Origin of the sequence: Corallococcus sp. CA047B (assembly GCF_003612065.1) — a bacterium.
In the GTDB taxonomy this organism is placed as follows: Bacteria; Myxococcota; Myxococcia; order Myxococcales; family Myxococcaceae; genus Corallococcus; species Corallococcus praedator.
Genome location: NZ_RAWD01000018.1, coordinates 1 through 56,650 on the forward strand (window position 1 = coordinate 1; position 56,650 = coordinate 56,650).

General features: G+C 69.7%; 49 protein-coding genes and 2 tRNA genes (1 of these 51 cut by a window edge). 35 read left to right on the forward strand and 16 right to left on the reverse strand.

Going from position 1 to position 56,650, the window contains the following annotated elements:
* Nucleotides 1–5: 5 nt before the first annotated feature.
* From mreC to D7X74_RS05160, 5 genes are read left to right on the forward strand one after another with little or no spacing between them, the layout of a single operon-like run.
* A complete protein-coding gene (gene mreC, locus D7X74_RS05140; protein ID WP_120531833.1) occupies nt 6–869 on the forward strand; it encodes a rod shape-determining protein MreC in 864 nt (287 codons plus the stop codon).
* Nucleotides 866–1,366 carry a hypothetical protein gene (locus D7X74_RS05145; protein ID WP_120531789.1) on the forward strand — a complete coding sequence of 167 codons (501 nt, stop codon included), beginning with the start codon at nt 866–868 and terminating at the stop codon, nt 1,364–1,366. The genes mreC and D7X74_RS05145 overlap by 4 nt, the downstream gene beginning before the upstream one ends.
* Nucleotides 1,363–3,423 (forward strand): penicillin-binding protein 2, encoded by a 2,061-nt coding sequence (gene mrdA / locus D7X74_RS05150; RefSeq protein ID WP_120531790.1) that lies wholly within the window; start codon nt 1,363–1,365, stop codon nt 3,421–3,423. The genes D7X74_RS05145 and mrdA overlap by 4 nt, the downstream gene beginning before the upstream one ends.
* 7 nt (nt 3,424–3,430) lie before the next feature.
* Complete coding sequence (gene rodA, locus D7X74_RS05155; protein WP_199741769.1) at nt 3,431–4,558, forward strand: rod shape-determining protein RodA; 1,128 nt, start codon at nt 3,431–3,433, stop codon at nt 4,556–4,558.
* Between the two features lie 39 nt (nt 4,559–4,597).
* Entirely contained in the window at nt 4,598–5,215 is a 618-nt protein-coding gene (locus D7X74_RS05160; protein WP_370450714.1) for a PilZ domain-containing protein, read from the forward strand.
* A 12-nt stretch (nt 5,216–5,227) separates the two neighbouring features.
* Here the strand turns inward: D7X74_RS05160 and D7X74_RS05165 are convergent, their stop codons facing one another.
* On the reverse strand, nt 5,228–5,569 hold the full coding sequence (locus D7X74_RS05165) for a hypothetical protein (protein ID WP_120531793.1): 342 nt from the start codon (nt 5,567–5,569) through the stop codon (nt 5,228–5,230).
* Nucleotides 5,570–5,997: 428 nt separating this feature from the next.
* Nucleotides 5,998–6,324, reverse strand: a complete 327-nt coding sequence (gene trxA / locus D7X74_RS05170) for a thioredoxin (RefSeq protein ID WP_120531794.1) — start codon at nt 6,322–6,324, stop codon at nt 5,998–6,000.
* A gap of 104 nt (nt 6,325–6,428) precedes the next feature.
* On the opposite strand from trxA, the gene D7X74_RS05175 reads away from it, so the two are divergent.
* From D7X74_RS05175 to D7X74_RS05205, 7 genes are all read left to right on the forward strand, one after another.
* Nucleotides 6,429–6,866, forward strand: a complete 438-nt coding sequence (locus tag D7X74_RS05175; protein ID WP_120531795.1) for a hypothetical protein — start codon at nt 6,429–6,431, stop codon at nt 6,864–6,866.
* Between the two features lie 45 nt (nt 6,867–6,911).
* A complete protein-coding gene (locus tag D7X74_RS05180) occupies nt 6,912–7,724 on the forward strand; it encodes an inner membrane protein YpjD (RefSeq protein ID WP_120531796.1) in 813 nt (270 codons plus the stop codon).
* Nucleotides 7,725–7,726: 2 nt separating this feature from the next.
* The gene (hemA, locus tag D7X74_RS05185) at nt 7,727–9,058 is read left to right on the forward strand and encodes a glutamyl-tRNA reductase (RefSeq protein WP_120531797.1); all 1,332 of its coding nucleotides are present in this window, start codon (nt 7,727–7,729) and stop codon (nt 9,056–9,058) included.
* Complete coding sequence (hemC, locus tag D7X74_RS05190; RefSeq protein ID WP_120531798.1) at nt 9,055–9,996, forward strand: hydroxymethylbilane synthase; 942 nt, start codon at nt 9,055–9,057, stop codon at nt 9,994–9,996. The genes hemA and hemC overlap by 4 nt, the downstream gene beginning before the upstream one ends.
* An 11-nt stretch (nt 9,997–10,007) precedes the next feature.
* Nucleotides 10,008–10,769: a uroporphyrinogen-III synthase gene (locus D7X74_RS05195; RefSeq protein WP_120531799.1), complete on the forward strand. Its 762-nt coding sequence runs from the start codon at nt 10,008–10,010 to the stop codon at nt 10,767–10,769.
* 71 nt (nt 10,770–10,840) lie between these two features.
* The gene (locus tag D7X74_RS05200) at nt 10,841–12,604 is read left to right on the forward strand and encodes an adhesin (RefSeq protein WP_120531800.1); all 1,764 of its coding nucleotides are present in this window, start codon (nt 10,841–10,843) and stop codon (nt 12,602–12,604) included.
* A 77-nt stretch (nt 12,605–12,681) separates the two neighbouring features.
* Complete coding sequence (locus tag D7X74_RS05205) at nt 12,682–14,445, forward strand: GspE/PulE family protein (protein ID WP_233595361.1); 1,764 nt, start codon at nt 12,682–12,684, stop codon at nt 14,443–14,445.
* 79 nt (nt 14,446–14,524) lie between these two features.
* On the opposite strand, the gene D7X74_RS05210 is transcribed toward D7X74_RS05205, so the two are convergent.
* From D7X74_RS05210 to D7X74_RS05220, 3 genes are all read right to left on the reverse strand, one after another.
* Complete coding sequence (locus D7X74_RS05210) at nt 14,525–16,054, reverse strand: hypothetical protein (RefSeq protein ID WP_199741767.1); 1,530 nt, start codon at nt 16,052–16,054, stop codon at nt 14,525–14,527.
* Between the two features lie 89 nt (nt 16,055–16,143).
* The gene (locus D7X74_RS05215; RefSeq protein ID WP_120531803.1) at nt 16,144–18,126 is read right to left on the reverse strand and encodes a hypothetical protein; all 1,983 of its coding nucleotides are present in this window, start codon (nt 18,124–18,126) and stop codon (nt 16,144–16,146) included.
* Nucleotides 18,126–20,402, reverse strand: a complete 2,277-nt coding sequence (locus D7X74_RS05220; protein WP_279637089.1) for a bifunctional UDP-sugar hydrolase/5'-nucleotidase — start codon at nt 20,400–20,402, stop codon at nt 18,126–18,128. The genes D7X74_RS05215 and D7X74_RS05220 overlap by 1 nt, the downstream gene beginning before the upstream one ends.
* 231 nt (nt 20,403–20,633) lie before the next feature.
* Here D7X74_RS05220 and D7X74_RS05225 point away from each other — a divergent pair, with 231 nt between their 5' ends.
* From D7X74_RS05225 to D7X74_RS05255, 7 genes are all read left to right on the forward strand, one after another.
* The gene (locus D7X74_RS05225) at nt 20,634–21,314 is read left to right on the forward strand and encodes an NUDIX hydrolase (RefSeq protein ID WP_120531805.1); all 681 of its coding nucleotides are present in this window, start codon (nt 20,634–20,636) and stop codon (nt 21,312–21,314) included.
* 107 nt (nt 21,315–21,421) lie between these two features.
* The gene (locus D7X74_RS05230; RefSeq protein WP_120531806.1) at nt 21,422–22,891 is read left to right on the forward strand and encodes an MFS transporter; all 1,470 of its coding nucleotides are present in this window, start codon (nt 21,422–21,424) and stop codon (nt 22,889–22,891) included.
* Nucleotides 22,892–22,990: 99 nt separating this feature from the next.
* Nucleotides 22,991–24,562, forward strand: coding sequence for a hypothetical protein (locus D7X74_RS05235; RefSeq protein WP_120531834.1), 1,572 nt, complete (start codon nt 22,991–22,993; stop codon nt 24,560–24,562).
* A gap of 45 nt (nt 24,563–24,607) precedes the next feature.
* Nucleotides 24,608–25,375: a hypothetical protein gene (locus D7X74_RS05240; RefSeq protein WP_120531835.1), complete on the forward strand. Its 768-nt coding sequence runs from the start codon at nt 24,608–24,610 to the stop codon at nt 25,373–25,375.
* A gap of 128 nt (nt 25,376–25,503) precedes the next feature.
* Nucleotides 25,504–26,631 (forward strand): pyruvate dehydrogenase (acetyl-transferring) E1 component subunit alpha, encoded by a 1,128-nt coding sequence (pdhA, locus tag D7X74_RS05245; RefSeq protein ID WP_120531807.1) that lies wholly within the window; start codon nt 25,504–25,506, stop codon nt 26,629–26,631.
* Nucleotides 26,632–26,681: 50 nt separating this feature from the next.
* Nucleotides 26,682–27,668, forward strand: a complete 987-nt coding sequence (locus D7X74_RS05250; RefSeq protein ID WP_120531808.1) for a pyruvate dehydrogenase complex E1 component subunit beta — start codon at nt 26,682–26,684, stop codon at nt 27,666–27,668.
* A gap of 3 nt (nt 27,669–27,671) precedes the next feature.
* The gene (locus D7X74_RS05255) at nt 27,672–29,321 is read left to right on the forward strand and encodes a pyruvate dehydrogenase complex dihydrolipoamide acetyltransferase (protein ID WP_120531809.1); all 1,650 of its coding nucleotides are present in this window, start codon (nt 27,672–27,674) and stop codon (nt 29,319–29,321) included.
* Between the two features lie 66 nt (nt 29,322–29,387).
* On the opposite strand, the gene D7X74_RS05260 is transcribed toward D7X74_RS05255, so the two are convergent.
* A complete protein-coding gene (locus tag D7X74_RS05260; protein ID WP_120531810.1) occupies nt 29,388–29,594 on the reverse strand; it encodes a hypothetical protein in 207 nt (68 codons plus the stop codon).
* 194 nt (nt 29,595–29,788) lie between these two features.
* Here D7X74_RS05260 and D7X74_RS05265 point away from each other — a divergent pair, with 194 nt between their 5' ends.
* Entirely contained in the window at nt 29,789–30,049 is a 261-nt protein-coding gene (locus D7X74_RS05265; protein ID WP_120531811.1) for a DUF2795 domain-containing protein, read from the forward strand.
* Between the two features lie 148 nt (nt 30,050–30,197).
* Entirely contained in the window at nt 30,198–31,355 is a 1,158-nt protein-coding gene (locus D7X74_RS05270; RefSeq protein WP_120531812.1) for a sensor histidine kinase, read from the forward strand.
* On the opposite strand, the gene D7X74_RS05275 is transcribed toward D7X74_RS05270, so the two are convergent.
* Nucleotides 31,327–31,908, reverse strand: a complete 582-nt coding sequence (locus D7X74_RS05275; protein ID WP_120531813.1) for a hypothetical protein — start codon at nt 31,906–31,908, stop codon at nt 31,327–31,329. The two genes, D7X74_RS05270 and D7X74_RS05275, sit on opposite strands and share 29 nt — an antisense overlap.
* 72 nt (nt 31,909–31,980) lie before the next feature.
* On the opposite strand from D7X74_RS05275, the gene D7X74_RS05280 reads away from it, so the two are divergent.
* Nucleotides 31,981–32,946: a response regulator gene (locus tag D7X74_RS05280; RefSeq protein WP_199732694.1), complete on the forward strand. Its 966-nt coding sequence runs from the start codon at nt 31,981–31,983 to the stop codon at nt 32,944–32,946.
* Nucleotides 32,947–33,102: 156 nt separating this feature from the next.
* On the opposite strand, the gene D7X74_RS05285 is transcribed toward D7X74_RS05280, so the two are convergent.
* The 4 genes from D7X74_RS05285 to gltX all read right to left on the reverse strand — a co-directional run bounded on the left by D7X74_RS05285 (nt 33,103) and on the right by gltX (nt 35,279).
* Nucleotides 33,103–33,174, reverse strand: a tRNA-Glu gene (locus D7X74_RS05285).
* Nucleotides 33,175–33,250: 76 nt separating this feature from the next.
* Nucleotides 33,251–33,321: transfer RNA gene (locus D7X74_RS05290), tRNA-Gln, on the reverse strand.
* 61 nt (nt 33,322–33,382) lie between these two features.
* A complete protein-coding gene (locus D7X74_RS05295; RefSeq protein ID WP_120531815.1) occupies nt 33,383–33,790 on the reverse strand; it encodes a hypothetical protein in 408 nt (135 codons plus the stop codon).
* Nucleotides 33,791–33,836: 46 nt separating this feature from the next.
* Complete coding sequence (gene gltX / locus D7X74_RS05300) at nt 33,837–35,279, reverse strand: glutamate--tRNA ligase (protein WP_120531816.1); 1,443 nt, start codon at nt 35,277–35,279, stop codon at nt 33,837–33,839.
* A gap of 89 nt (nt 35,280–35,368) precedes the next feature.
* On the opposite strand from gltX, the gene D7X74_RS05305 reads away from it, so the two are divergent.
* From D7X74_RS05305 to D7X74_RS05320, 4 genes are read left to right on the forward strand one after another with little or no spacing between them, the layout of a single operon-like run.
* On the forward strand, nt 35,369–35,956 hold the full coding sequence (locus tag D7X74_RS05305) for a hypothetical protein (protein ID WP_120531817.1): 588 nt from the start codon (nt 35,369–35,371) through the stop codon (nt 35,954–35,956).
* Complete coding sequence (locus D7X74_RS05310; RefSeq protein WP_120531818.1) at nt 35,956–36,849, forward strand: myxosortase-dependent metalloprotease, MXAN_2677/MXAN_2678 family; 894 nt, start codon at nt 35,956–35,958, stop codon at nt 36,847–36,849. The genes D7X74_RS05305 and D7X74_RS05310 overlap by 1 nt, the downstream gene beginning before the upstream one ends.
* Entirely contained in the window at nt 36,846–37,823 is a 978-nt protein-coding gene (locus D7X74_RS05315) for a myxosortase-dependent metalloprotease, MXAN_2677/MXAN_2678 family (RefSeq protein ID WP_120531819.1), read from the forward strand. Before D7X74_RS05310 ends, D7X74_RS05315 begins: the two co-directional genes overlap by 4 nt.
* A 9-nt stretch (nt 37,824–37,832) precedes the next feature.
* Nucleotides 37,833–38,552, forward strand: a complete 720-nt coding sequence (locus D7X74_RS05320; RefSeq protein ID WP_120531820.1) for an HAD family phosphatase — start codon at nt 37,833–37,835, stop codon at nt 38,550–38,552.
* 29 nt (nt 38,553–38,581) lie between these two features.
* On the opposite strand, the gene D7X74_RS05325 is transcribed toward D7X74_RS05320, so the two are convergent.
* Nucleotides 38,582–40,636: a protein kinase gene (locus D7X74_RS05325; RefSeq protein WP_120531821.1), complete on the reverse strand. Its 2,055-nt coding sequence runs from the start codon at nt 40,634–40,636 to the stop codon at nt 38,582–38,584.
* 245 nt (nt 40,637–40,881) lie between these two features.
* On the opposite strand from D7X74_RS05325, the gene D7X74_RS05330 reads away from it, so the two are divergent.
* The 6 genes from D7X74_RS05330 to D7X74_RS05355 are packed head-to-tail and all read left to right on the forward strand — an operon-like array spanning nt 40,882 to nt 48,107.
* On the forward strand, nt 40,882–41,445 hold the full coding sequence (locus D7X74_RS05330) for a chemotaxis protein CheW (RefSeq protein WP_120531822.1): 564 nt from the start codon (nt 40,882–40,884) through the stop codon (nt 41,443–41,445).
* The gene (locus D7X74_RS05335; RefSeq protein WP_120531823.1) at nt 41,442–42,911 is read left to right on the forward strand and encodes a protein-glutamate O-methyltransferase CheR; all 1,470 of its coding nucleotides are present in this window, start codon (nt 41,442–41,444) and stop codon (nt 42,909–42,911) included. Before D7X74_RS05330 ends, D7X74_RS05335 begins: the two co-directional genes overlap by 4 nt.
* Before the next feature lie 32 nt (nt 42,912–42,943).
* Nucleotides 42,944–44,551, forward strand: coding sequence for a methyl-accepting chemotaxis protein (locus D7X74_RS05340; protein ID WP_370450715.1), 1,608 nt, complete (start codon nt 42,944–42,946; stop codon nt 44,549–44,551).
* Nucleotides 44,548–44,961, forward strand: a complete 414-nt coding sequence (locus tag D7X74_RS05345; protein ID WP_120531825.1) for a two-component system response regulator — start codon at nt 44,548–44,550, stop codon at nt 44,959–44,961. Before D7X74_RS05340 ends, D7X74_RS05345 begins: the two co-directional genes overlap by 4 nt.
* Before the next feature lie 4 nt (nt 44,962–44,965).
* Nucleotides 44,966–45,547: a chemotaxis protein CheW gene (locus D7X74_RS05350; protein WP_120531826.1), complete on the forward strand. Its 582-nt coding sequence runs from the start codon at nt 44,966–44,968 to the stop codon at nt 45,545–45,547.
* Nucleotides 45,548–45,563: 16 nt separating this feature from the next.
* Nucleotides 45,564–48,107: a response regulator gene (locus D7X74_RS05355; RefSeq protein ID WP_120531827.1), complete on the forward strand. Its 2,544-nt coding sequence runs from the start codon at nt 45,564–45,566 to the stop codon at nt 48,105–48,107.
* A gap of 108 nt (nt 48,108–48,215) precedes the next feature.
* Here D7X74_RS05355 and D7X74_RS05360 read toward each other — a convergent pair whose 3' ends face one another.
* From D7X74_RS05360 to D7X74_RS05370, 3 genes are all read right to left on the reverse strand, one after another.
* The gene (locus tag D7X74_RS05360) at nt 48,216–48,425 is read right to left on the reverse strand and encodes a hypothetical protein (RefSeq protein WP_199741768.1); all 210 of its coding nucleotides are present in this window, start codon (nt 48,423–48,425) and stop codon (nt 48,216–48,218) included.
* A complete protein-coding gene (locus D7X74_RS44020) occupies nt 48,422–49,060 on the reverse strand; it encodes a hypothetical protein (protein WP_233601980.1) in 639 nt (212 codons plus the stop codon). The genes D7X74_RS05360 and D7X74_RS44020 overlap by 4 nt, the downstream gene beginning before the upstream one ends.
* 125 nt (nt 49,061–49,185) lie before the next feature.
* On the reverse strand, nt 49,186–50,181 hold the full coding sequence (locus tag D7X74_RS05370; protein WP_120531828.1) for a histidine kinase dimerization/phospho-acceptor domain-containing protein: 996 nt from the start codon (nt 50,179–50,181) through the stop codon (nt 49,186–49,188).
* A gap of 244 nt (nt 50,182–50,425) precedes the next feature.
* Here D7X74_RS05370 and D7X74_RS05375 point away from each other — a divergent pair, with 244 nt between their 5' ends.
* The 3 genes from D7X74_RS05375 to D7X74_RS05385 all read left to right on the forward strand — a co-directional run bounded on the left by D7X74_RS05375 (nt 50,426) and on the right by D7X74_RS05385 (nt 55,776).
* A complete protein-coding gene (locus D7X74_RS05375) occupies nt 50,426–52,501 on the forward strand; it encodes an alginate lyase family protein (protein WP_120531829.1) in 2,076 nt (691 codons plus the stop codon).
* A gap of 71 nt (nt 52,502–52,572) precedes the next feature.
* On the forward strand, nt 52,573–53,892 hold the full coding sequence (locus tag D7X74_RS05380; RefSeq protein WP_120531830.1) for a nucleotide sugar dehydrogenase: 1,320 nt from the start codon (nt 52,573–52,575) through the stop codon (nt 53,890–53,892).
* Nucleotides 53,893–54,084: 192 nt separating this feature from the next.
* Nucleotides 54,085–55,776 (forward strand): TldD/PmbA family protein, encoded by a 1,692-nt coding sequence (locus D7X74_RS05385; RefSeq protein ID WP_120531838.1) that lies wholly within the window; start codon nt 54,085–54,087, stop codon nt 55,774–55,776.
* Here the strand turns inward: D7X74_RS05385 and D7X74_RS05390 are convergent.
* Nucleotides 55,773–56,650, reverse strand: the final stretch of a protein-coding gene (locus tag D7X74_RS05390) for an alpha amylase C-terminal domain-containing protein (RefSeq protein ID WP_120531831.1). The gene runs 2,218 nt beyond the window's last position; 878 of the gene's 3,096 nt are visible here — the last part of the coding sequence; its start codon lies off the right edge, out of view — the gene reads right to left on this strand; the stop codon is at nt 55,773–55,775. The genes D7X74_RS05385 and D7X74_RS05390 overlap by 4 nt on opposite strands.

Consider the following 56,650-nt stretch of genomic DNA (forward strand, 5'->3'; position numbering starts at 1 on the left):
CGTCCGTGCTGTCTCTTCTCAAGCGGTACCGCCGCTTCCTTCTCGTGGTCGCCCTCCTCCTGTATCCGCTCGGCGCCTTTTTGCTGGGCGGGCGGCGGGGCAGGGATCCGAATTTCATCGACCGGGGCGTCATCGCCCTGACGGCGCCCGTGCAGCAGGGCCTCACCGCCGGCATCGAGGGCATTGTCGCAACGGTGCGCAACTACCTGGACCTGCGCGGCGTGCGCCAGGACAATGACGCGCTGCGGCTGGAGAACCTCCAGTTGAGGGCCACGGTGCAGGTGCTGGGGGAGACGCGGTCTGAGAACGGGCGGCTGCGCAAGCTCTTGTCCTATTCAGAGGCGGCGCCGGGCCCGGAGATTCCGGCCCGGGTGGTGGGCGTCAACCCGGTGGCGAAGCTCTTGTCGGTGCGGATCAGCAGCGGGGAGAAGGACGGGGTGTTCCGGGGCATGTCGGTGGTGACGCCGGACGGCATCGTGGGGCAGGTCATCCGGTCCACGGGCGGCTACGCGGACGTGGCGCTGGTGACGGACCCGCAGAGCCGGGTGGCGGTGCGGGTGCAGCGCTCGCGGGCGCGCGGCACCGCGGCGGGCGCGGGCAACGGCCCCCTGAACCTGGAGAACATGCTGCGCACGGAGGACGTGGAGAACGGCGACCTCATCATCACCGCCGGCACGGACGGCATCTATCCGCCGGGGCTGGTGGTGGGGCGGGTGACGCAGCTGGAGAAGAAGGAGCACGGCATGTTCCAGGGGGCGGACATCCAGCCGGCGGTGGACACCAGCCGGCTGGAGGAGGTGCTCGTGGTAGGCAGTCCCTACGGTGAGATGGGCTCCAACGGGCCCATGGTGGAGGGCGTGCAGAAATGAAGTTCCTGGTGACAGTGGCCCTCGCGCTGGCGTTGCTCACATTGGAGTCGGTGTTCGTCCAGCAGGCGGGGCTGGTGCTGGGCCGCGTGGACGTCACGGTGGTACTGGTGGCCTTCCTCGCGCTGCGCGCGACGCTCACGGAGGGCGCGTGCTCCGCCTTCGCGGTGGGCTACCTCCTGGACCTGATGAGCGGCCAGCCCACCGGCCTGTTCACGTTCCTGGCGGTGTTCACCTTCCTGGTGGGCCGGCTGGTGGCGTCGTTCGTGGATGTGCGCGGCCCGGTGGCCTTCGCGCTGTTCACCATGGGCGCGGACCTGGGACATGCGCTCCTGTCCACGTTCTTCACCTGGCTCACGGTGAAGGAGGGCTCCACGGTGCCGCTGTTCGCGGGGATGCCGGTGCAACTGGCGCTCACGGGTCTGGCGGCGCTGGTGCTCTTCCCGCTCTTCAAGCGCTTTGAAGTGGCGCAGGAGCGGCCGGCGGGGTTGCTCCGTTGACGCCTCCGACGATTGGCAACACCACCCCGGGCCGCGACCTGAAGCGCCGCTTCCTGTGGCTGGGCCTGGCGATGTCGCTGGGCATCGTGGCGCTGGCCATCCAGCTCTACCGCCTGCAGCTCATCCGCCATGAGGAGTACGCCGCCAAGAGCGTGGCGAACTTCGTGAAGGAGGTGCGCCTGCGCGCGGACCGTGGCGTCATCAAGGACGCGCGCGGCACCATCCTGGTGGACAGCCGTCCGTCCTTCGACGCCTTCGTCACGCCCGCCTTCTGCACGGACTGCTTCGAGCAGGTGATTCCGCGCCTGGGCGAGCTGCTCAATTGGGATCCCGAGCAGCGCAAGAAGATCGAGGACCTGGTGCGCGCAAGCCGCAGGAACGCGCCCTTCATGCCGGTGCCCGTGCGGGTGGACCTGACGCGCGACGAGTACGACCGGCTCAACGCCCGGCGCGACATCCTGGACGGCGTGGAGGTGGTGCCCGTGCCGCACCGCAACTACCGCGCGGACATGGTGCTGTCGCACGTGCTGGGCTACATGAACGAAATCACCCAGGAAGAGCTGGAGCGCCTCAACGGGGACGGCGCGAAGTACGCGCTGGGGGACTACATCGGCCGGCGGGGCCTGGAGCGCTACTTCGAATCCAAGCTGCGGGGCCAGGACGGCGTGCGCAAGGAAGTGGTGAACGCGCGCGGCCAGACGATTGAGGAGCTCAACGAGAAGCTGGGGGAGAACTCGGTGATTCCGCCCACGGCCGGCGGCAACCTGGTGCTCTCCATCGACATGCGCCTGCAGGAAGCGGCGGAGCGCGCCTTCCCGGGCGTGACGGGCGCGGTGGTGGCCATCGACGTGAACACCGGCTTCATCAAGGCGCTGGTGTCCCGTCCCGGCTTCGACCCCAACCTCCTCACGGGCCGCGTGACGCCGTCGCAGATGGCCACGCTGGCAAGGGACCCGCTCCACCCGATGATCAACCGCGTGGCGGCCGAGCACTACAGCCCGGGCTCCACGTTCAAGGTCGTGACCCAACTGGCCGCCTTCAAGTCCGGCGTGTTCCGTCCGGAGACGGTGGTGCAGTGCTCCGGCGGCTACCGGCTGGGCGCACGCGTCTGGCGCTGCCACAAGGACAGCGGCCACGGGCCTCTGGACGGCAAGGGCGCGATGAAGGCGTCGTGTGATGTGTGGTTCTACAAGGTCGCGGACACCATCGGCCTGGACCCCATCGCGGAGATGGGCAAGTCGCTGGGCCTGGGCCATCCCACCGGCATCGGCGTCGTGGCGGAGGTGCCCGGCATCATGCCGTCCAGCGCGTACCACGACAAGGCGTCCCCCGGCGGCTACACCAAGGGCATGGCGCTCAACAGCGCCATGGGCCAGGGCGACGTCAACGTGACGCCGCTGCAACTGGCCCTGGTGTACGCGGCGCTCGCCAACGGTGGGAAGCTCTACAAGCCGCAGATGGTGCAGCGGCTGGAGAACCTGGACGGCCAGGTGATGGAGGAGTTCAAGCCGGAGGTGGTCAGCCGCGTGGAGATCAACCCCGCGCACCTGAAGGCCATCGTGGAGGGACTCGTCGCGGTGGCGCAGGAGCCCGGTGGCACCGCGTACCGCGCGAAGCTGAAGTCGGGCCTGCCGCCGGAGATGTCCGTCGCGGCGAAGACGGGCACCGCGCAGGTGGCGCGCATCGGCGCCATCCGTCTCAAGACGCACCAGATGAGCTACTTCGAGCGCGACCACGCGTGGTTCGCGGGCTTCGTGCCGGCGGACAAGCCGGAGCTGGCCGTGGTGGTGCTCAACGAGCACGGTGGCCACGGCGGCGTGGACGCGGCGCCCACGGCGATGGCCGTGATGAAGAAGTACTTCGAGTTGAAGGCGGAGGACGCCACGTCACCCCTGCCTCGCGCCAACCAGCCCTACACGCCGTCGCTGCCCCCGGCGCCCACCCTGGACCCCACCGCGCTCACGCGCAGCGTGGTGCCGCCGCCCCGGGTGAACCTGCCGGGGGAGCCCATCCAGCCGCCCTCTGAAACCGGAGACGACAGTGCAACTGCGGATTGAGCGCCGGATGATGCCCCACGTGCCGTGGGGGCTCGTCATCTGCGTCCTGGGCGTGTGCCTGCTGGGCATCTGGAACCTGGCGTCCGCGGCCCGGCCCCCCATGGCGCCCGTCTGGACGAGCCAGGCGCTCTACCTGGCCGTGGGCCTGGGTGCGGTGCTGATGGTGTGCCTGGTGGACTACCGCTGGATCCAGCGGATGGCCTTTCCCATCTACGTGGCCAACATCCTGGCGCTGCTGGCGCTGCGCGTCTTCGGCCACACGGCGAAGGGCGCGGAGAGCTGGTTCGTCATCGGCCCGTTCCGCCTGCAGCCCGCGGAGTTCATGAAGATTGGCGTCGTGCTGATGCTCGCCAAGGTCTACCACGACGACTTCCAGCCCAACCAACCGTCCTACGGGCTCGTGCGCCTGTGGAAGCCGGTGCTGGTGGTGATGGTGCCCTTCGTGCTGGTGCTGGTGCAGCCGGACCTGGGCACGGCGCTGATGATCTTCCTGTCCTCCGGCACCGTCATCCTCTTCGGCAAGGTGCGCTGGTATCTGGCCGGCACGCTGGTGCTGGGCGTGCTGGTGGGCGGCCTCATCATCTGGAACGACTACGTGCGGGAGATGCCCGAACCGCGCTCCACCGTCGTGCGCCACCACCTGAAGAAGCACCAGAGCCAGCGCATCTCCGGATGGTTGGACCCCGAGGCGGACCTGCGCGGCTCCGGCTACCACGCCGCGCAATCCAAGATTGCCGTGGGCAGCGGCGGCCTCACCGGCAAGGGCTGGCGCGAAGGAACCCAGACAGGTCTGCGTTTCCTGCCGGAACAGCACACGGACTTCATCTTTTCCGTGTGGGCCGAGGAGCACGGCTTCTTCTCATGCTTGCTGCTCTTGCTGCTCTACGGCGGCATCTTCATCCTCGGGCTGGGGGTGGGCTTCAGCGCGCGGGATCGTTTTGGAGCGTTCGTTGCCGTAGGGGTGGTGGCCACACTTTTCTGGCAGGTGTTCGAAAACATCGGCATGGTCATTGGCCTGTTGCCGGTGACGGGCATCACGCTGCCCCTCATGAGCTATGGCGGCTCCTCGATGCTGTCGGTGATGCTGTGCATCGGGCTGCTGGTGAACATCAGCATGCGCCGTCACATGTTCTGACGACGGCCGGAGGCTTCGATGGTGCAGAGGAAGGGGACCGTGAAGGCCAGCTCCGAGGTCCGGGAGCTGGAGGGCGCGGTGGCGCCGCGCGCGTATGTCCCGCCCGTGGGAGTCGGGGCCTCACGCGTCGTGCCCACGCCCGGCGTGGCCCCGCGCATCGAGATGAATCAGGGCGAGCCGGAGCACCGGCACTTCCCGCGCGCGAAGCTGGCCACCCACTTCGACCTCTGGATGGATGATGGGGAAGGGGGCCGGCGCTTCTCCGCCAACCTCGTCTCCATCAACGTGAGCGTCAGCGGCGCGTTCCTGGCGAGCACGTTCTTCCTGCCCATGGGCACCGTGGTGCGCGCGCGCTTCGCCCTGGAGGAAGGCGCGGCGCCCGTGGAGACCCGCGCGGAGATCGTCCGGGAGGAGCGGGGACCGGAGGAGGAGGGCAAGAGTGGCTTCGCCCTGCGCTTCCTGGACTTCTCCGGTCAGACGGAGGTGGCGCTGGCCCGGCTCTTCCTGGGCGCGCGCCTGCGTGCCTTCACGGAGGACTATCTCAAATCCGCCCGCGCCCGCTCCCTGCCCAATGAGCTGGAGCGGGTCATCGACGTGATGGCGGCCTGGGAGCTGCTCAAGGCCACCACGCCTGGAGACCCCTGGCGCGGTGAGTAGGTCCCAGGAGGCTCAGGCGGGCTTGCCGGTGGCGATCTGCCGCCGACGCTCGGCCTGGTAGTGCGCGGAGCACAGGCCCTTGGAGCGCTGCTCGCGGGTGCAGCCATTCACCGTGCAGCGGCGATCCATGGGCACCGGCCCGCCCGCGACCGTCTTCGGCGGACGGCCCCGGCGGCGGCCCGCCATCACCGCGCCGTTGCCCGGCGACGGCGCCACGCTGCCCATTCCCGGCATCCCCGTGTTCAGCGCGCGCAGCATGCCGCGGCCGATGGCGTCACCCAACGCCTCCGCCCACGACGTCAGGGCAGGGGTCAGCGGCGCTTGCGAGGTCAATTCTTTGCGAAGGCGTGCCATGAAGAACTCCTGTTGAAACTCGCCAATCAAGACAGGCGTGTACTTTTGTCTTCTGTCTGGTGTGGCGAACTCTGTCAACAAGACACGTCAGGGTCTTGTTTGACTCGCAATGCAGTTTCAATGTCTGTTGAACAAAACATGACGGGAGGATCGTCCCACCGTCCTGCCAGGGCATTTGTCTCAACACCAGAGAAACGGCAACCGTGAGGGGCGTTTGGCACCCGGTACGTGAAAGCCCTTACCGTCGCGGTGAGTTGTCTTTCTACAGACATATCGAACGCGCACCGTGTCACAGCCGGGTGTCTTCTGCCGGGATGCACAAAGGGGCGCCGGACATGAAACGTCCCCTCGCACCGCGCGCGAAGCCTGGTGGAGGACCAGGTGCGTCATCGGTGGGAGGGGACGGGAGGGCCTGTTCGCCCGTGCGGCTAGAGGCTCTTCTTGACGGCGTCCTCGATGCGAGACTTGGGGACCGCGCCGACGATCTGCTCCACGACCTTGCCGCCCTTGAAGAGCAGCAGGGTGGGGATGGAGCGGATGCCGTACTTCTGGGGCGTGTCCTGGTTCTCGTCGATGTTCATCTTCGTGAAGCTCACCTTGCCCTTGTACTGCTCGGACAGCGCCACCACGGAGGGTGCGATGGCCCGGCAGGGCGCGCACCAGGTGGCCCAGAAGTCCACGAGCACGGGCTCCTGTGAGTCCAGCACCAGCTTCTGGAAGTCCGAATCCTTGATGTCCTTCACTTCGCCAGCCATGTCGTCTCCTCGGGGCGGTCCCACACCTGCCGACGCGCGCCCTGTTAGTACGCGTCCGGGGGCCCCGCAAGCAGCGGGATCCGGCCCGGCCCCCCGTTGAACGGATGCGGAGGGTGCCAGGGGGTTGCACCCATTTCGCGGCCCCCCGGGAGGGGCGGTGGTGTAGACTGGACGACGTGACGAAGCTCTTCCTGTCCCAGGCGCAGCTCGAGGAGTGGGCGCTGGCGGACAAAGCAGACCTGCGCGAAGGACGGCTGGTGGTGGCCGCCGAGGGAGGGACCGACTGGCCCCTTGCTCCGGCCGTTCACGTCGTGCAGCTGGTGTCCGGGGAGGACACCCACCAGCTGGTGTCGAAGGTGAAGACGGAGGAGCAGCTCGGCCGGCTGGGGGCCGAACAGATGGCCGACTCCATCCTGGTGGGGGACTCCGCGTACGAGGTCGTTCCGGGCTATGTCGCTGAAGTGAGCGCGCCTTCTCCGGAACGCAAGCCGAACTCGGAGACCGATCTGCTGGCGGCCTTCATTCTCAATAAAATGGGTTGAGGGTGGGCTGAATGCCTCCTCGGCCGGGGTTATGAGCCTGCCGCCATGAGCCACACGCTCGTCTCACTCGCCTGCCACGCCTACGGGCTGGCCGCGCTCGTCTACCTTGCCTACCTGGTGCGCCAGTCGCAGGTGCTCGCCGTGTCCGGGCGGGTGCTCGTGGGGACCGGGCTCCTGATGCATTGCGTTGCCCTCGTCGAAATGATGGGGGTCCAGGGGGGCCGGCTGGTGGGGCCCGCGCAGGGCCTGTCCACCTTCGCCTTCCTGCTGCTGGCGCTGTTCCTGGCGTTGGATGTGCGCTACCGCAAACCTGTCATCGGCGCGTTCCTCACGCCGCTGGCGGTGGCGGTGATGCTCATCGGGATGTTGTTGCATGGCGGCCCGGCGCCGCTGCCGGCGGAGGTCCGCCAGCCGCTCCTGCCGGTGCATGTCACCATCGCGCTCCTGGGCATGACGGCGTTTGGCGTGGCCGCGGGGGTGGGCGTGATGTACCTGCTGATGGAGCGGCAGGTGAAGACCAAGCACTTCGGGTTGTTGTTCGCGCGGCTGCCTTCACTGGAGTTCCTGGACACGCTCAACCGGCGGCTGGTGGTGTGGGGTTTCATCGCGCTGTCGCTGACGCTGGCGACCGGGGCGCTGTTCGTCTCCACGGTGCCGGGGCTGGCGTGGCACTTCGACGCCAAGCAGCTCGCCACGTTCATTGCCTGGGGCGTCTTCGCCGCGCTCGTCAACGCCCGCATCTTCGCCGGTTGGCGCGGCCGTCGCGTCGCCCTGCTCACCATGGCGGGCTTCTGTCTGGTGCTGGTCTCCTTCCTGTCGTCCTACGATCTGTCCGCCGCTGGCCCGGGGATGCCGTAGCCATGGAATTCATCTGTATTGGCGTCTCCCACCGCACCGCGCCCCTGGGCATCCGGGAGCGGTTGGCATTGCCCGAAGCCCGGCAGACGGAAGTGTTGCAGCGGCTGGCGCAGGCGCCGGTGGAAGCGCTCTGGGTGTCCACGTGCAACCGCGTGGAGGTGTATCTGGCGGCGCCCAGCGCGGAGCAGGCGCGGGAGCGCGCGCATGAAACCCTGCGGTCCCTGGGGGGCGCGGAGGCGATGGAGCACCTCTACGAACACCAGGGCGAGGCGGCGCTCGTGCACCTGTTCCGCGTGGCCTCCAGCCTGGACTCCATGGTGCTGGGCGAAGCGCAGATTCTGGGTCAGGTGAAGGACGCCTTCGAGCGCGGCCAGGGCGCGGGCGCGGTGCGCGGGGAGATGACGCGCGCGTGCGCGGCGGCGTTCGGCTGCGCCAAGCGCGTGCGCACGGAGACGGCGGTGGGGCGCGCGGCCACGTCCATGGCGTCCGCGGCGGTGCAACTGGCGAGCAAGGTGTTCGACGGGCTCAAGGACAAGACGGTGCTGGTGGTGGGCGCCGGGGAGATGGGCGAACTGGCGGCGCGGCACCTGATGAACGCCGGCGCGGGGAAGCTCGTGGTGACCAACCGCACGCTGGCCCGCGCGGAGGCCCTGGTGGCGGAGGTGGGCGGCGTCGCCCGGCCCTTCGAGGAGTTGTTCACGCTGCTGGCGGCCGCGGACGTGGTGGTGACGAGCACCGCGTCGCCGGTGCCGCTGTTCACCCGCGAGAACGTGGGGGCGCTGGGCAAGGCGCGCCGGGGCCGGCCGCTGTTCATGGTGGACCTGGCGGTGCCGCGCGACATCGACCCGGCGGTGGGCACGCTGGACTGGGTGCACGCGTACGACGTGGATGACATCCAGAAGTTCGTCGCGGACAACGCCGCCCAGCGCGCGGAGGAAGCGCACAAGGCGGGCGGGCTGGTGGCGCAGGAGGTGGCGCGCTTCGCCCGGGAGCGCGCGCTGCGTGAAGGCATGCCCGTGCTGGCCCGGCTGCGTCAGCGCGCGGAGGGCATCGCGCGGGCGGAGGTGGAGCGCACGCTCCTGGGATTGGGCGACGGGCTCACCGACAAGCAACGCAAGAGCATCGAGGCCATGGGGCGCGCCATCGTGAACAAGCTGTTGCATGAGCCCACCGCGCGGCTGCGCGCCGTGGGGCCGCAGGGTGAAGGCAACCGTCTGGCGGGCGCCGCCGCGGAGCTGTTCGGCCTGACGGAGGAGGAGGCCGCCGCCATCGCGCCGGAGCCGGAGTCCGAATCCCTGACGAACCACGTGGTGGCCGCGGGGAGCCGGCGATGAAGGCCGTGAGGATCGCGACGCGGCAGAGCCCGCTGGCGCTCTGGCAGGCGCGGCACGTGGCGTCGCTGCTCACCGCGCGAAACCCGGGCCTGGAGGTGTCGCTGGTGGAGATGACCACCGAGGGCGACCGCTTCCTCTCCGCGCCGCTGTCCGCCGTGGGGGGCAAGGGGCTGTTCGTGAAGGAGATTGAGCAGGCCCTGCTGGATGGCCGCGCGGACGTGGCGGTGCACAGCCTCAAGGACATGACGTCGGTGTTCCCGGACGGTCTGATATTGGCAGCGGTGCCGGCGCGCGAGGATCCGCGCGACGCGTTCTGCAGCCCGGAGGGACACACGCTGGAATTGCTGCCGGCGGGCGCGAAGGTGGGCACGTCGTCCCTGCGCCGCAGCTGCATCCTGCGCTCGCGCCGTCCGGACCTGGAGATCGTCTCCCTGCGCGGCAACGTGCAGACGCGGCTGCAGAAGACGCGCGAGCTGGGGCTCGCGGGCGCGATGCTCGCCGCGGCGGGCTTGAAGCGCCTGGGCCTGGACCACCACATCACGCAGGTGGTGTCCGTGGCGGACAGCCTGCCCGCGGTGGGGCAGGGCGTGCTGGCCATCCAGTGTCGCGACGCGGACGCGGACGTGCGCGCGCTGCTGGCGCCCCTGGAGGACCTCACCACGCGCGGCGCCGTGCGGGCCGAGCGGGCCTTCCTGGCGAAGCTGGAGGGCGGCTGCTCCGTGCCCTTGGCGGGCCATGCCACGGTGGCGGACGGACAGGTCCACCTGCGCGGGCTGGTGGGCCGTCCGGATGGCACACGCGTGGTGCGGGGTGAGGTGAAGGGCCCCGTCGCGGAGGCGGAGCGGCTGGGCGAAGCGCTGGCGGATGAACTGCTGTCGCAGGGCGCGGGGGACATCCTGCGCGATTTCGGCCGACGCGACGGCGCGTCCCGCGCCTAGAGTGCCGGCCCGTGGACCGGCGACTGGAAGGCATCCGAGTTTTGGTGACACGCCCGCGTGAGCGGGCCGAGGAGCTGTGCTTCCTGCTGGAGGACGAAGGCGCGGATGTCTTCAGCCTTCCGCTGCTGGAGTTGCGCCCCCCGGAGGACCCCCGGCCGCTCGCGTCCGCGGCCGAGCACGTGCAGCGCTACCACTGGGTGGTGTTCGCCAGTCCCTCCGCCGTGGAGTCCTTCCTGGAGGCCCTGCGGCTGGCCGGCACGTTGGACCGGCTGTCGCGCGTGAAGCTGGCCGCGGTGGGGCCGCGCACCGCGAGGACGGTGGAAGCCTTTGGCCTGACGGTGGCCGCCGAGCCCACGGAGGGCACGGGCGTGGCGCTGTTCACCGCGCTGAGGGACCTGCTCGGCCCCGACGACGACGTGCTCCTGCCGTCCGCGGAGGAGGGCCGGCGCGAGCTGGAGGACGGCCTGCGCGACCTGGGCGTGCGCGTCACGCGCGTGACGGCCTACCGCTCCACGCCCGCGCCCCTGCCGCCGGAGGCGCTGGCCCACCTGTCGGAGGCGCCGCCGCAGGTGGTGCTCTTCGCCTCGCCGCGCACCGCGGAGGCCTTCCTGGAGGGCGCGGGGCGTGAGCCGCTGGCGTCCGCGAAGGTGGTGGCCATTGGCCCCACCACGGCGACCGCGCTGGGGCAGCTGGGCATCGACGTGGCCACGGTCGCGGAGCGCCCCACGCCCGAAGCGCTCGTGGATGCCACCGTCCGCGCCGTTCACGGCTAGAATGCCCGCCCGGTGACGCTCCGGGTGCCAGTCAGGCGCCCGCGCGTGCGTGACGCGAAAAGGTGCGGGTGATGATGCGTGGCTTGCAGCGGAGTGTCTTCCTGCTCGGACTGCTGGCGCTGGCCGCGACGGCGAGCGCGCAGAACGATCCGATCCCGTCGGACTTCCAGTACCTGGACCACTGGGTCCTCAACAACAGCCAGGACCCGTTCCGGTACTACGTGGACTCCCGCGTCAGCCGGCCCGGTGGCAACGAACTGAGCCGGGTGACGGACGTCGTGAAGGCCTCCTTCCAGGCCTGGCAGGACGTGGACTGCGCCTGGCCCGCCTTCACCTATGCGCAGGGCTCCATCCCGGACGTGCGCGACCGCTACGACACGTTCAACGTCGCGGCCATCTGGGTGACGGACCGCTCCGACACCGCGTACGGCGACGTGCTCAACGGGGAGCTGAGCACCTCCGCCGCCGTCCCCCTGATCCACAACGGCTACGTGTACCAGTGCGACATCTTCCTCAACGCCGTGGACTTCAAGTTCACCACGGCCGACACCACGCCCGTGGACTTCCTGGACCTCCAGACGGTGGTGATGCGTGAGATTGGCCACTGCCTTGGATTGGCGGACACCTACAATTCCAGCTTCGAGGCCGTCATGGGCGCCCGGCTCCTTCCCGGGCAGCAGCGGCGCACCATCACCGCCTACGACCGGGGCGCGCTGTGCCAGCGCTATCCGCAGACGGGCGGAGTGGGCTCCCCCTGCGTGTCGAACAGTTGCTCCCAGGGCCTGACCTGCGCCGCGACCCAGTCCACCACCAGCGGCGCCACGCTGAACATCTGCACCAAGGCCTGTCCGGATGGCGTGCCGGGCGCGTGCCCCGCGCCCTACGAGTGCCGCGCCTCCAGTGTCGTCCCGGGCTCCTCCTTCGCGTGTCTTCCGGCGGTGGCGGGCGCGACGACGCGCGTGGGCGCGGCCTGCACGGCGGACTCGCAGTGCGGCGCCGTGGTGTCGCGCTGCCTCACCACCGCGCAGCAGACGGAAGGCTTCCCCGGCTGGCGTGATGGCTACTGCTCCCAGGCCTGCACGGCGAACAGGGACTGCCCCCGGGGCGCCACGTGCGCCACCGTGGGCTCGCTCGGCAAGCGCTGTCTGGATGACTGTCGTCCGGGGACCGCGGACTGTCGCACCGGCTATTCGTGCGCGCCGCTGCCGGAGGGCAATGCCTGCATCGCCGACTGCGCCACCAACAGCGACTGCGGCTCCAACTCCGCCTGCCGCACGTGTGATCACGCGTGCATCAAGGAACAGCAGGGTCCCCGGAACGTGGGCGAGCCCTGCGCCCAGGACACCGAATGCGGCACCAACCAGGTGTGCCTGAAGCTCAACGGCAATACGCAGGGCGTCTGCGCGCAGCCGTGCTCCGTGGACGCGTGCACGTGCAGCCCGGGCAACACCTGCCGTTCAGCGGGGACGGCCAGCGAGCGCTTCTGCTTCCGCGACTGCGAGCAGGGCACCTGCGCTTCTCCCCTGCAGTGCACCCCGTTCGAGCAGGGCGCCGCCTGCATCGCCGCGTGCCGCACCAGCCAGGACTGCCCCAACGGCCTCTACTGCGGCAGCAGCGGCCAGTGCTACGACCCGTTCGCCCCGTCGGATGGCGGCACCTGCGCGCTGTGTGGTGACGGCGGTGTTCCCCCGCCGCCCCCCACGGACGGCGGGACGGGCCCGACCACGAACGGGCCGGATGGCTGTGGCTGCCAGGGCGCGCCCACCTCCGCCGCGGCATTCCTCGCGGGGCTCGGGGTGTTGCTGCTGGCCACCCGCAAGAGGAGGAACGGTTGACCCAGGCGATACCCCCCGGCGGCAGCGTCCCGTCCCGAAGCAGCACGGACTTCACCATCGCCTTCGTGCTGGAGGCGATGGTGGCCCAGCGCCTGCTGACCCCGCAGCAGGCGCAGGAGGTGCTGGTGCGTGAGCCTGCGGCGCGGGCCCGGGTGCTCAAGGCGCAGGGTGGGGCGGGCAAGGACGCGGCCCGCTACGACGTGTCGCCCGTGGAGATCATCGCGGCCTTCCAGATTCCCGCGCCGGGCGGGCGGGGCGTGCTGGACGAGGACCGCGTCACGGAGGCCGCCGCGCGCGCGGCCGGGCTGGAATACCGCAAGCTGGATCCGCTGAAGATGGACATGGCGCTGGCCACCCGCACCGTGTCCCGGCCCTACGCGCAGAAGCACGTGCTGCTGCCGCTGGAGCGCACGGAGCAGGGGCGGCTGCGCGTGGCGGTGGCCAACCCCTTCGACCGCGAGCTGTTCGAAAGCTTCCACCGGCTCACCGGCGAACCGGTGGAGCCGGTGCTGTCGGCGAAGGGGGACATCCTCAAGTCCATCGCGGACATCTACGGCTTCAAGAAGACGCTGGCGCGCGCGGCGGACGACTTCGGCGGCGCGCAGGCGCAGCAGCAGATGGGCAACTTCGAGCAGCTGGTGTCGCTCAGCGGCACCCAGGAGCTGGAAGCGTCCGACCGGCCGGTGGTGCAGGCGGTGGACTACCTGCTGCGCTACGCGTTCGACAACCGCGCGTCGGACATCCACATCGAACCCAAGCGCAACACCAGCGTGGTGCGGCTGCGCATCGACGGCGTCCTGCACCCCGTGTACTCGCTGCCCGCGCAGGTGCATCCGCCCATCGTGTCGCGCGTGAAGATGCTCTCGCGCATCGACATCTCCGAGAAGCGCCGTCCCCAGGATGGCCGCATCAAGACGGAGCGCGACGGCCGCGAGGTGGAGTTGCGCGTCTCCACGCTGCCCACCGCCTTCGGCGAGAAGGTGGTCATCCGCATCTTCGACCCGGAGACGCTGGTGCAGGACATCGCCCAGCTGGGGTTCGAACCGGACGAGAAGGGCCACTTCGAATCGTGGATCGACCAACCCCATGGCCTCATCCTGGTGACGGGCCCCACGGGCAGCGGCAAGACGACGACGCTCTACTCCGCGCTCAAGGCGGTGGCGGGCCCGGACGTCAACGTCACCACGATTGAAGACCCCATCGAAATGGTGTGGGACGCCTTCAACCAGGTGCAGGTGCAGCCCAAGGTGGGCCTGGATTTCGCGGGGGCGCTGCGCCACATCCTGCGCCAGGACCCGGACGTCATCATGGTGGGCGAAATCCGCGACGCGGAGACGGCGGAGAACGCGCTCCAGGCCGCGCTCACCGGCCACCTGGTGCTCTCCACGCTGCACACCAACGACGCGCTGGGCGCGGTGGCGCGCATGAAGGACCTGGGCGTGCCGGCCTTCCTCCTGGCGCAGAGCCTGTTGGGCGTGATGGCCCAGCGCCTGCTCCGCCGCGTCTGCGTGTACTGCGCGGAGGAGGCGGTGCTCACGTCGGATGAACTCCAGGCGCTCCAGGCGCCCCTGCCGCTGCTGCCGGGCGGGGTGCGGCTGATGAAGGGCGTGGGGTGCGTGCGGTGCCGGGGCACCGGCTATTCGGGCCGCACCGGTGTCTTCGAAATCGTCTCCACCACGCACGAGGTGCGGGAGCTCATCGCCCACGAGGCCCCGTACGAGCAGCTGGTGAAGGCCGCGCGGAAGAACGGCATGCGCACCCTGCGCGAGGCCGCCGTGCGCAAGCTGGCGCAGGGCCTCACCGCCTTCGATGAAGTCGTGCGGATGACGTCCGCCCTCTGAAGCGCCGTCCCCTGGAAACACGAAGGGCCCGCCGTGTTGAACGGCGGGCCCCGGTGACTTGCCACGGTGCCGCGAAGGCCTAGAAGCGCGCCTGGAGCAGCGTGTTGAAGCCCAGCGCGTGCGGCTTCTCGAAGTTCGGCTGCGCGATGCCGGTGACGTCGTCCTCGAACGTCGTCCGGTTGGTGTCGTAGGTGTAATAGACCTCGCCCACGGCGGCCACGGACTCGGACAGGTCCCACCGGAAGGTGGCCTTGGCGGAGATGATGGGCTCCGCCTCGCAGACGCCGCTGCCGCAGGTGCTGGGCAGGATGCTCAGCTGGTTGGCGTCACGCACCACGACGGTGCGCGTGCCGCTGATGCCCAGCGGCGGGTTGCTGCCGCCAATGAGCGGCTGCGGGCTGCGGAAGGACGCCGGCTGCTGCACGCCCAGGATGACGCCCGGGGTCAGGTGCAGGTTGGGCAGGTGGTAGTCCGCGCCCACCGCGACGAACATCTCCGGCTTCAGCTCCGTGCCCGTGGGGAAGTCCTGGAACGGCGGGAAGCCCGGCACGTCGAACTGGATGAAGGACAGGCTGCGGAAGAGCGCCAGCACGTTGAAGCGCAGCAGGTCGTACTTCGCACGGGCCTGGAGCGCGAGCGCGGTGGCGCCCTGGGGCTTGGTGGCGCCGAACGTGTCGGGGTCCTGCAGCGTCTGCGTCAGGTAGCTGCCCTCCAGCGACACGGAGTAGGACAGGCCGCCCGGGTACTGCTCCGGCGCGAAGAAGCGCTGGTAGATTTCCGGGTCGTTCTTGTAGAGCCGGAAGTCGATGCTCGTCCCGACGGGCACGCCCACGTGGTAGACGATCTGCCCGGACACGCCCGCGGCGTTGACGCTCGCCTCGATGCCCTGGTTGGCCAGGCCCGGGACGATGCCCTTCTGGAAGAAGCCGCCGCCCGCTTCGACGCGCAGCGTCTCCAGGATGTCCCAGCCGGCGCCGCCCATCACGCCGTAGAGCGTCTCCTGCTCCAGCACCAGGTCGTTGAGCACCAGCGCCGTCTTGCCGCCCAGGTACGCGTACCAGCGGTCGCGGGTGAGCTGGAGCTTGGCGCCCGGCACGCCCGCCGCGGCGGCGCGGTTGGTGAAGATGGGGCTGCCGCCCCAGGAGATGCGGTACGCGTAGCCCAGACGGAAGCGGTCCGCGGACACCGGGAAGCCGGTGAGCGAAAGGCCTTCCTTCTCACCCCAGCCGGGCGGCTGGTAGTTCAGGCGCACGTAGCTGGAGTTGTCGAGGATGTCGACACCGCCCGACGGCCGCTCCAACACCAGCAGCGTGAGGGCCGCCTCCGTGGTGAGGCCCTCGAAGAACGCCGGCATGCGCTTGTAGAGCACGATGTTCGACAGCGACTCGAACCCGGAGAACTTGGTGTTGAAGTTGTCGTAGAACTGCGTGTTCTGGTTGCCCGCGCCAAAGCGCGCGTTCGGGCTGTTGGGCGTGGTTTCACCCGCGCCCGCGAGCACGTTGTCGTCCGCGAAGACGAACGACAAACGGGTGTCCACGAAGTCTCCGGCCCATGCGGGCGCGGAAAGAGCTGTCAGGCCCATCAGGGCCAGCGTCTGCAACGTTTTCAATGTCCCTCCAGGAAGCGGTCCGGGGGAGACCGCTCCTCCCAGCGCCCCGGTATCCACCGGGGCGCGATGCGACTTTTAAGAATGAAAGACTACGGGCACGGCTTGATGGGCTTCGGGCACTCCAGGCCGGGCCCGGGGTAGCAGCACAGGTCGTCCTGGTCACGCGGCAACACGTTCCAGCGGGGCCGCGCGGGGCCCACGTGCTTCAGGTGTCCCACGACGTCGAAGGTGGCCGCGCGCATCTGCTTGCACTGGAGGGCCTTCGCCGCGTCGGCGTCGGTTTCGCTGCAGTCCGGGTTCAGGTCCGGCACCGCGTCCTTGAGCTGCAGGCTGATGCGGGTGCGCGAATCCGGAGCGAACTGGCAGGTGCCATTGGCGGTGGCCGTGGCATCCCGCACCACCGCGACCGTCGTCTCGTTGCCCTTGAGGGTGTACTCCAGGGGCACGTTGGCCGCGAGCAGCATGTCACCCGCCGCCGCCGTCACGCCGTCGGGGCCGAAGCGCACGCGCACCGGCTGATCACAGACGAGGTTGAGCCGGGCGCCCGGGCTCAGGAGCTTGTTGGAGTTGACGGAGGTGGTGCCCGCGGTCAGCTTCGTGATGCGGCCGGGCACGGACGCGTCCAGGTTGGCGGAAGCCGGGCCCGTGGCGTTCATCTCCACCACGAACTGGCCGAAGTTCGTGTACGTCGTGCGCTCCGCGCAGATGGTCCCGGCGAAGTCGCCGATGCCCAGCGTGCAGTCGATGACGCACTTGCGCTCCGGAACGTCCGGATCATCCGGCGGCTCCTCGAAGCAGTTCGTCCACGAGCGCCCGGCGCCGCTGCCCACCGGGCAGAACATGGGCATGTCGTTGTTGCCGTTGGCGTCGCAGTTCTTGAACACGCGGGGGAACTTCACCCGGCGCAGCTTCACGAGCGACGACTCCAGGCTCTCCATCTTGAAGTTGCGGTAGCTGTAGCCGCACAGCAGGTCGTCCAGGTAGTTCGAACTGCTGAAGCCGCACAGCCGGCCGTTGATCTCCACCGGAGGCACCTGGTCCAGGTACTTGTTCCACTCGCTCTGGGGCAGCAGCCGGACGTTCTCCCGCAGCGTCCAGGCCGGGAAGCTCACCTGCGTGGTGCTGGTGAACTCCGCCACCGTGCCGGACAGCGTCCAGATGAGGTCGCCCGAGTCCAGGCCTTCCGGGAACTGGTAGTTGTAGACGTACAGGCTGTTGAAGCGGCCCGGGTTGAAGCCATCCGGCTCCGGCGTCTGGATGTTCGCGCCGGTGACGTTCTTCTCCGGCACGCGGCAGGCGGTCATGTCCGTGACGTAGAAGCCACTGGAGTCCGTGCCCGTCACCAGCAGCTTCATCTGCTGGCCGTTGTTCGGATCCGACGGGTCGCAGTTCTGCACCAGCGGCTCACCGGCCTCCGGGTTGCGCCCGATGCGCAGGAACTGCTTCAGGAAGACGCTCGTCTCCAGGCCGCCTTGCGGCGTCTGGAGGCTGGCGATGCTGGGCTCCTCGAAGCGGATGGCGTTGGACAGGCCCGTGGAGAACGTGCGCGTGGCGGGCTCCTGGGGGACCTGGGTCAGGTCGCCCACGACGCCGCCATCCGAGTAGTCCAGGTCGAAGGGCTCGTCCTGCACCCAGACGTGCGTCTCGCCGTACAGGTGGGCCACGCGCACGCTGCCGGTGCCCTTGCCATTGGTCAACTGCGCCCAGCGCTTGCTGTAGTCGCCGGTGATGTCACCCGGGACGACGCGGAAGGAGACCGGTCCGTTGAAGGACGTCAGCTCTCCGCCGTTGCCGTCCAGCGCGGTGATGGTCAGGCCGATGTCGATGTCGCCCCGAGGCAGGCTGTAGAGGCACTCCGGCGTGCCGCGCACGGAGATGGGCACCGCCGCCTGGTCGTTGCCGTACCGGGCGGCGCAGGAGTTCACGACTGGCAGCAGCGCGGCGGACGAGTCGCCGGTGGTCACCGTCGTCACCTCCACGCGGAAGGAGGTGAGTCCGGTCGGCTCCTCGGACTGCTTGGTGTAGCAGCCGGCCGCGAGGGCCAGCGTGGTCATGAGCAAAAGTCGCTTCATTACTTCACCCTCCGCCCGATGCGGCCATCCTCGATGGCATTCGCGATGGGCATGGCAGTGGGCTTCTCACAGAACGAGCGCAGCTGGCTCGTCACGGTGCCGCAGGTGGGATTGGTCCCGGACAGCAGGTCGCGGCAGGTGCAGCGGCCGGTGTACGGACCCTGGGGCAGCGCGCACTGGGCCTGGATGGCTTCCGGCGTCAGGTCCGCCACGCCGCAGCGCTGCGAGGCATCCGCCGGCAGCTTGACGAGGTCCAGGCAGGAGCAGCTTCCAATCTTCTTGTTGAGCGCGTTCTCGAACTCCTGGGACACGCGGCAGGCGCCCAGCGTCTTCTCATCCACCGTCCACGTGCCGTTGACGAGCGAGCCGCAGCGCGTGCCGTTGCTGGACGTCGCGTTGCCGTCGAGCAGGTCCTTGCAGGAGCAGAAGCCCTGCATGTAGCCGATGAGCGAGTCGCGCAGGCTGATGCCCGTCTCGATGCGCGTGGTGTTGCGCTTGAGCACCGTGAAGCCGGAGCCGCCCTTGGCGATGTAGTCGTTCACCGCGATCTTGTACGTGCCGGTGGTGTCCAGGGGCTTGCCGTTGATCTCGATGTTCACGCCCGTGTGGGCCCAGCAGCGCGAGCCGCTGGTGTCCTCCAGGCACTGCCAGGGCGCGTGGCCCTCGCGGCCCGTCTGGGGGCAGTCCTGCGCCACCGTCTGCGGGGTGCAGGCGATGCGCAGGTCGTTGAGCTGCACCTGGGCGCAGTCCATGGTGAAGCGCGCGCCGGAGACCTGCGCCTGGCTCACGCACCCGCGCTCGGCGGAGCGCTCGGTGACGAAGTCGAACATCTCCTGCATCTCCACGCCGGACAGGTACATGATGTTGATGGTGTTCTCGAACGGGAACACGTTGAACATCGCCTCCTGCGTCACGACGCCCGCGTAGAGGTTGTCGCGGATGCCCAGCGAGTTCGTCAGCGCCATCTCCGCTTCCACGCGGTTGCGCTTGCGCATGGAGTCCGCGGCGATGTTGCCCAGCGGCGAGTCACCGCCGTTGGAGTTGTTGCGGCGCTGCACGTCGATGGGCGCGTAGGAGAAGATGGACGTCAGCTGCAGCTTGAAGTCCATGCCCAGCACGTACGGAATCAGCATGTCCGTGACGGCCGGATCCTCCTGCTTGCGGCACTCCTCGATGGCCTCGCGCACGCCCGGGCGCTGGATGAACTCGCCCGGATCCCAGAACTCGGCGTCGTCGAAGCGCAGCTTGCGCATCGCCTCGTTGCACCAGAGGCCGTCCACGGGGAACGCGCGGTAGTCCTGGCTGATGACCTCGCCGCCCTCGTCGGCGCCCTCCTGCTGGGGCATCTTCACGACCAGCTCCAGGCGGCCCACGTACTTGGCGAACGCGCCCGAGTGCGCCAGCACCACCTTGCGGCCGCTGGGGTCGGTGACGAGCTGCGGGGGGTTGAGCACCACGTGCAGGTGGCCGCCCAGCACCACGTCCATGCCGTTGACGCCCGCGATGTGCACGCGCACCACCGACTTGTCGTCGCCCTCCGGACCGAACCACTCCAGCACCGTCCACGCGTCCTTCGCGCGGTTCACGAAGGGCTTCGCGCGGCCGTACTCGTAGAAGGCCTCGTAGCCCTGGATGAGGTCCTGGTCCTCGGTGAGGCCCAGGTGGCTGACGATGACGATGAGGTCCGTCACCGGGCGCAACAGCTCCACGTAGGCGCGCGCGGCCTCGTTCTGCTCCAGCGGGGTGACCTGCAGGCTGTTGCCACCCTCCACGATGGAGTTGAGCGAGGAGATGTTGGCCATGCCGATGACGCCCACGCGCAGCCCCTTCACCGTCTTGATGCTGTAGGGGGCGGTCACCATCGCGGTGCCGTTGCTGCCCGCGGCCTTCGGATCATCCCAGAGGTAGTTGGCGGCCAGGAGCGGGAAGTTGGCGAAGTTGCGCGCCTTCTGCGTGAAGTTGAGCGCGCCGGCGTCGAACTCGTGGTTGCCCACCACGGCGCCGTCCAGACGGACCTCGGACAGGAAGCGGAACTCCGCCTCGCCCGTGTTCACGTTGAAGATGGGGGCGCCCTGGAAGCAGTCGCCGGAGTCCAGGTGCAGCACGCGGTCGCCGCGCTTGCGCTCGCGCTTGAGGATGGACGCCATGCGCGTCGCACCACCGAAGGGACCGGCCTCCGGAATGAGCTCCAGGTCCTGGTCCGTCTTCAGGGGGGTGAAGTCGTACGGGACGAGCCGCGAGTGGATGTCAGAGGTATGAAGGAGGGTAAGACGCACCTCTTGACCTTCGAGGTGGTAATCCTGGCCTTCCAGCACAGGCATGCACGAGGCGAGGGCCAGGGCGCAGGCACAGAAGAGGCCGAGCAGTGCGCGACACATTCGTGGCGGATCCGTGATTCAAGAGAGTGACGACTTGAGGACGGCGCAACCTACGGGATCAAGGGTGCACGGGCAAGCAACGCCACCGTGGCACCTCCACCTACCAGGGCAGCAGGAGAGCAGGCAGACATGCGTCCCAGCAGTTCCAATGTGACTGACATCGAGATCATCGAGGATTTCTCCGCCACGGCGCGTTGTGACGAGGGTTTCCTCCGAGTGCGGCGTCTGCGGTGCCGCAACCGGCGCGCGGACGGTTCGTCCTCGTCGGTGTACCGGGTGGATGTGGTGGACCGTCCCCGGTTGGACGCGGTGTCGGTGCTCGTCTACCGCCGCGCGTCAGATGGAAACGTGGAAGTCCTGACGCGCTTGAACCTGCGGCCGGCGGCGTACTTCCGACGCGAGCAGACGTCGTCCATGACGGTGCCGGACCCGGTGAGCTACCTGCGCGTGGAGGAGATCGTCGCGGGCCTGCTGGAGCCTTCCGACAAGGGCGAGGAGGGGCTTCGCCGCCGCGCGGCGGAAGAGGTGAAGGAGGAGGCGGGCTACGCGGTGCGGCCGGAGGACATCCAACTCTTGGGCGGCGCGTTCTTCCTCGCGCCGGGCATCCTGTCGGAGAAGGTCTTCCCGGCGGCGGTGGACGTCACGGGCGTGGAGCAGGGCGAGGTCGAGGGCGATGGCTCACCTCTAGAGGAGGGCATCCACCTGCAGTGGCGCCCGGTGGCGGCGGTGCTGGAGGCGTGCCGGCGCGGCGACATCGCGGATGCGAAGACGGAGGTCTCCCTGACGCGGCTGCTCGCCCGGCTGGGCTGATGCGCCGGGGCAGGTGACGCGCCGGATGCGGCTTGCTGCTTTCCGGGGCGCGGACGGACGGGGTAGGGTGCTCCCCGTCCATTCCCCCTGCAGGCGAGGTTCGTCGCATGTCGTCGCTGCCCCCGTGGCTGACCCAGCTGTTGCCCATCGTCATCCTGCTCGGGGCCATTGGCCTGGTGCTCTCGCGGTTGCCGCGCGTGGAGCTGGGGCACACCGACGCGTTCCGCCGCCGCCGCTTCTTCAACTGGTTCCCGCTGGGGCTCACGTACGCGTTCCTCTACATGGGGCGCTACAACCTCAACGTGGCGACCAGCGCCATGGGACAGCAGACGTCCAACGCGGACTTCGCGACCATCTTCTTCTGGGGGACGCTCACCTACGGCGTGGCCTTCCTGATCAACGGCCCGCTGACGGACAAGCTGGGGGGGCGCTTCACCATCCTCCTGTCCGCGGCGGGCTCCGCGGCGGCGAACGTGGCCATGGGCGGCGTCGTCTACGCGGTGCTGAAGAATGGCTGGGTGCCGCCGGGCGGCGTCGTCGCGTGGCTTGCGTTCCTCTACAGCGTCAACATGTACTTCCAGAGCTTCGGCGCGGTCTCCATCGTCAAGGTGAACGCGTCCTGGTTCCACGTGCGCGAGCGCGGCCAGTTGGGCGGCGTGTTCGGCATCCTCATCTCGCTGGGCCTGTACTTCGCGTTCGACTGGTGCCGCTTCATCGCGGACGCGGCGCCCGTGTGGTGGGTGTTCTTCGTGCCCGCCGGGATGCTCGTGGCCTTCCTGGTGCTGGACTCGTTCGTCATCCGCGACACGCCCTCCCAGACAGGCCACCCGGACTTCGACACGCAGGATGCGTCCAGCGGTGACACGGGGCCCGCGCCTTCCGTGCCGGAGCTCTTCAAGAAGCTCTTGAGCAACCGCGTCATCCTCATCATCCTGGGCGTGGAGTTCTGCAGCGGCTTCCTGCGCAACGCGGTGATGCAGTGGTACCCCAAGTACGCCAAGGCGGTGGGCGAGGGCGGCGCGTTCGTCGCGTCCAACTGGGGCATGCTGTCGTGCGTCGCCGGCATCCTGGGCGGCATGTTCGCGGGCGTCATCAGCGACCGCATCTTCGACTCGCGCCGGGGGCCCGTCTCCACGGTGCTCTACGCGGGCCTGCTCCTGGGCGCGGTGGGCGCGGTGTTCCTGATTGGCACGCCGGGCGCGGGCTGGTCCGTGGTGTTCATGTCCCTGTGCGTCATCGGCGTGCACGGCATGCTGTCCGGCACGGCGACCATGGACTTCGGCGGCAAGAAGAACGCGGGCGTCGTGGTGGGCATCATCGACGGCGCGGTGTACGCGGGCACGGCCATCCACGCGCTCGTCTACGGGCGCATCCTGCCCACGGGCGACGCGATGAAGGACCCGGCCAACTGGCGCCCCTGGCCCCTGGCCATGCTGCCCCTGGCGGTGGTGGGCCTGGTGCTGGCCTCGCGGGTGTGGAACGCGAAACCGCAGCCCAAGGCCGCGCCGCTGCCCGTGGGCGACGTCGTCCCGGGGGCCGTGCCGGGCGGATCCTCTCGTACGGGCACCAACGGTTGAAGCACCCAGGGCTTCCGGGGTGTGCCGCCCCGGACGCTCCGTCACCCCATCGGAGGGGGTGGCTCCCGTGTGACAGGCCTGTGACGTAAAGTGCTGCTTGTGTCCCAGGCCCCCGAAGCGCTCCACAGCCGGTTCGACGTCCACGATCGCAAGCAGTTCGAGATCAAGCTCGAGTACCAGCCCACGGGTGCGGACGAGACGCGCTACCTCGTGGAGGCCTATCTCTTCCTGCCGTCGAGTCTGAACATCGACTCGGAGACGTACCCGCGCGCGGACTTCTACGCGGACATCCACAACTACGTGCGCTTCAAGACGCCGGTGATGGGGCTGTCGGAGATCCTCTCGTCGGAAGGGTCGCCGCTCCTGAAGCTGGAGGCGTGGCTGCGCACGGGGCTGGCGCCGGAGGCGGACGTCGTCTACCAGGCGAAGCTCTTGTCGTGCGTCCTGCGGGGCGCGCTGCGCCGGTTCGCCACCACGGTGGAGACGCGCTGCGAGGCGAAGACGGGCGAGGCGGCGCGCGCGGACCTGGAGATGGTGGTGCGCTCGGCGGGGGAGTGCGTGCCGGCGGTGCTGGAGCGCTTCCGCGTGTGGCTGCGCGCGACGGGCGAGTCGAAGCTGCAGGAGAAGACGCGCGCGTCGCTGCGGCTGGTGGACGAGTACGTCAGCCTGCTGGTGGAGCAGTTCTTCCGCCGCGCGGTGGCGGACATGGACGCGCTGCCGCGCACCGGGCCGTGGCTGCCCCTGCGAAAAGGGCTGATGCAGGCGGTGCTGCGCGAGGAGTCCTACCGCAAGGAGCACCGGCTGCGCAGCGTCCTCAGTCCCACTGGGGACAACGAGGAGTACATGCAGCGGCTGGGCTTCCTGAAGAAGTTCTGCATGAACGTGCTCTTCCTGTCCTCGCGTCGGCGCCAGCGCCGGCAGGGCTGGGAGGAGGTGCTGTTCGCCATCGCGGCGGGCGTGGCCATGGCCTTCGCCACGTCGGTGGCGCTCTGGGCGCAGGTGCGCTTCACGCAGGTGAGCCTCAACTTCTTCCTGGTGGCCGTGGTCGGCTACATGATGAAGGACCGCATCAAGGAAGGCCTGCGGCGCATGTTCAGCCGCTTCGCCGCCACGCACCTGTACGACCGCACCACGGACCTGGTGGACCCCGTCACGGCGCGCGCCATCGGCATCTGCGAGGAGCGGGTGGACTACGGCGCGGCGGTGAAGGTGCCCGCCGGGGTGTCCGCCCTGCGGCTGCACGACGACTTCCTCACCGTGTCCCAGGGGGAGCTGTCCGAAGCGGTCATCCGCTACCAGAAGCGCATCGTGCTGGACGCGCGCCTGCTGCCCCGCTCCGAGCGCGGCCTCACCGGCGTCACCGACATCCTCCGCCTCAACGTCGGGCGCTTCCTGCGCGACATGGACGAGCCGGAGTTCGCGCTGGAGTACGTGGACCTGGAGGACTTCTCCGTGGGCCACATCCGGGGCGCGAAGCGCTACCCGGTGGACCTGGTGTTCCGCTTCACCGTGCTGGAGGCAGGCAGCCGCAAGGAGTCCGCGCAGCTGGTCCGGCTGGTGTTGGACCGCAACGGCATCCAGCGGATGCAGAACTTCCCGCAGCCCGTGGCGGCCCCGGAGGCCGCAGGGACCGTGCCCCTCCAGCCAGCCGCCCTGCGCGCCGGCGCGTGATTTGAGCACCAGCCCCGCGCCGGGGGCATGTATCTTCCGGCGTCCATGGCATTTGAAGACCTCAAGCAACGCGTGCGGCCGGACTGGCGCGACACGCTCAAGGGCATCCTGGCGAGGGCCCGCTCGCTCGGCCCCCAGGCGGTGCTCGCGTTCGACCTGGACTCCACGCTCTTCGACAACCGGCCCCGTCAGGCGCGCATCCTGCGCGAGTACGGCGACGCGCGGGCCCTGGTCCTGCTCTCCGCGTGCGAACCCCACCACTGGGAGACGGGCTGGGACATGCGCGCCGCCATGCGGGCGTGCGGCCTGGGTGACGCGGACGTGGAGCAGCTCTTCGCGGACGCGAGGGCCTTCTGGCAGGAGCGCTTCTTCACCAGCGCCTACTGCGTGTCCGACGAGGCCATCGAAGGGGCCGGGGCCTTCATGCAGGCGGTGGCCGCCACGGGCGCCCAGGTCGTCTACCTGACGGGCCGCCACGAGGCCATGCGCGAGGGCACCATCGCGTGCCTGGCGCGCTGTGGAATGGTGACGCCCCCCGGTGAGGGCGGGCGCGTGCACCTGGTGATGAAGCCCACGCTCAAGGAGGACGACGACGCCTTCAAGCGCGAAGCGCACGCGCGCCTGGGCCGCATGGGCACGGTGCTGGCCGCGTTCGACAACGAGCCCACCCACGCCAATGACTACCGCCAGCGCTTCCCGGAGGCGACGGTCATCCACCTGGCCACGGATCATTCCGGCCGGGCTGTGGAATTGCTGGAGGGCATCGTGTCGGTGCCCCACTTTGCCCTGGAGGACGTGACGCACCGCGCCTGAAAGAAGGCGCGGCGGAGGGTGGTTCTGAAAGGCTTTGGAAGTCCCTTGGCCGCGCGCTAAGAGGCGCACGGCGTTGCCGCCCTTCCCCCTTGGGTCCACAGGGGCGGCCCAGACGGAGGCATGCCGCGGTGGCCAGCGCGTACTCGAAGGACCTGTTGTTGACGATGTACCGGAAGATGTACCTCCTCCGTCGCTTCGAAGAGCGCGCGGGCCAGCAGTACACGCTGGGGAAGATCGCCGGTTTCTGCCACCTGTACATCGGGCAGGAAGCCGTGGCGGTCGGCTGCAACGAGGCCATCCGTCCGGATGACTACATGCTGTCCGCCTACCGCGACCACGGGCAGCCGCTCGCCCGCGGCAGCGACGCCGGGATGATCATGGCGGAGCTGTTCGGCCGGGGCTCCGGCTACAGCAAGGGCAAGGGCGGCTCGATGCACATCTTCGACATCGAGCACCACTTCTACGGGGGCTACGGCATCGTCGGCGGGCAGATTCCGCTCGCGGCCGGCATGGCCTTCGCGGCGCGCTACCGCAACGAGGACCGCGTCACGGTGTGCTTCTTCGGGGACGCGGCCGCGAACCAGGGCGCGTTCCACGAAACCTTCAACATGGCGCAGAAGTGGAAGCTGCCGGTCATCTACATCTGCGAGAACAACCGCTACGGCATGGGCACGGCCATCGCGCGCACGTCGGCGGTGCCGGAGATCCACAAGCGCGCCTCCGCGTACGGCATGCGGGGCGAGGCCGTGGACGGCATGGACGCCCTCAAGATGTACGAGGCGGTGAAGGACGCGGCGGCGTACTGCCGCGCGGGCAAGGGTCCCGTGCTGATGGAGGCGAACACGTACCGCTTCCGTGGCCACTCGATGGCGGACCCGGCCAACTACCGCTCCAAGCAGGAGGTGGAGGACGAGCGCCGCAACGACCCCATCCCCAAGCTGCGCGAGTACGCGCTGAAGCAGGGCTTCGGGCTGACGGACGCGGACTTCGAATCCATCGAGGAGGAGGAGAAGCGCACGGTGGACGCGGCGGTGAAGTTCGCCGACGAGTCGCCCGAGCCCAGCGTGGAAGAGCTGTGGCGCGACACCATCGTGGAGCCGGGTGAGGAGGACGTGCGCCCGCGCGAGCGCGTGCTGGGCGTGAAGGTCACCAACTGGCCGAAGTACCCCTCCGGTCAGGAGCTGAAGGTGACGTGGGACCTGGAGCCTCGCGCAGAGGCCGAGGCGGCTGACAAGAAGGCGGGCCTGAGCCGCTAGCGCTCGGGTCCATCCCCCCAGGCACAACCCTTTCGAGTTCGGAGCCGACGATGCCCGAGTTGATGTATCGCGAAGCGTTGAACCAGGCGCTCGCCGAGGAGATGGAGCGCGACGCCAATGTGTTCCTCATTGGCGAGGAAGTGGGTCGCTACAACGGCGCCTTCAAGGTGTCCCAGGGCCTGCTGGACAAGTTTGGCAGCGCGCGCATCATCGACGCGCCCATCAGCGAGCTGGGCTTCACCGGCCTGAGCGTGGGCGCCGCCGCCGTGGGCCTGCGCCCGGTGGTGGAGATGATGACCTGGAACTTCGCCATCCTGGCGATGGACCAGATCGTCAACAACGCGGCCAAGCTGCGCCACATGAGCGGCGGCCAGTTGCGCTGCCCCATCGTGTTCCGCGGCCCGGGCGGCGCGGGCGGCCGTCTGTCCAGCCAGCACAGCCAGTCGCTGGAGGCCAACTACGCGCACTTCCCCGGCCTGAAGGTCATCGCGCCGGCGACGCCCGCGGATGCCAAGGGCATGCTCAAGAGCGCCATCCGGGACGAGAACCCGGTCATCATGTTCGAGGGCGAGCGGCTCTACGCGCTCAAGGGCGAGGTGCCGGAGGGTGAGCACATCGTCCCGCTGGGTGTCGCGGACGTGAAGCGTGAGGGCACCGACGTCACGCTGATCACCTGGAGCCGGATGTACTACTTCTGCATGGAGGCCGCCGAGGCCCTGGAGAAGGAAGGCATCAGCGTGGAGGTGTTGGATCTGCGCACCCTGCGTCCGCTGGACGAGGAGGCCATCCTCAAGAGCGTGCGCAAGACGAACCGCGCGGTCATCTGCGAGGAGGGCTGGGCGCTGGCCGGCATTGGCGCGTCCGTGGTGGACCTCATCCAGTCCCAGGCGTTCGACGAGCTGGACGCGCCGGTCGTGCGCGTCACCGGGCTCGATGTGAACATGTCGTACGCGGCGAATCTGGAGAACGCGACCCAGCCGGACGCGCCCAAGATCATCGCCGCCATCAAGAAGGTCCTGTACCGCGAGGGAGCCTGAGCGATGGCGACGCCCATCCAGATGCCCAGCCTGTCCCCGACGATGAAGGAGGGGAAGATCGTCAAGTGGCTGAAGAAGGTCGGCGACAAGATCGCCTCCGGAGACGCCATCGCCGAGGTGGAGACGGACAAGTCCAACCTCGAGGTGGAGGCGTACGACGACGGCTTCCTGTTGGAGATCTCCGTGCCCGAGGGCGAGGTCGCGACGGTGGGGGCTCCCATCGGCTACCTCGGCGCCAAGGGCGAGAAGGTCTCCGGCGGAGCCGCCGCGCCCCAGAAGACCGAAGCCCCGAAGGCCGCGGCCCCGTCCGCGCCCAAGGCGGAAGCTCCCGCCGCGAAGCCTCCGGCGCAGGCCCCCGCCGCCACGGGCTCCGGTGAGGGCATCGCCATCCTGATGCCGTCGCTCTCCCCGACGATGAAGGAGGGGAAGATCATCAAGTGGCTGAAGAAGGCCGGCGACAAGGTCTCCTCTGGAGACGCCATCGCCGAGGTGGAGACGGACAAGTCCAACCTCGAGGTGGAGGCGTACGACGACGGCACGCTCGCGCGCATCGTCGTGAACGAGGGCGACATGGCCACCGTCGGTGCGCCCATCGCGTTCCTCACGCCCAAGGGCGCGAAGGCCGGGGCCACCGCTCCGGCGGCCGCGCCCAAGGCTCCGGCCCCCCAGCAGGCTCCCGCCGCCGCGGCTCCGTCCGCGCCCGCCGGGGCCCAGGTCGTTCCCCTCCGCCGTGAGGCCGCTCCGGCCGCGAGCGGTGGTGGCCGGCTTCGCGCCAGTCCCCTGGCGAAGCGGATCGCGCAGGAGCGCGGTCTGGACCTGGCGCAGGTGCGCGGCACCGGGCCGCTCGGGCGCGTGGTGAAGCGCGACGTCGAGCAGGCGCTGGGCCAGGGTCTGGCGAAGGCTCCCGCGCAGGCGGCGGCGCCCCAGGCGAAGAAGGCCGGTGCGCAGCCCGAGGCCCGCGCCTTCGGCACGCGTCCGGAGCCGCAGGCCGTGCCCATGTCCTCCATGCGCAAGGTGATTGGCCAGCGCATGTCGGAGGTGAAGCCCGGCGTGCCTCACTTCTATCTCACCGTCGAGGTGGAGATGGAGGCCGCGGTGAAGATCCGCGAGGAGGCCAAGGCGCTGGACGTGAAGGTGTCCGTCAACGACATCATCGTGAAGGCGGCGGCCATCGCGCTGCGCCGCTCTCCGAAGATGAACGTGTCGCTCCAGGGCGACCAGGTGCTGCACTACGGCACCGTGGACGTGGGCATCGCGGTGGCCATCGAGGACGGCCTCATCACGCCCATCATCCGCGACGCGGACCTGAAGGGCCTGCAGACCATCTCCGCCGAGTCCCGCGACATGGCGGAGCGCGCCCGCAAGCGCGCCCTGAAGCCCGCCGAGTACACCGGCGGGTCGCTCACGGTGAGCAACCTGGGCATGTACGGCATCGACCAGTTCATCGCCGTCATCAACCCGCCCCAGTCCGCCATCCTCGCGGTGGGCGCGGTGGCCGAGAAGGCCGTGGCGCGTGACGGACAGGTCGTGGTCCGCAAGGTGATGACGGTGACGCTGTCGGGTGACCACCGCGTCATCGACGGGGCCACCGGCGCGGAGTACCTGCGCGAGCTGAAGGGCCTCCTGGAGCACCCCACGCGGCTGTTGTTCTAAGCGGTCGAGCGGCCCGCCCGCCCTTTGCCCCCGTGCATGACGCACGGGGGCAGGGGAGGGCGCCGGCTACTCCCGCGTCTTCGCGTCCGACTCGACGTCGTCTTCCAGCTTGCGCTGCTCGTCGGTGATGCTGGACTGCTCCGCCCGCTTCGTGTCGGTGTCCAGCTCCTCCTCGTGGTCCTTGGAGCGGCCCTGGATGCCGGGCCACGGCTCCGGCCGGGTCGCCTGGACGTGCTTCACGGGCTTCGCGTCGGAATGCTTCTTGTCCGCCATGTGTGCGTTCCTCCCCCCAGGTCGGGGTGTGGGTGGGGCCTGCCGTGGCGGTACGGTGGGATGCCCGCGCTGAAGTGGCCACCCGGGGGGATGTGGGTGGGAAGGGCTCGTTTGCCTGACTCCCTTCGGATGGCGAAAAAAGATCGGCAGGCGACCCGGTTCGCTGCTTAACTTCTTAGCCAATGAACGACGACATGACTCGTGAGCGCCTGGGACTTGGACTGCGGGAAGTGGAGCCTTCGCCGGTTCCATTGGTTCCGTCGGTGTCCCTGGCGCACTCGCTGCAGCAGGCGCTTCAAGGCGCGGTGTTCCCGCTCACTGCCGAACAGTTGACGTGGGTGGCGCGCGAGAACGAGGCGCCGTCGCACGTGGTGTCGCTGCTGGGCGCGCTGCCTCGGGGACGTTTCCCCTCGGTGGAGACCGTGGCCCACGCCCTCGAGGACACCGCCGCCTGAAGTCGGGGGTTGCCCCCGGATTGCCGCTCAACGCTCCCTTCCGGCCCTGGGTAGAAGGTACCCACGGGCGCGCGGTCGGATGGGCGCGTTATCTTCGGCGCGACCAGCCTGCCTTCCGGATGAGGAAGCCACGGTCTGGAGGAGCTCCATGAACGCCTCGGACCTGCCCGCCGTGCTGTACGTGGACGACGACGCCCTCAACCTGAGGGTGTTCGACGCCAACTTCGGGCAGAAGTTTCGCATCTTCCGGTGCTCGTCCCCCAACGAGGCCCTGGCGCTGCTGGAGCAGCGGCGCGGGGAGATTGGCGTGGTGCTGTCGGACCAGCGCATGCCGGGGATGACGGGCGTGGAGCTGCTGGAGCGCGCCCGCACCATCGCGCCGGACGCCAAGCGCATGCTCGTCACGGCCTACGCGGACATGCAGGCCGTCATCGACGCGGTGAACCGCGGACAGGTGACGCGCTACTTCGTCAAGCCGTGGGACCGCGCGGAGCTGCTGGCGGCGCTGGAGGACGCGCTCAAGATTGCCCGGCTGGAGCTGCGCATCCGCGAGGTGGAAGGCCGGATGATGAAGTCCGAGCGTCTGGCCACGCTGGGGCAGGTGACCGCGGGCATCGCGCACGAGCTCATGGGCCCGGTGGGCTACCTCACGCAGAACGTGACCTCGCTCCAGCGCGACATGCAGCCGGTGGTGCAGTACGTGTCGCGCCACCTGGCGACGGATCCGGATGAAGAGGTGTCCTCCACCATCGAGGACCTGCCGTCGCTCATCAAGGACCTGTCGGACGGCGCGGGCCACCTGCGCGAGGTGGCGCTCGGCCTGCGCACGCAGGCGCGCGGCGAGGACCTGGAGACCACCGCGGACGTGGCCGAAGTGGTGTCCTTCGCGGTGAAGCTGGCGCGGGCGGAAGTGAGGGACAGGGCGCGGCTGTCGAGCAGCGGCGACCCCGTGCGCATCGTCTTCGGGCCGGTGAAGCTGTGCCAGGTGCTGCTCAACCTCATCGTCAACGCGGCCCAGGCCATGGAGGGCACGGGCCGCGCGGGCCGCATCGACGTGCGGTGGGCAGCGAGCGAGTCGGACGTGGTGCTGTCGGTGGTGGACAACGGGTGCGGCATCCCCACCGCGTTGCAGGAGCGCGTGTTCCAGCCGCTCTTCACCACCAAGCCCGTGGGCATCGGCACGGGCCTGGGCCTGTCCATCTGCCGGGAGCTGGTGACGCAGTTCGGAGGCCAGCTCCGCCTGACATCCACGCCGGGCGAGGGCACCGAAATCGAGCTCACCTTCCGGCGAGCCCCGCCCCCTTGAGCCCGAAGGCGTTGTGCAGGAGGCGCCACACCCGGTGAAGGGTTTCACCTTCCTGGGGCCGCACGTCCCGCACCAACAGTGCGCGTCGGGGTGCTTCCAGGGGCCCGTACTCCACCACGAGTGAATAGCGTCCGCCCGGCGGCTGGACGATGTGCACCGCCCGCACGTCGTCGAAGGGCAGCGTCTCCGTGCGTGCGGCCCCAGGGGCCCACGCCAGCGTCTCCAGGCGCAGCGACTCCGTCTTGAAGTGCAGGACGAAGCGGCGGCGCTTGAGCCGCGCCTCCAGCACGAGCGCGCCGAAGACGAGCGCCCCCGCCAGGACGAGCGGCAGGGTCGCGGCGACGCCGGGGACGCGGGATGAATCCAGCACGAGCATCACCGTGCCCAGGGCGGCGCTCACCCCGGCCAGACCCAGGCACAGCGATGGCAGGACCCGCAGCGTCCAGGGCGGCGGCAGCGACTCGCCCACCAGCCGACCCCCGTCGTAGAACAACCGCACGTCCCCCAGCAGGGGTGGCACCCGGTTCTCTCGGAGCGCGTCTTCGAAGCTCACTGCGCGAGCATAGACACGCTGGCCTCTTCCCACCCTCGAAGTTGGACGTGAGCTGTGCGATCCTCCCAATTCATGGATCTCCCGTTCGAGACCGGTGAAGGTGAAGGGGAAGGGCGGGGGACGCTCGCCTCGAAGGTGCTGCTGGTGGATGACGAGCCGGTGGTGCTCGACATCTGCGTGCGCCTTCTGGGGCGTGAGGCGGACCTCGTCGTGTTCCCGGTGGGCAGTGCGGAAGAGGCGCTCACCCTCTTGAGGGACCAGCGCATCGACGTGCTGGTGACGGACAAGAACCTGCCCGGCATGGGCGGGGTGGAGCTCATCTCGGAAGCGCGCCGGATGCAGCCCGCGCTGGAGGCGGTGATGATCACCGCCTACGCCAGCTCCGAGTCCGTCATCGCCGCGTTCGCCGCCGGGGCCAGCGACTACATCCTCAAGCCCTTCGACGACTTGCGCGTGTTGCGCGCCAAGGTGCGCGCCGCGCTGGAGCGCCGCACCGAACGCGTGCGCACGCGCAACGGCGCCCGCGAAGTCGCCCGTCAGGCGGCGGCGCTGCTGGACGCGGGCCGAGACGCGCCGGAGCCCGCGCACGTGGCGCTGGAGACGGAGCTGCGCGCCTACGAAGAGATGGTGCGCATGGTCCAGCACGGCAGCGTCGCGGTGGTGGGCAGCAGCGAGGCCGTGAGGGTGCTGAAGGAAGCGCGCTTCGAGGTGGTGGAGCTGCCGCCGTATTCGCCCCAGTTGGACGGCGCGGATGTGGTGGTGGTGGAGACCGGGGATCCGCAGTGGCGCACGCTGGCGGAGCGCCTCCAGGGGGGCTCTTCCGACGTGGTGCTCCTGGCCGGCGCGGACGCCGACCTGAGCGACCTGCTGGAGGCCATCACCCTGCGCATGGACCTGGTGGGCTACGGACAGGCCAACGCCACCCGCATCCTCCCGGAGAAGGTGCGCATGCTGCTGATGCGCCGGAGCATCCAGCGCGCCCAGGAGCGGCTCACCGCGGCGCTGGACACCTTCCGTCAGAGCATCACGTCGGCCTGAGCAGCGGGACGAACCGGGGAGCGCGGAAGGCCCACGGGTTTCCGCATCCCTCCGAAGCCGCATGCGGAGGCCCGAGAAGGGCAGGGCGCGGGGCGCCACCTCAGGCCCGCAAAAGCGAAACGCCCACCTTCTTTTCAGAAGGTGGGCGTCTCTGTGTGACCCTGCCGGGATTCGAACCCGAGTTTGAGCCGTGAGAGGGCTCCGTCCTAACCACTAGACGACAGGGCCGGCTTTCCTACAACCGCGCCTTTGATGCCGACGCTTCCTACACTTTCTGGTTGCTGACGTCAACCAGGAACTTCAGCTGGGGAACTAGGATTCGAACCTAGATAAGCAGAGTCAGAGTCTGCTGTCCTACCGTTAGACGATTCCCCAAAGACCTGCGGGACCTGCTGCTGCGGGCGCTTCTACTACCCAACTCTCTGCTCGACTTCAACTACTTCGTTTTCCTGACCGGCTTCGCATCTTTCTTCGCCGGCTTCGCCGCCCCCTGCAGCGGGACGACGTAGATGCGAACCTCTTCGTTCGCCTCGTAGATGTTCAACCCTTCGAAGTTCTTCCCCGACGGGTTGGTGATGTGCACGGCCTTCACGCCCGGCTGGTTGACGATCGATCGCCTCGGGTAGCTCGAGGATGGATAGACGGTCTTGTAGTAGTCGAGCGTCGCCTCGAAATCGCGCGATGCCCGGTACCGGTTCTCGCCCACCTTCTGGGCACCATCCGGGAGTTGGGCGCCGTTCACGACTTCGGCGCCCGACGCCGCCGCCCAGAGGGCCAGCAGCACCGCCCCGAGCGGGCGCGCCTTATAGAAATGGGGTCGCAGGCTGTCAAGCGGTCGCGTCATCGCCGGCCAAGATAGGGCCCGGCGACGCCCGCGTCCACCGTCAATCTCACCCGCCGCGCGCGAGCGCCGCGTCGATGCGCCGGAGGGCTTCGTCACGCCCCGCGAAGAGCAGCGTTTCGCCGATGCCGGGGCTGGTGGTGTTGCCGGTGATGGCGACGCGCAGGGGCTGGGCCACCTTGCCCATGCCCACGCTCGCGGTTTCGCTCACCGTCTTCACCACGCCATCCAGCAGCTCCACCGTCCAGGCAGGCAGCGCCACCAGCCGCTCCCGGGCCTGCCGCAGGAGGCCCAGCGAGTCCCCGCTCAGGTGCTTGGCCGCGGCCTTCTCATCCAGCGTCACGCCGGCGCGGAAGTAGATGGACGCGGTGTTCGCCATCTCCTCCAGCGTCTGCGAGCGCTCGCGCAGCGCGATCACCATCGGCTCCAGCCGCGAGTCGCCCCGGGCCTGGAAGCCGCGGGCCTCCAGGAAGGGCAACAGCCGCTCCGCGATGAGGGCCGCCGGCAGGCGCTTGAGCCACTCCTGGTTGAACCACTTGAGCTTGACCGGATCCCACACGCCGGAGGTGCTGCCCACGCCGTCGAAGTCGAACCACTCCACCATCTGCTCGCGGGAGATGACCTCGTCGTTGCCGTGGCTCCAGCCCAGGCGGATGACGAAGTTGAGCAGGCCCTCCGGCAGGATGCCGGTGCGCGCGTGGAGCATCACGTCCGCCTCCGGGTGCTTGCGCTTGGAGAGCTTCTCGCGGTCCGGCCCCAGGATGAGCGGCAGGTGCGCGAACTCCGGCGGCGTCCACCCCAGCGCCTGGTACAGCATCAGCTGCGGGAAGGTGGAGTTGATGTGCTCCTGGCCGCGCGCCACCAGGGAGATCTCCATCAGGTGGTCGTCGATGACGCAGCCGTAGTTGTAGAGCGGGATGCCGTCCGCGCGCATCATGACCCAGTCGTCCAGGTCCGAGTACGGCTTGGTGATGACGCCCAGGACCTTGTCGTCGTACGACACCTTTCCGTCGCCCGTGGGCATGCGGAAGCGGATGACCGCGTCCTCCAGCTTCTTGCCCTCAGGCGGGGCCTTCAGCTCGTAGCAGGTGCCCTCGTAGCGGTAGGCGCGCTTCTCCTTGTCCGCCACCTCGCGCCGCGCGGCGATCTCCTCGCGGGTGCAGTAGCAGCGAAAGGCCTTGCCCTGGGAGATGAGCTGGTCGGCGTGGGCGCGGTAGGTGTCCAGCCGCTGGGTCTGGAAGTAGGGGCCATAGGCGCCTTCCTTGCCGGGGCCCTCGTCCCAGTCCAGGCCCAGCCAGTTCAGGCCGTCCAGGATGGCCTTGACGGACTCCGGGGTGGAGCGCTCCTGGTCCGTGTCTTCGATGCGCAGGATGAAGGTGCCGCCGTAACGCCGCGCGTAGAGGTAGTTGAAGAGCGCGGTGCGGGCACCTCCGATGTGGAGGTATCCAGTAGGTGACGGAGCGAAGCGGACGCGGGGTTTGGACGGGGCCATAGGACAGGCGCGCGATAGCAGGAGCGGTGCATGAGGGTCAACGCAAGCCGCCCTCTTGGAGTTAGGCTTCGAAGCCAAGGAGACTTCACATGTCGATTCGACACGCAGTTCGCACGCTGGTGCTGGCCGCCCTGCTCGGGGGGCTTCCGGCGGGGGCCACGACGATGCTTCGCGCGGACCTTCCCCAGATGGCGCAGGCGTCCGACGCGGTGGTGCAGGGGGTCGTGCGGCGCGTGCAGAGCCGCTGGAGCGGGGACAACCGGCGCATCGTCACCGACGTGGAGATCGAAGTCACCGAGTCGCTCAAGGGCACGCCCGCCGGCACGGTGCTCGTCACCCAGCCGGGCGGACGCGTGGGCGACATCGGGCAGGTGGTGAGTGGCCTGGCGACGTTCTCCGAGGGCGAGGAGGTCGTCGTCTTCCTGGAGAAGAAGGGCGCGTCCGCGTTCCAACTGGCGGGCATGGCGCAGGGCAAGTACCAGGTGCAGCGCTCCGGCTCCGAGCCGCGCGCGATGGCGGTGCCGGCGTCCACCGGGGACGCGGTGCTCATCGATCCCCAGACGCGGCAGGAGACCGTGTCGAACGCGAAGCCGGTGACGCTCGCGCAGCTCAAGTCGTCCATCCGCGCGGCGCTCCAGGCACAGCAGGTCGCGCCCTCGAAGAAGGGAACGAAGTGATGGGCGCGCTCGCGTCGTGGGTGGTGTTGGCGGTGGCGCTGGGACAGAGCTCCGCACCGTACGTGCGCAGCCGGGTGTCACCCGGGGATGACACCACGCAGTGCCTGTACTGGACGCAGACGCGCGTCGTCTGGCAGCAGAGCACCGTGGGCAACCAGAAGGTGACGAACCACACGGAGTTCCAGGCCATCACGGACTCGTTCAAGAGCTGGCAGGACGTCTTCGCCAGCTGCGGCAACCTGACCCTGGCGGAGGGGCCGCGCGTGGACAGCCGGACGGTGGGCTACGCGCGCACCGGGGACAACATCAACCTCATCCTCTTCCGCACCCGCGCCTGTCGGGACGTGGTGGACGCCAGTGACGCGTGCTTCGCGGCGGACACCTGCGCGAACACCTACGACTGCTGGGACGACAGCGCGGGCACCATCGCCATCACGCTGACGACCTACGATGAGCGCACCGGCATCGTCTACGACTCCGACATCTCCTTCAACGCCGCGAGCTTCAACTTCACCACCGGCAATGGCGGGCCGTGCGGCATCGTGTCCAGCCCGGGCTGCGTGGACACGGACGTGCAGAACACGGCCACGCACGAGGTGGGCCACTTCGTGGGCCTGGACCACACGCTGGCGACGGGCTCCACGATGAACCCCAGCGCCCCACCGGGAGAGGTGTCCAAGCGCAACATCGACACCGGCTCGCAGTCCTTCGTGTGCGCCGCGTACCCCAAGGGCAGCGCGAGCAAGCCGTGCTTCCCGGTGCCGGACACCGGTGGGAATGGCGACGACGATGATGGCGACGGCTGCTCCGCGGCGGCGGGGGGACTGGCCGCGCTGCCGCTGCTGGCCGCCGCGTCGCTCCTCGCGCGCCGCCGTCGCCGGGGTGCGAGGTGAGTCGTCGCCTCCTGCTCCTGGTGGCGCTCCTGGGCGCGGGGGCGGCGCAAGCGCAGCAGGACTACAAGCGCACACTCGTGCCGGGCCGGCCGCTGTGTCTCGTGTGGCCGGGGCGTGACTACGTCTACCACCTGGACGCGGCCGGCAGCACGCGCACGCCCGACGCCACGGAGTTCGCCGCCATCGAGGCCGCGTTCGACGCGTGGCGGGCGCTGTCCTCGACGTGCAGCGACTTCCGCTTCATCCGGGGGAAGGACTGGCAACAGAAGGTGGACGTCGGCTACGACCAGGAGCACCCCTTCGACAACTACAACGTCATCACGTTCCGCGAGCGCAACTGCCAGGACGTCGCCCCCGCGGACGACGCGTGCTGGCAGGAGGAGACGTGCGGCAACGTCTACCAGTGCTGGGCGCACGGGGGCGCCACCATCGGGCTCACCACGTCGTCGTTCAGCTTCAAGGACGGGCGCGTGGTGGACTCGGACATCGAGCTCAACGCGGCGGAGTCCGAATGGGGAGGCCCCGCCTTCCTCTTCACCACCGTCAACGGTCCGCCGTGCGGTGAGGGCGGGCCCGCCACCACCTGCGTCGCCACGGACGTGCAGAACACGATGACGCACGAGATTGGCCACGTCGTCGGCCTGGACCACGTCTTCTCCGCGGGCTCCACCATGGAGGCCACGGCCTCCCAGGGGGAGACCTCCAAGCGCGTCATCGACGTGGGCTCCGCCTCCGGCTTCTGTTCGACCTATCCGCGCGGCCTGCCGCCCACCCAGTGCCGCATCCCGGAGGATCCGGGCCTCAAGCTGGTGGCGGAAGGGAAGGGCTCCGGCTGCGGGGCTACGACCGGGGGGCCGGCCTTGGCCGCCCTGCTGCTCTGGACCGCGGGGCTCCTGCGGCGACGTGGGAGCGGGCGGAAAATGGGCCTGGCTTCCAGCTCGCCCCAGGCTGTCCCGGACCGGCGGCGCGGTTAGACTGTGGCCGTGGCCGTCGCCTTCTTCGACCTGGACCGGACGCTGCTCGCCGCCAACTCCGCGTCGCTGTGGGTGCGGCGCGAACTGGCGCTGGGCCACATCTCCCGGTGGCAGGCCCTGCGCGCCAGCGTGCTGCTGGCGCGCTATCACCTGGGCTTCGTGGCCATGGAGGACGTGCTCCTGCGGGCCACCGCGCTGCTCACGGGTTCGGACGCGCGCGAGCTGGAGCTGCGCTCCGGGGACTTCTACGGAGAGCTGGTGCGGGGCCGGTACCGGCCGGGCGGCCTGCTCGCGCTGGAGGCCCACCGGCAGGCCGGCGACCGGCTGGTGCTCCTGACAGCCTCCTCCAGCTACCTGTCCGACCTGGTGGGGCGCGAGCTGCGCCTGGACGGCGTGCTGTGCAACCGCTTCGAGGTGGACGCGGCGGGGTTCCACACCGGGCGGCCGCTGGGCCCCATCTGTTACGGCGAGGGCAAGCGCTACTACGCGGAGGCCACCGCGAAGGAGGCGGGCGTGCCCTTGTCCGCGTGCTCCTTCTACACGGACTCGTACACGGACCTGCCGGTGCTGGAGGTGGTGGGGCGCCCGGTGGTGGTGAACCCCGACCACCGCCTGCGACGCGCAGCCCGGCGGCGCGGCTGGCCGGTGGTGGACTGGGGCGTGCCTCCGGGAGGCACCGCCCCGTCCGTCCCGCCCTCGCCGCCGCTGCTGCCCTCCACCGGTCCCTGAGCTTCGGGCCGCGGCCGGAGGACGCTGCCTCAGCGCTTCGGGGCGACCAGGCGCATGGTGAACGTGTAGTCCACGTTCACCGGACGGCCCTGGTACTCAATGGGCTTGTAGGTGCGCGACAGGAGCGAATCGAGCACCGCGCGCTCCATGTGCTCCACCATCTTCAGGACGCGGCAGTTCTCCACGCGGCCCTTGGTGGTGATGGTGCAGCGCACCGCCACGAGCCCTTCCGACTTGGTGGCGAGGGCTTCGCGCGAGTAGGCCAGGGCACGGCCTTCCTCCAGCATCACCGGGCGCTCCATGGACTCGTTGAACGGGAGGACGGCGTCGGCCCGGACGGGGGCCAGGGCTCCGGTCGTCAGCGACGGCACCGCGAGGCTGCCCGCCGCGCTCACCTGCACCGTCGCGGCGGACGCGCCCAGCGCCCCCGCGGACTTGTCACTCGCCGTGGCGGGCACGGCGGAGGTCGCGGACGGATTCGCCTGCATCATCACCGGCGCGGCCATTCCACCCGGCGTCACCGGGGCCACGTTCTCGAAGTCCTCGGGGGTGGAGGCGTTGGCCAGCTCCACGCGGCTGGGCCGTTCGGATCCGCCCCGGCGCTTCGTCATCTTCTGCGACAGCACCACCTCACCGGAGCCGCCGGTGATGACCGTCTCCGTCTGGTAGCCCTCCAGCACGAACGACAGCTCCGCGGTGATGCTGCCCTCGCTGCCCAGGGGCAGCTCCAGGGTGAACGGCGTCGCTCCCCGCTCCTTGCCCTTGTAGAAGACGCGCGCGCCGGAAGGCTGGCTCATCAGCTTGAAGCGCACCTTGCCCGCGGTTGCGGTCGCCGGAGCCTCCGCCACCTGCGCCGGCTGCGTGGGCGCGGTCGCCTGCGCCACCGGCTGCGCGGGCGTGTCCTCCGCGCCCCCGCGCAGGAAGAACAGCGTCGCGCCGACGAGGCCCGCCACCACCACGCCACCGACGAGGCCGCCCATCAGGAGCGTGCGCTGGCGTGCGCGCTGCACGTCGCGCGGCACCTCCACGCTGATGTCCACCGCGAGCCCGTCGTTGCCGTCGTGGTTGCCCACGTTGGCGAAGATGGGGGACGCGTAGGGGCCCGTCGTCGGCGGAGAGGGGTAGGGGCCCGTGGTGCTCGCGCCGCCCATCCGGCGGAACACGCCGCTGTTGCCGCCCGCGGACATGTGCGCCTCGCGCAGGCCCTCCAGCAGCTCGTCCATCGTCTGGAAGCGCCGGGCAGGTTCCTTTTCCAGACAGCGGCGCACCACCATCTCGATTTCCGGCGGCACCGCGAGGTCCGGGCGCACGGCCTGGAACGTGGGAGGCGGCTCCTTGTAGTGGGCGAAGATGAGCTCGATGTGGTCGCGCGCGATGAACGGCGGGCGGCCCATCAGCATCTGGAACAGCATGATGCCCAGCGAGTACACGTCGCTGCGCGCGTCCGCCACGTTGCGCGCCTGCTCGGGCGCCATGTACATCGGCGAGCCCAGGAACGTGCCGTTCTGGGTGATCTCCGGACCGACGGGCCCCTCCTGCGGCGCCACCGACTTCACGAGCCCGAAGTCCAGGACCTTCACGAGCTCCTGATCCGACTCGCTGAGGATCATGATGTTCGCGGGCTTCAGGTCGCGGTGGATGATGCCCAGGCTGTGCGCCTCGCGCAGCGAGCGGCACACCTGCTGCGCGACGGACACCGCGCGCGTCCACGGCAGCGGGCCCACCTGGCCGAGCACCTGGGCGAGCGTGCGGCCCTCCAGATACTCCATCGCGATGTAGTAGATGCCGTCGTCCGTCTGCCCGTAGTCGATGACGGTGACGGTGTTCGGATGTCGCAGCTTGGACGTCAGCGACGCTTCACGCAGGAAGCGCTTCTGGAAGCCCGGGTCGCGGCTGCTCGGGAAGTTGGGGTTGAGCACCTTGAGCGCCACCACGCGCTCCAGGGGGGCCTGCAGGGCGCGGTACACCTTGCCCATGCCGCCCACGCCCAGGGGCTCCAGAATGCTGAAGCGGCCGTTCAACGTCCGGCCGATGAGCGGATCCGTTCCCGGGGCTTCTGGGCTCGGGGAATCGCTCTTGATCATTCGTGTCCCCTGGATGCTTGCAGCATGGTTTCTCCGGCAATCACGACAGATCCTCATCCAATCACAGTTTGACGGTCGGGCGCACGCCAAGGGGGTCCAGAATCCACCACGTCGGGGCAACACCGACCCGGCGCTTCGGGGCAGCCCGGATGGGGGCAACTTCCGGCTGCCCCGCATTGCGTTGGACGGGCTTCCCGGATTACGGTTTTTCTCCCTGCCCTCCTCGTGGTGGGCGGAGTTCCCTGATGGCCGAAACCCCCAGAACCCCAGTCCCACCCCAGGTCCGCCGGGTCTCCGTGCAGCAGCGGCTGACCGCGTTGGAAGCGGAGCAGGTGCAGCTGCGTCAGGAGCTTGCCTCCTTGCAGGGCGAGCTGCGCCTGCCCGGCCTGTACCTGACCGTGGAGGCAGCCAACACGTCCGCGCTCGTGGCCGCCCGGCAGGTGCGCGAGGTGGTTCGCCTGGTGGCGTTGGATCCGCTCCCCGGTGCGCCCGCGCATGTCGCCGGCACGTTCGTGTACCGCGGCAGTCCGGCGGTGGTGGTGGATCTGGCGCGGCTGCTGGGCGTGAAGCGCACGCCGGATCTCGACTCGCATCTGGTCGTGGTGGAGGCGGGCCGCACGGTGGCGCTGCTGGTGGATCGCGTGCGCGACCTGGTGGAGACGCCGGTGCTGCTGGACGGCACGCCGGGCGGCGAGGAGGCCCTGCCGTGGGACGGCACCGGGCTGATGGCCGGGCTGTGCCGCACGCCGGAAGGGCTGCGCCCGCTCCTGCGCACGAGCGCCGTGCTGGCCGGGATGGAGGCCCTGTGAGCGACGGGCTCCTCGACGACGCCACGCTCGCGAAGGTCGAGGAGGTGCTCCAGGGCGCCTGCGGCCTGACGCTCGCGAGCAGCCTGCGTCGTTCGTTGGAGCCCGCGCTGGCGCGCGCGGCCCTGGCGCGCGGTCTTTCGGAAGCGACCTTCCTGCGCCAGTTGCTGCTGCGCGAGCCGGTGGCGGTGGAGGCGTTCATCGAGCACGCCGTCATCGGCGAGACGTACTTCTTCCGCCACCCGGAGCACCTGCGCGCGCTGTCGTCGCGGGCCCGCCTGCATCCAGGCACCTTCAGTGTGTGGAGCGCGGGCTGCGCGAGCGGCGAGGAGCCCTACAGCATCGCCATGGCGCTGATGGCCGCGGGGCTGGGCGAGGGCGGCCGCTTCCGCGTGCTGGCGACGGACGTGTCCGGCCGGGCCCTGCTGCGCGCGAAGGCCGCCGTGTACAGCCCGTGGTCGCTGCGCCGCATCGAGCCGGAGCTGGAGCGGCGCTTCCTCACCACGCAGCCGGGCCTGCAGGGCCAGGACCCGCAGCACCGCGTCGTGGCGGAGGTGATCCGCGCGGTGGACTTCCGCCGTCACAACCTGGCCACGGACGCGGTGCCGTCCATGGGGTTCCAGGCCATCTTCTGCCGCAACGTCCTCATCTACTTCACGCCGGAGCTGGTGCGCGTGGTGCTGGCGCGGCTGGTGTCCGCGCTCGCGCCGGGCGGGCTGCTCTTCGTGTCGCCCGCGGAAGTGCCGCTGACCAACGGCATGGGGCTGGAGACGCTGGACGCGGACGGCACCCCCGTCCTGCGCGTGCCCCTGGAGTCGTGGCCCGCGCTGGAGTCCGCGACCGCGCACACGCGCCGGGACACGCCGACGTCCATGGCCGCCGTCGCGGCGCGCCGGGACACGCCGCCGCCCGCCAACGTGCTGCGGCTGGAGTCCCGCCGCGTCACGCCGCCGCCCGTGTCTCCGTTCGTGGCGCGCCCGGCCCCGACCCCGGCGCCCGTCGCGCGGCAGACCCCGCTGCCCCTGCCGCCCGCTCCGGCGCCGGCACCGCGCACGGTGGCGCCGACCGGCCTGCTGGCGCGGGCCCTGGCCGCGGCGGAGGCGGGGAACTTCGAGGAAGCCGAAGCGCTGGCGCGCGAGGCGGCGCGGGCGCTGTCGCCGGAGGCGTACCTGCTGCTGGCGATGGTGGCCGAGGCGCGGGGCGACCTGCTCGGGGCGGTGGAGGCCGTGCGCAAGGCGCTGTATCTGGAGCCGCAGCTGGCGCTGGGACATGCCACGCTGGTGTCGCTGTACAGCCGCCTGGATCAGCGCGAGGACGCGGAGCGCGCGCGGCAGAACGCGCTGCGGGCGCTGGATGGACTGGATGACGAGCACCCGCTGCGAGGGGTGGAGACGACGATGACCGCGGGAGGGCTCCGACAGGCGCTCGCTCCGCGGCCTTCGCAGGTGGGCTGGCAGGGCGCGCGCTGACGGCGCCCGTCCCGACGTGAGGTGGAGACAACGTGGAAGTGCAAGGGATGAAGGTGGCGCTGCCCGAAGGGCTGGACTCGGCGCGGCTCAGCCTGCGGACGAAGATCCTCGTCGGCACGGGCATGTTCGGCATCGTGCTGGTCGGCATCCTGACCTTCGCGTTCTGGATGCAGATGAGTGACGGCCTGCTGGACGAGCTCACCCGGCGCGCGCGCGCGGTGGGCATCGGCATGGCGGTCAACGTGTCCGCGGCCGTCGCTGGCCAGGACGCGGCGTCGCTGCAACAGGGCACGGACCTGGCGCTCAAGAGCATGCCGGACATCGCGTACATCGTGGTGCGCGACCCCTCCGGCAAGGTGCTGGCGCGCTCGTCGGGCGAACGCTTCGCGAGCGCCACGGCGGTGGAGCCGGCGGACGGCGACGCGGTGGTGGACCGGCTCTTGACCGTGGGCACGCTGCCCGTGGTGGAGACGACGGCCCCCGTGCTCGTCTCCCGGCCGGGCGCCACGCCCGTGCGCGTGGGCACCGTGCAACTGGCGCTGGACCGCGAGGCGCTGGTGGCGTCGCTCGCCGCGAGCACCTGGCGCACGGCGGGCATCGGCCTCCTGGTGCTGGTGGTGGGACTGCTGGCCGCGGCCGGCATGGCGGGCCTGTTCATCGTGCCGCTGGAGCGGCTGGCGCGCGCGGCGGTGGGCATCGCGGCGGGGGACCTGCGACAGCAGATCGACACCGCCGGGACGGACGAGATTGGCGAGCTGGCGCGCAGCTTCGCCACCATGGCGGACGCGCTGGCGCACCTGCTCCACGACCTGCGGGGCGCGGCGACGGACCTGGAGTACGAGGCGGCGAACGTGCTGGCCACGTCCACGCAGCAGTCCGCGATGGCGCACCAGCAGGCGTCCGCCATCAACGAGACCAGCACCACCGTGGCGGAGATCGCCCAGACGTCCAAGCAGGCCACGTCCTACGCGGACGCGGTCATCGCGCAGACGCAGAAGTCGGAGACGCTCAGCGCGGAGGGCCAGAAGGTCGTCACGGAGAGCGTGACGGGCATGGAGAAGCTGGGTGAACAGGTGAAGGCCATCGCGCTGGCCATCACCGACCTGAACGAGCGCACGCTGCAGATCAGCGACATCATCGGGCAGGTGAAGGACGTGGCGGAGCAGTCCAACCTGCTGGCCCTCAACGCCTCCATCGAGGCGGCGAAGGCGGGGGAGCACGGCCGCGGCTTCGCGGTGGTGGCCACGGAGATGCGCACGCTGGCGGAGCAGTCCCGCATGGCGGCGGAGCAGGTGCGCGTGCTGCTGAACGAGGTGCAGAAGGGCACCCGTCTGGCGGTGACGACGACGGACGAAGGCAGCCGGCGGGCGCAGGCCGCGATGGAGCTGGCGCGCAGCGCGGGCAACACCATCCTGGGGCTGTCGGAGGTCATCCGCGAGTCATCAGGGGCCGCGCGGCAGATCGCCGGCAACACGCGGCAGCAGACCATCGGGGTGGAACAGATCGCCACGGCGATGGGCGAACTGACTTCCGCCATGAGTGATTCGGTGGAGGGAACCCGGCGCATCGAACAGGTGGCGGGCAACCTCTCCACCTTGTCGAAGCGCTTCTCGGATCTAGTGGGCAGGTACCAGCTATGAACAGCAACGTGACGGGCGGGGCCAAGAAGGCGGCGAAGGTGCTCATCGTGGAGGACACGAAGACCATCACCAACCTCCTCCAGGTGTACCTGATGGGGTGGGGGCTGGACTTCGTGGACGCGCCCAACGGCGCGGTGGGGCTGAAGCGGGCGCGCGAGCAGAAGCCGGACCTCATCATCTCCGACGTGCAGATGCCGGAGATGGACGGCTTCGCGCTGTGCGCCGCCATCCGCAGCGACCCGAAGCTGAGCGAAACGCCCTTCCTGCTGCTCACGTCCCTGAAGGACGACGCGAGCCGGCAGAAGGGCAAGCTCGTGGGCGCGAGCGCGTTCCTCAACAAGCCGGTTTCGGTGGATGATCTGCGCTCGAAGGTGCGGGACTTCCTCAAGCTGCCGGCCACCAAGTACTAAAGCGATGCCAGCCGACGACGCCAAGTTCCAACCCATCGACTTCGAGGAGCTGAAGGCTTCGCTCGACGCGGCGCAGATGCTGCTCGAGGGAGGCCAGGTGGTGAGCGCCCACCGGCGGCGCGAGGTGCTCCACACGCGCGCGGTGGCGCTGGCCAGCTCGCGCCACGAGGAGCGCCAGGAGGTCGTCACGGTGCTCGCCTTCCAGGTGGGCGGCGAGCGCTACGCGGTGCGCATCGAGCTGGTGGACCACGTGCTGGAGGCGCGTGGCATGTGCCCGCTGCCCGGGGCACCCCGACACGTGCTGGGCGCGCTGTTGAGCCGCTCGCGCATCGTGCCGGTGCTGGACCTGCGGCAGTTGCTGGGGCTGGAGGGCGGCGGCATGTCCGACCTCAGCAAGGTGGTGGTGGTGGAGCTGGAGGACGAGGCGTTCGGACTGGCGGCGGAAGTGGTGGATGGACGCAAGGAGCTGCCGCGCGCGGAGCTGTCCCAGCCGCCGCCGGGCCCGTTCCTGTTCCTGACGCCGGACCGGCTCACGGTGCTGGACCTGACACAGCTGGGCAACCCGGCGGCCGCTCGACGCGGCTAGAGGGGACTGGGGTTTCATGGATCCGCAGTTGTTGCGCAGCATCTGGCCGGTGTTCGCCGCGGAGACGCGCGAGCAGATTCAAGCCATCGGGTCGAAGGTGCTGGGGCTGGAGCAGCCGGCCGCCTCGCGCGAGCCGGACCTCCTGCCGTCGCTCAAGCGCGTGGTGCACAGCCTCAAGGGCTCCGCGGCGAGCCTGGGGCTGGACGACATCGAACGCATCGTCCACGCCATCGAGGACGGGCTGTCGCACGTCAACGTGGAGGAGCCCATCTCCCGCACCTCCGTGGAGGCGATGCTGCGGGGGCTGTCCGCCATCGAGAACGCCCTCAACCGGGGCGACGCGGGTGAGTCGCCCGCGGTGGACGGCGTCCAGGCGCTGCTCCAGGCGCTGGGCCATGGCGGGGAGGCGTCGTCCGCGTCGGACGACGCCACCGACTCCGGCGCGCTGGGCGGGGAGGGGCTGAAGATCCTCTCCGCGCTGGAGGCCGCGCTGGGCCGGCTGGTGTCCCCCAAGGTGGAGGACCGGGCGGGCGCGGTGCGCGCGGCGGTGGAGCGGGCGCATGCCCTGCGCCAGAGCGCGGAGGCCGCCCAGGCGGAGCAGGTGGCCGCGCTGGCGGAGGCCGCGGCGCTGGGCTTCACGCGCATGGAGGAGGGCGGGGACGCGGCGGGGCAGGCGGCCTCGGAGGTCGCGGGCGCGCTGGTGGACCTGCGCACGGCGCTGGGCCTGATGGAGGACGCTGGAGAGGCCCCGGCGCCCACGCCCGCGCCCGTGGCCCCGACGCCGGTGGTGCCAAAGCCCGCGGCGCGCGCGACGACGGCGGCCGAGGCCCGGGGCGGGGCGGTGGACCGCGCGGTGCGCGTGTCGGTGAAGACGCTGGACTCGCTGGCGCTCCAGGTGGAGCACCTGGTGGCGGGCCGCGCGCAGGCGGGCCGGCGCACGGAGAGCTTCCGCGCGCTGACGGACCACGCGCATGAGGTGCTGCTGCACCTGGAGCGCGCCGCGTCCCAGCTTGCGCTGTCGGGCGGGGGCACCGCGCTGGAGCAGCTGCGCGTGGGCGTGAGCCTGATGCGCCAGATGCAGAAGCGCCTCCTGGAGCAGGCGAAGGAGGCGCACCGCGACGGCGAGCAGCACGCGCTGGTGGCGCAGGTGGTGCGCGACGACCTGCGAGACCTGCGCATGGTGCCGGCCTCGCAGGTGCTGGAGCCCCTGCGGCGCACCGTGCGCGAGACGGCGTCGCGGCTGGGCAAGGAAGTGGTGCTGGAGCTGGGCGGCACCGACGTGCGGTTGGACCGGCGCATCGTGGACGCGCTGAAGGATCCGCTCGTGCACCTGGTGCGCAACGCCATCGACCACGGGCTGGAGATGCCGGAGGGGCGGCGCGCGGCGGGCAAGCCGGACTCGGGCCGGCTGACGGTGCGCGTGGAGGCGCGAGGCACGCGCATCGGCGTCATCGTGGAGGACGACGGGGCGGGCCTGGATCCGGTGCGCGTGCGCGCGACGGCGGTGCGCCGGGGCCTGATGACCCAGGACGCGGCGGAGAAGCTGACGGACGCGCAGGCCGCGCGGCTCATCTTCCAGCCGGGCTTCTCCACGCGCGAGGAGGTCACCTCCACGTCGGGCCGTGGCGTGGGCCTGGACGTGGTGCTGGCCACCGCGCAGCGGCTGCAGGGCTCCGCGGACGTGGAGTACACGCCGGGCAAGGGCACGCGCTTCATCGTGGACCTGCCGCTCACGCTGGCCGCGGCGCTGGGCCTGCTGGTGCGCACCGGCAACACCATCACCGCCATCCCCTCCGACACCGTGAAGCGGGTGCTGCGGCTGGACAAGGACGACATCGGCACGGTGGCCGGACGCGTGGTGGCGCGGCTGGATGGCGAACAGCTCACGTTCCTGACGCTGTCGGAGGCCATCGGGTTGCCGCGCCTGGAGCTGGCGCTGGAGTCCGGGCGGCGGCAGACGGCGGTGCTGCTGGCGCTGGGCGAGGAGCGCGTGCTGTACGCCATCGACGAGGTGGTGGGGCAGCAGGAGCTGGTCGTCCGGGCGCTGGGCAAGCACCTGCAGGGCGTCCCGCACCTGGCGGGCGCGGCGGTGCTGGACGACGGCCGCGTGGTGCCGGTGCTCAACGCGCTGGAGCTGTTGCGCGCGGCCAAGCCGGAGATGCGCTCGCCGGTGGGCGAGACGAAGATGCCGCGCATCCTGGTGTGCGACGACTCCATCACGACGCGCTTCGCGATGAAGTCGCTCCTGGAGATCGCCGGCTACCCGGTGGTGACGGCCGCGGATGGCGAGGAGGCGTGGTCCGTGTTGGATCGCGTGCACTGCCAGCTCGTCGTCAGCGACTGGCAGATGCCCCGGCTGGACGGCGTGGGGCTGGCGCGGCGGATGAAGAAGCACCCCATGTTCCGCCGCACGCCCATCATCCTGGTGACGTCGCTGGACAGCCAGGAGGACCGGATGGAGGGCCTGGAGGCCGGCGCGGACGGCTACCTGGTCAAGCGCGAGGTGGAGCGCGGCAAGCTGCTGGAGCTCGTGCGGCAGCTCTTGCCCTCGTCGGGCTGAGGCGCGGGCGGCACGAACGACGACGCCCCGTCCTGCGCGTGAGCGTCGGGACAGGGCGTCGGGTGCGGCCGGGGCCTCTCCGTCAGGGAAGGCCCTCGGGGAGACACGCTACTTCTTCGGGCGGCTCCAGGCCTTGGGCCAGTCGTCGAACTGCGCGACCTCCTGCTCCCCGACGAGCAGCGTGTACATGGACTCCTCGGGGAAGTCGCCGATGCGGATGCGCAGCTCCTGCCCGTCCGCCTTGGTGCGCAGCGGATGCAGCACGTCCGTCGTCTTCACCCATTCCAGCTTCTGATTCAGGAGTTGCTCAGCGTTCATAGCTTGGCCTGCTGATTGGCGAAGTGGTTGTTCACGGTCTGGTTGGTGCGCTTCGAGCTGTCGATAAGGCTCTGGTAGACGGCGTCCCCAGTCAACCCCTTCGCCTTGGCGCCCTTGACCAACTGGTCGAACGAGGGCCCGTCCAGCCGGCCGTACGTAAAGAAGTCACGCGCCTTGAGCATCATGACTTCGAGCGGGTTGCTCATGAAGCTGCGCGCTTCCAGGCGGGCCTCGTGGCGGATGTTCACCGCCGCCTTCGCGCGGTCCTCCAGGGACGCGCCCTGAGCCTTCAGCTTCGCGTCGTTCGCGGGGATGCTGGCGACCTTCTGGTTGTACCAGTTGCGGATTTCAGTGTTGGTCGTGGGCTTCTTCGCCGCGGCCGCGTCCGGGCCGTTCACCTTCGCGGCACCTTCCGGGTTGCGGGGACGGGTGCGCGACGGGCTGCCCGTCACGTCCGCCGGCTGCGGCCGGGTGGGCGCGGGCGTCGAGTTCGAACGCGTGGGCCGGGTCGGGGTAGAAGACGTCGGCGTGTTCGTCTTCGGTTTCGAATCCACGGAGTTGCTGCGGCGCGGAGGGGACGACAGCGCCGAGTCGGACTTCGTGGAGCGGAGGCTCGAGTTCCGGGAGAGCTTCATGGGGGGAGACCTTCGAGGGCAGGAAGGAAAACAGCTTTCCCTTTTATCGCAAGCAAAGGTAGGCGAGTTGCGACCTCCGCCTACCTTTCGCGCGAATCCCTGACGTTTCCCGCAATCCCGCCCGTTTAGCGGTGGGCCGGCACCGCGAAGGCGTCATCCCTTGGACAGAGCAGGGTGACTTCCAGCCGGGGCTCCTGGTGCACGGACAGCGTGCCCCCCAGCCGTCCCGCGAGCTGCCGCAGCACGGCCTCCCTGCGCGGGGTGAGGGCCGCGCCCGGGCACGCCCGGAGGCGCAGCAGCCACTGCCCAGCGTCCAGCGACGGGCCCAGGTGGACGTCCACGGCCACCGCGTTCGTGGTGCTCCTTGAGAGGGTGCGGGCGAGCAGCTCCCAGTCCGCGCGGGTGCCTCGCACGGGCACGGCCTGCTCCCCGGGCAGCGTCAGCGTGGGCGGCCCCTGGCGGCGTCCGGGCGTGGGCGCGAAGGCGCGCGCCAGCACGGGGCGCAGGTCGTCCAGGCCCGGGGGCAGGGGCGACAGGCGCCGATCGATGAGCTCCTTCTGCTCCGTGCCCGACTTCGCGAGCCGCTCCAGGTAGCGCTGCATCTGCGCGTTGAGCGGCCCCGCGGTGCCCTTGAGCATCATGTCCACGTAGCCCCGGATGACCATCAGGGGCGTGCGCAAGTCGTGCGCCGCACGCGAGCGACGCTTCTCCATTGCCGTCACGGTGCGCTCCAGGCGCAGCTTCGCTTCCAGGAGCCGCGACTGCCGCTCGCCCTGCGCCACTTCGCGCGCATGTGCCTTCAGGAGCGCGGGGGCGAACGCGCTGAAGCGCGCCACCACGTGTCGCTGCGACGTCGTCAGCGGCGCCGGCCAGACCTGGAGGACGGGGCTTCGCGCTGCCTTGTCACTGTTTCCGTCGCGATGGGCGGGCACCCGGCCCACCTTCATCACGCACGCGTGTCCTTCATGAAGGGCCGCGCCGGTCGCACCGGTCAGCCGCAATGTCGCCTTGAGGAGGGCCTCCAGGCCCGCGCGCGTTCCTTTGCGCAGCGCCTGCTCGGCCACCGCCGTCAGCGTCGTTTCCACCCTGGCATCGAGGTCGTCCTCGATGCGCCGCCCCATCCAAGCCCCAGCCCGCACGCGCCAAGGAATGGGCACGGCTCGGTGGAGGCGCAACGGCTCCAGCGCTGGGCCATTGCTTCGCCGCCGATCAGGAATTCTTTACCCGCCGCGATCGGCGGCGGGAGGACATTTTTACCGCCGCCGGGGCAGGACACCCGGCCCAAACCCTTGCTCTCACTGGGAAAAGGTTCTGGCCGGGCGCTTGCTATCAGCCTTCCACGTCAAGCGGTTCGGGAAGGGGCGGATGGGAACTCTCGATTACTACGCGGCGATCGCTCGGATGGCGCCAGGGGCACTGGCGAAGAGCGCGGTCCGCCGTGTCCAGGGTGTCGCGCGGCAGGCGCTCTACCGCCGCCGCGAGCAGGTCGACGAGGCCCAGCTCCTGGAGTCCTTCGGTGCCACTTCCGCCGAAGCGCTGGTGTCGCTGGCGTTGGATCACCGCTCCTCGCGGGCTTGGTGTGAGGTGTCCCAGCGCGAGTCCGTCCGCGCTGCCATCGCGAAGCTTCCGGGCGCGAAGCAGCGCACGCAGGCCCGCGCGGCGCAGGCGCTCGCGCAGGCCTGGAACGTCTTCGGCACGCCGGTGTCCTTCGGCGAGGGCCGCCCGGTGGACTGGTCGTTGGATCCGCTGAGCGGCAAGCGCTACCCCGTGGAGCCCGTGGAGAGCCTGCGGCTGCTCGTGAAGGGCATGGATCCGAAGTACCCGTGGGTGATGGGCCGGCTGGACAGCCTGGTGGCGCTGGCGCAGGGCGCCTGGGTGACGAACTCGCCGGTGGGGCGCTCGCGGCTGGCGACGGCGTTCGTCGCGCAGACGCTGGACTTCCTGCAGGCGAACCCCGTGGGCATGGGCGTCCACTGGACGTGCCCCATGGAGATCGCCCTGCGCGCGGCCAACCTCGCGCAGGCGCTGGCGATGTTCGCGGACGCGCCGGAGGTGCGCCGTCCGGAGTTCCTGGTGCCCGTGCTGGGCGCGCTCACCGAGCACTCCGCGTGGGTGGAGGCCCACCTGGAGGACCACGGCGCGGTGCCCAACAACCACCTCGTCTCCAACTACGTGGGGCTGGCCGTGGTGGGCCTGCTCTTCCCGGAGCTGCCGGGCGCGCCCCGGCAGGTGGCGCTCGCCGCGAACGGGCTGCGCGCGCAGATGGACGCGCAGGTGCATCCGGAAGGCACGTCCTTCGAGGGCTCCATTCCCTACCACCGGCTGGCGGTGGAGCTGTTCACGCTGGCCTGGGTCGTCGCGCGCGGCGCGGGCGTGTCCCTGGGGCCCGCGTACGAAGCGCGTCTGCGATTGATGTATGTCGCGTCCCGCGCGTGGTCTTCCGAACAGGGCCTGGCACCGCAGGTCGGTGACAACGATTCAGGCCGTGTGTTTCCATTCCAGGAGCGCGATGAACGCGAACAGGGCTATCTGTCTGGCCTGGGCGCGGCGCTCTTCAATGATGCAGGGCTCTCCGGCGGTGTGTTCCCGGACGAGGCAGCGTGGCTGTTGGGCAACGCGGGCATCGCGCGTTTCGTCGCGCTGCCCGTGGCGCCGGCACCTGTATCCGTGAGCTTTCCGGTGGGGGGTTTTCACACCTTGCGCGGCGCCGGGGCCGTGCTCACTGTCTCGGCCGGCAAACAAGGGCAACGGGGGGTCGGGGGACACAGCCACAACGACAAGCTTTCCTTTGAGCTTCATGTCGACGGCTGCCCCGTCATCGTCGACCCGGGAACAGGTTCGTACACGCGGGATCCGGCGCTGCGCAACGCGATGCGGAGCACCGCGGCGCACAACACGCTTCAGGTGGATGGGGAGGAGCAGGCCCCCATGGACCCGGCACGGCTGTTCGCGCTGCCGGAAGATGCACGGGCTCGCGTCGTGGCCTTCCAGCCCGGCGCGCGGCACGACCGGTTGGTGGTGCGACACGACGGCTACCGGCACCTGGCGTCGCCGGTTGGCATTGAGAGGACTTTCCTCCTGGACCGGCACGTGCGTGCGCTGGCCGTGGGAGACCGGCTCATCGGTACGGGCCGTCATGATGTGGTGGGACGTTTGCATCTGCCCGATGGGCAGGCGCGGTGGTGTGAGCCTGACGCGGCGGTGCTGGCGCGGGCCCAGCGCGTGCCGGAAGGACCTGGGTCCTTCGAGGCACGGGCTGTCGAGATTGGACCGGCAAAGGCGCCCGTGGGTTGGGTGCTTCTAGAGCAGGGGTTGGAAACCTCGCTCGTGCCGTCGCAGTACTCGCCTGGCTATGGGCGGGTGGTGCCGTCGGTGTCGGTGGAGTTCCGGAGGCAGCAGACGCCTCCGGCGAGGCTGGGGTGGGTGTTCGTCTTCAGGTGAACGCTGTGGGGTGGGACAGGTGAGCCGGAGAGGCCGCCTGTCAATTGCTGGGAGTAACGACAATGCGCGTAATGGTTGGCAACCCCTTGCTGGAGCGGATCAGCAATCGGGAAGCGAAGGTGGGCGTGGTGGGGCTTGGTTACGTCGGTCTTCCCCTGGGCATGGCGTTCGCGGACGCCGGCTTCAAGGTCACCGGCCTGGACGTGGATCAGCGCAAGATTGACAAGATTGCCAAGGGTGAGAGCTACATCAAGCACATCCCCAGCGAGCCGCTGGCGAAGCTCACCCAGGCGGGCAAGCTCACGGCGAGCAATCAGTTCGCCAAGTCGCGCGAGCTGGACTGCGTCATCATCTGCGTGCCCACGCCGCTGACCGCGTCGCGTGAGCCGGACATGAGCTTCATCATCGCCACGGGCGAGGCGCTGGCCCCGTACGTGCGTCCAGGGCAGCTCTTCATCCTGGAGTCCACCACCTACCCGGGCACCACCGAGGAGATCCTCAAGCCCCTGCTGGAGAAGGGCGGCCTCAAGGCGGGCGTGGACTTCTTCCTGGCCTTCAGCCCCGAGCGCGAGGACCCGGGCAACAAGGGCTTCAACACCAAGACGATTCCGAAGGTCGTCGGCGGCTACTCGCCCGCGTGCCTTGAAGTCGCGGTGGCCCTCTACGGCAGCGCGCTGAAGGAAGTCGTGCCGGTGTCCTCCACGCGCGTGGCGGAGCTCTCCAAGCTGCTGGAGAACATCTACCGCTGCGTGAACATCGCGATGGTCAACGAGATGAAGATGCTCTGCGACCGCATGAACGTGGACGTCTGGGAGGTCATCCAGGCCGCCAGCACCAAGCCCTTCGGCTTCCAGCCGTTCTACCCGGGCCCCGGCCTGGGCGGGCACTGCATCCCCATCGACCCGTTCTACCTGACGTGGAAGGCGCGCGAGTTCGAGTTCCACACCAAGTTCATCGAGCTGGCCGGCGAAGTGAACTGGCAGATGCCGTACTACGTGGTCCAGCGCACGATGGAGGCGCTCAACGCGGGCAAGAAGGTCCTCAACGGCGCGAAGGTCCTGTGCCTGGGCGCGGCGTACAAGAAGGACATCGACGACTTCCGTGAGTCCCCGTCGCTGCGCGTGATGACGCTCCTGAAGGAGAAGGGCGCGGACATCAGCTACCACGACCCGTTCGTGAAGGAGCTGCACAAGGGCCACGGCTTCAACATGGAGATGACGTCCGTCCCCCTGGATCCGGAGACCCTGAACCAGTACGACGCGGTCATCATCCTGACCGACCACTCGCACATCGATTACAACGAGCTGGTCCAGCGCTCGAACATCGTCATCGACACGCGCAACGCGACGAAGGCCGTCACGGAGGGACGCGAGAAGATCATCAAGGCGTAAGGCTTCAAGGTACAGGACAGACGACATGCCCTGGAGACCGCAAGGCTTCCAGGCGAGAGGGTCCTCGCTTCACGCGCCGCCGGGAGGGGCTGCGCGTGGGGGGAGGACCCTTGCCCGTTTCTGGCTACAGTGCGCGCCGTGCCCAACGCCTTCCGTCCCTTGTTCCCGCTGTTCCTGGCCGCGTCGCTGTTGATGGGCGCGGCGCCCGCGCCAGACCCTCGCTCCCAGTTGCTGGAGGCGATGTCCGCGGAGCTGACGCGCAACCAGCAACAGCTCAAGGTGAACGGCCATGAAGCGCCGTACTTCATCAGCTACCTGGTGAAGGACTATGAGTCGCGGCTGCTCGTCGCGCGCTATGGGGCGCTGTTCCAGGACGACGACTACCGCGAGCGCAAGCTGGGCGTGGACGTGCGCGTGGGCAGCTACGACTTCGACAGCTCCGTCGCGGACTCGCTCGACTTCGGCTTCAGCACCAGCAAGGGCGCAAGCTTCACCGCGCGCAAGGAGGGGCCGCTGGACGAGTCCCCGCTCGCGCTGCGCACCGCGCTGTGGCTCGTCACGGATGAGAAGTACAAGGCCGCGCTCTTCCAGTTCCTGAAGAAGAAGGGCGAGGATGTCTACGCGGTGGAGGACCCCAAGCGCGCGGCGTCCTTCTCCCGCGAGACGCCCTCCGCCTACGTGCAGCCGCCGGTGGCCTTCCCCTTCGACCGGGAGAAGTGGCGCAAGCTGGCCCGCGAGGTCTCCGCGCGCTTCAACGCGCACCCGGAGCTGTTCGACTCGGAGGTGCGCATCACCGCGGACAAGGCGACGCGGCTGTTCGTCTCCTCCGAGGGCACGAAGCTCATCACCGAGGAGACGCTGTACGCGCTGCACGTCTCCGCGGTGACGCGCGCTCCGGACGGACAGCTGCTGGATGACTCGCGCAGCTTCTACCTGCCCACGGAAGCCGGGATGCCGGACGCGGTGAAGGTCCACGCGGCGGCGCAGAAGGTCATCGACGAATTGCTCGCGCTGCGGCAGGCGCCGGCCATCGTCCCGTACGCGGGGCCCGCCATCCTGGCCCCGGAGGCCGCGGGCGTGCTCTTCCACGAGACGCTGGGCCACCGGCTGGAAGCGGACCGCCAGGACGGCGACAGCGATGGCAAGACGTTCAAGGGCCAGGAGGGCAAGCAGATCCTCCCGTCCTTCCTGTCGCTGCGGGATGACCCTTCCCGGCGCGAGGTGAACGGCGAGCCGCTCAACGGCTATTACCTCTACGACGAGGAGGGCGTGAAGGGGCAGCCGGTGTCGCTGGTGGAGAAGGGCGTGCTCAAGGGCTACCTGATGAGCCGCCACCCGGTGGAGGGCTTCGCGAAGTCCAACGGCCACGGGCGCGGCCAGGGCACGCTCCAGCCGGTGGCGCGCATGGGCAACCTGATGGTGGACAGCGCGAAGCAGGTGAGTGACGTGGAGCTGAAGAAGCTGCTCGTCGCGGAGGCGAAGCGGCAGGGCAAGCCGTACGGGCTCATCATCCGCGACATCACCGGCGGCAACACCAACACGTCCAGCTTCGGCTACCAGGCCTTCAAGGGCGTGCCGCGCATGGTGTACCGCGTGGACGTGAAGACGGGCGAGGAGACGCTGGTGCGCGGCGTGGAGATCGTCGGCACGCCGCTGTCGTCGGTGAACCGCATCCTCGCCACGGGCCAGCGGCTGGGCGTGTTCAACGGCTTCTGCGGCGCGGAGAGCGGCAACGTGCCGGTGTCCACCGTCGCGCCCGCGGTGCTGCTCCAGGAGCTGGAGCTGCAGCGGGCGATGGAGGGCAAGGACCGGCCGCCCCTGCTTCCCAGCCCGGCGGCCCCGAAACAGGCGGCCGGGCCGGAAGCGAAGGGGACGAAGAACTAACCGACGCGCTTCATCACCACGTAGCCGGCGGCGGGGATGTTCACCTTGGTGTTCCCGCCGTCCAGCGTGGCGCCGAAGTTGCCGAAGTTGCCGCCGCCGTATGCGGCGGCGTCGCTGTTCAGCACTTCCTTCCACTGCCCGGGAGGCAGCGGCAGGGCGTAGCCGTCCAGGTTCTTCTTGTTGAGGCTGCCCACGACGAGGAACTCCTCGTTGCCCGACTTGCGCGTGAAGGCCATCACGCTGTCGTCGTTGTGGGTGTAGACGCGCTTCACCTCCGCCGCCGCGCTGAAGGCCGGGCTGCTGTTTCGCAGGCCGATGGCGTCCTTGTAGAAGCTGAAGCTCTGCCGGCGGGTGACGTCCAGCATCGCGTCCTTGCGCTCGGCGGCGGGCAGGCTTGCGATCTCCTGGAAGAGCTTCTTGTCGTCCGCGGAGAAGGCCTTGTACGCGGCGTCCTTCGTCTGCGCGTCGGGGGAGAGCGTGAAGAGGCGCTCGTAGGTGGCCTTGGTCGCGTCGTTGAACGTGACCTTGCCGAAGTCCACGCCCTTGCCCACGTCCTGCCAGCTCCAGTCGTTGTCCCAGGTGGAGGGGTTGCCCCAGCGGAAGTCGTTCTGCGCGCCGAACTCGTCGCCCTGGAAGAACATCGGGATGCCGGGGCCGGCCATGCCCATGCCGCCGGCGAAGCGGGCCGCGCCGCGCGTCCACTGGTCCGGGAAGTCGGTGGCCTTCTCGCCCTCCGCGGTGTTCATCGTGCGCTGGGCGTTACCCACTTCGTCGTGGTTGGAGATGATGGACAGCGCCTTCTGCCAGCTGTCCAGCCCACGCGGCGCCGTCATGAGGTTGACGAACGCGTCCATGTCCGTCTTCAGCCCGCGCG

What these genes read in the sequence shown, in the direction of transcription:
- D7X74_RS05330 (WP_120531822.1), top strand. Translation starts at nt 40,882, where the DNA reads ATGGCCGAAACCCCCAGAACCCCAGTCCCACCCCAGGTCCGCCGGGTC.
- D7X74_RS05215 (WP_120531803.1), bottom strand. Translation starts at nt 18,126, where the DNA reads ATGAAGCGACTTTTGCTCATGACCACGCTGGCCCTCGCGGCCGGCTGC.
- D7X74_RS05350 (WP_120531826.1), top strand. Translation starts at nt 44,966, where the DNA reads ATGCCAGCCGACGACGCCAAGTTCCAACCCATCGACTTCGAGGAGCTG.
- D7X74_RS44020 (WP_233601980.1), bottom strand. Translation starts at nt 49,060, where the DNA reads ATGAAGCTCTCCCGGAACTCGAGCCTCCGCTCCACGAAGTCCGACTCG.
- D7X74_RS05250 (WP_120531808.1), top strand. Translation starts at nt 26,682, where the DNA reads ATGCCCGAGTTGATGTATCGCGAAGCGTTGAACCAGGCGCTCGCCGAG.
- D7X74_RS05175 (WP_120531795.1), top strand. Translation starts at nt 6,429, where the DNA reads ATGCGGAGGGTGCCAGGGGGTTGCACCCATTTCGCGGCCCCCCGGGAG.
- D7X74_RS05325 (WP_120531821.1), bottom strand. Translation starts at nt 40,636, where the DNA reads ATGATCAAGAGCGATTCCCCGAGCCCAGAAGCCCCGGGAACGGATCCG.
- D7X74_RS05295 (WP_120531815.1), bottom strand. Translation starts at nt 33,790, where the DNA reads ATGACGCGACCGCTTGACAGCCTGCGACCCCATTTCTATAAGGCGCGC.
- D7X74_RS05345 (WP_120531825.1), top strand. Translation starts at nt 44,548, where the DNA reads ATGAACAGCAACGTGACGGGCGGGGCCAAGAAGGCGGCGAAGGTGCTC.
- D7X74_RS05240 (WP_120531835.1), top strand. Translation starts at nt 24,608, where the DNA reads ATGGCATTTGAAGACCTCAAGCAACGCGTGCGGCCGGACTGGCGCGAC.
- gltX (WP_120531816.1), bottom strand. Translation starts at nt 35,279, where the DNA reads ATGGCCCCGTCCAAACCCCGCGTCCGCTTCGCTCCGTCACCTACTGGA.
- D7X74_RS05260 (WP_120531810.1), bottom strand. Translation starts at nt 29,594, where the DNA reads ATGGCGGACAAGAAGCATTCCGACGCGAAGCCCGTGAAGCACGTCCAG.
- D7X74_RS05145 (WP_120531789.1), top strand. Translation starts at nt 866, where the DNA reads ATGAAGTTCCTGGTGACAGTGGCCCTCGCGCTGGCGTTGCTCACATTG.
- trxA (WP_120531794.1), bottom strand. Translation starts at nt 6,324, where the DNA reads ATGGCTGGCGAAGTGAAGGACATCAAGGATTCGGACTTCCAGAAGCTG.
- hemA (WP_120531797.1), top strand. Translation starts at nt 7,727, where the DNA reads ATGGAATTCATCTGTATTGGCGTCTCCCACCGCACCGCGCCCCTGGGC.
- D7X74_RS05180 (WP_120531796.1), top strand. Translation starts at nt 6,912, where the DNA reads ATGAGCCACACGCTCGTCTCACTCGCCTGCCACGCCTACGGGCTGGCC.
- D7X74_RS05305 (WP_120531817.1), top strand. Translation starts at nt 35,369, where the DNA reads ATGTCGATTCGACACGCAGTTCGCACGCTGGTGCTGGCCGCCCTGCTC.
- D7X74_RS05230 (WP_120531806.1), top strand. Translation starts at nt 21,422, where the DNA reads ATGTCGTCGCTGCCCCCGTGGCTGACCCAGCTGTTGCCCATCGTCATC.
- D7X74_RS05380 (WP_120531830.1), top strand. Translation starts at nt 52,573, where the DNA reads ATGGTTGGCAACCCCTTGCTGGAGCGGATCAGCAATCGGGAAGCGAAG.
- D7X74_RS05385 (WP_120531838.1), top strand. Translation starts at nt 54,085, where the DNA reads ATGGGCGCGGCGCCCGCGCCAGACCCTCGCTCCCAGTTGCTGGAGGCG.
- D7X74_RS05310 (WP_120531818.1), top strand. Translation starts at nt 35,956, where the DNA reads ATGGGCGCGCTCGCGTCGTGGGTGGTGTTGGCGGTGGCGCTGGGACAG.
- D7X74_RS05360 (WP_199741768.1), bottom strand. Translation starts at nt 48,425, where the DNA reads ATGAACGCTGAGCAACTCCTGAATCAGAAGCTGGAATGGGTGAAGACG.
- D7X74_RS05375 (WP_120531829.1), top strand. Translation starts at nt 50,426, where the DNA reads ATGGGAACTCTCGATTACTACGCGGCGATCGCTCGGATGGCGCCAGGG.
- D7X74_RS05355 (WP_120531827.1), top strand. Translation starts at nt 45,564, where the DNA reads ATGGATCCGCAGTTGTTGCGCAGCATCTGGCCGGTGTTCGCCGCGGAG.
- D7X74_RS05270 (WP_120531812.1), top strand. Translation starts at nt 30,198, where the DNA reads ATGAACGCCTCGGACCTGCCCGCCGTGCTGTACGTGGACGACGACGCC.
- hemC (WP_120531798.1), top strand. Translation starts at nt 9,055, where the DNA reads ATGAAGGCCGTGAGGATCGCGACGCGGCAGAGCCCGCTGGCGCTCTGG.
- D7X74_RS05255 (WP_120531809.1), top strand. Translation starts at nt 27,672, where the DNA reads ATGGCGACGCCCATCCAGATGCCCAGCCTGTCCCCGACGATGAAGGAG.
- D7X74_RS05225 (WP_120531805.1), top strand. Translation starts at nt 20,634, where the DNA reads ATGCGTCCCAGCAGTTCCAATGTGACTGACATCGAGATCATCGAGGAT.
- D7X74_RS05205 (WP_233595361.1), top strand. Translation starts at nt 12,682, where the DNA reads ATGGTGGCCCAGCGCCTGCTGACCCCGCAGCAGGCGCAGGAGGTGCTG.
- D7X74_RS05265 (WP_120531811.1), top strand. Translation starts at nt 29,789, where the DNA reads ATGACTCGTGAGCGCCTGGGACTTGGACTGCGGGAAGTGGAGCCTTCG.
- D7X74_RS05280 (WP_199732694.1), top strand. Translation starts at nt 31,981, where the DNA reads ATGGATCTCCCGTTCGAGACCGGTGAAGGTGAAGGGGAAGGGCGGGGG.
- rodA (WP_199741769.1), top strand. Translation starts at nt 3,431, where the DNA reads ATGATGCCCCACGTGCCGTGGGGGCTCGTCATCTGCGTCCTGGGCGTG.
- D7X74_RS05370 (WP_120531828.1), bottom strand. Translation starts at nt 50,181, where the DNA reads ATGGGGCGGCGCATCGAGGACGACCTCGATGCCAGGGTGGAAACGACG.
- D7X74_RS05200 (WP_120531800.1), top strand. Translation starts at nt 10,841, where the DNA reads ATGATGCGTGGCTTGCAGCGGAGTGTCTTCCTGCTCGGACTGCTGGCG.
- D7X74_RS05165 (WP_120531793.1), bottom strand. Translation starts at nt 5,569, where the DNA reads ATGGCACGCCTTCGCAAAGAATTGACCTCGCAAGCGCCGCTGACCCCT.